This window comes from Antarctobacter sp., from assembly GCF_034670325.1.
In the GTDB taxonomy this organism is placed as follows: domain Bacteria; phylum Pseudomonadota; class Alphaproteobacteria; order Rhodobacterales; family Rhodobacteraceae; genus Antarctobacter.
The window spans coordinates 276,568-331,648 of record NZ_JAXMNR010000001.1 but is presented as its reverse complement, the minus strand read 5'-3'; the positions used below and the strand labels follow the sequence as shown (position 1 = coordinate 331,648).

The 55,081-nt window shown below is 63.9% G+C and carries 55 protein-coding genes and 1 pseudogene (2 of these 56 running past the window's edge); 31 read left to right on the top strand and 25 right to left on the bottom strand.

The features are described 5' to 3' along the window. The 3 genes from VOI21_RS01675 to VOI21_RS01665 all read left to right on the top strand — a co-directional run. Nucleotides 1-361: the 3' portion of a nucleoside deaminase gene (locus VOI21_RS01675; RefSeq protein WP_323767082.1), read on the top strand. It extends 89 nt beyond the left edge of the window; the window shows 361 of its 450 coding nt (coding positions 90-450); its start codon lies beyond the left edge, outside the window; the stop codon is at nucleotides 359-361. Nucleotides 362-364: 3 nt separating this feature from the next. Further along, a complete protein-coding gene (locus VOI21_RS01670; RefSeq protein ID WP_323767081.1) occupies nucleotides 365-919 on the top strand; it encodes a pseudouridine synthase in 555 nt (184 codons plus the stop codon). A gap of 74 nt (nucleotides 920-993) precedes the next feature. Then, the gene (locus VOI21_RS01665) at nucleotides 994-2,175 is read left to right on the top strand and encodes a M12 family metallopeptidase (protein WP_323767080.1); all 1,182 of its coding nucleotides are present in this window, start codon (nucleotides 994-996) and stop codon (nucleotides 2,173-2,175) included. 7 nt (nucleotides 2,176-2,182) lie between these two features. On the opposite strand, the gene hemF is transcribed toward VOI21_RS01665, so the two are convergent. From hemF to clpS, 6 genes are all read right to left on the bottom strand, one after another. Further along, nucleotides 2,183-3,073, bottom strand: coding sequence for an oxygen-dependent coproporphyrinogen oxidase (gene hemF / locus VOI21_RS01660; RefSeq protein WP_323767078.1), 891 nt, complete (start codon nucleotides 3,071-3,073; stop codon nucleotides 2,183-2,185). Nucleotides 3,074-3,141: 68 nt separating this feature from the next. Beyond that, nucleotides 3,142-3,795: a hypothetical protein gene (locus tag VOI21_RS01655; protein WP_323767076.1), complete on the bottom strand. Its 654-nt coding sequence runs from the start codon at nucleotides 3,793-3,795 to the stop codon at nucleotides 3,142-3,144. A 9-nt stretch (nucleotides 3,796-3,804) separates the two neighbouring features. Then, a complete protein-coding gene (locus tag VOI21_RS01650) occupies nucleotides 3,805-4,545 on the bottom strand; it encodes a hypothetical protein (RefSeq protein ID WP_323767075.1) in 741 nt (246 codons plus the stop codon). Nucleotides 4,546-4,623: 78 nt separating this feature from the next. Continuing rightward, nucleotides 4,624-5,424: an SDR family oxidoreductase gene (locus tag VOI21_RS01645; RefSeq protein WP_323767073.1), complete on the bottom strand. Its 801-nt coding sequence runs from the start codon at nucleotides 5,422-5,424 to the stop codon at nucleotides 4,624-4,626. Between the two features lie 39 nt (nucleotides 5,425-5,463). Then, entirely contained in the window at nucleotides 5,464-6,453 is a 990-nt protein-coding gene (locus VOI21_RS01640) for a methyltransferase (RefSeq protein ID WP_323767071.1), read from the bottom strand. Between the two features lie 20 nt (nucleotides 6,454-6,473). Continuing rightward, nucleotides 6,474-6,815: an ATP-dependent Clp protease adapter ClpS gene (clpS, locus tag VOI21_RS01635; protein WP_323767069.1), complete on the bottom strand. Its 342-nt coding sequence runs from the start codon at nucleotides 6,813-6,815 to the stop codon at nucleotides 6,474-6,476. A 107-nt stretch (nucleotides 6,816-6,922) separates the two neighbouring features. Here clpS and VOI21_RS01630 point away from each other — a divergent pair, with 107 nt between their 5' ends. Beyond that, nucleotides 6,923-7,621 (top strand): HAD family hydrolase, encoded by a 699-nt coding sequence (locus tag VOI21_RS01630; protein ID WP_323767067.1) that lies wholly within the window; start codon nucleotides 6,923-6,925, stop codon nucleotides 7,619-7,621. Nucleotides 7,622-7,938: 317 nt separating this feature from the next. Next, nucleotides 7,939-9,408, top strand: coding sequence for a D-alanyl-D-alanine carboxypeptidase family protein (locus VOI21_RS01625; RefSeq protein WP_323767065.1), 1,470 nt, complete (start codon nucleotides 7,939-7,941; stop codon nucleotides 9,406-9,408). Nucleotides 9,409-9,490: 82 nt separating this feature from the next. On the opposite strand, the gene VOI21_RS01620 is transcribed toward VOI21_RS01625, so the two are convergent. Together VOI21_RS01620 and rpsU are read right to left on the bottom strand one after the other, a co-directional pair. Then, nucleotides 9,491-11,233, bottom strand: coding sequence for an alpha/beta hydrolase (locus VOI21_RS01620; protein WP_323767063.1), 1,743 nt, complete (start codon nucleotides 11,231-11,233; stop codon nucleotides 9,491-9,493). A gap of 189 nt (nucleotides 11,234-11,422) precedes the next feature. Next, entirely contained in the window at nucleotides 11,423-11,629 is a 207-nt protein-coding gene (rpsU, locus tag VOI21_RS01615; RefSeq protein ID WP_008207378.1) for a 30S ribosomal protein S21, read from the bottom strand. 114 nt (nucleotides 11,630-11,743) lie between these two features. Between rpsU and VOI21_RS01610 the strand changes: the two genes are divergently transcribed. Next, entirely contained in the window at nucleotides 11,744-12,421 is a 678-nt protein-coding gene (locus VOI21_RS01610; RefSeq protein ID WP_323767030.1) for a COQ9 family protein, read from the top strand. Nucleotides 12,422-12,512: 91 nt separating this feature from the next. Continuing rightward, nucleotides 12,513-13,499: an NAD(P)H-quinone oxidoreductase gene (locus VOI21_RS01605; RefSeq protein WP_323767028.1), complete on the top strand. Its 987-nt coding sequence runs from the start codon at nucleotides 12,513-12,515 to the stop codon at nucleotides 13,497-13,499. Nucleotides 13,500-13,601: 102 nt separating this feature from the next. On the opposite strand, the gene VOI21_RS01600 is transcribed toward VOI21_RS01605, so the two are convergent. Together VOI21_RS01600 and hemC are read right to left on the bottom strand one after the other, a co-directional pair. Beyond that, entirely contained in the window at nucleotides 13,602-14,456 is an 855-nt protein-coding gene (locus VOI21_RS01600; RefSeq protein WP_323767026.1) for a DUF2189 domain-containing protein, read from the bottom strand. Nucleotides 14,457-14,599: 143 nt separating this feature from the next. Continuing rightward, on the bottom strand, nucleotides 14,600-15,550 hold the full coding sequence (gene hemC / locus VOI21_RS01595) for a hydroxymethylbilane synthase (protein ID WP_323767024.1): 951 nt from the start codon (nucleotides 15,548-15,550) through the stop codon (nucleotides 14,600-14,602). A gap of 155 nt (nucleotides 15,551-15,705) precedes the next feature. Here hemC and hemE point away from each other — a divergent pair, with 155 nt between their 5' ends. Further along, nucleotides 15,706-16,734 (top strand): uroporphyrinogen decarboxylase, encoded by a 1,029-nt coding sequence (gene hemE / locus VOI21_RS01590; protein ID WP_323767022.1) that lies wholly within the window; start codon nucleotides 15,706-15,708, stop codon nucleotides 16,732-16,734. Nucleotides 16,735-16,739: 5 nt separating this feature from the next. On the opposite strand, the gene VOI21_RS01585 is transcribed toward hemE, so the two are convergent. Beyond that, entirely contained in the window at nucleotides 16,740-17,801 is a 1,062-nt protein-coding gene (locus VOI21_RS01585) for a YeeE/YedE family protein (protein ID WP_323767021.1), read from the bottom strand. 199 nt (nucleotides 17,802-18,000) lie between these two features. Between VOI21_RS01585 and VOI21_RS01580 the strand changes: the two genes are divergently transcribed. Both VOI21_RS01580 and VOI21_RS01575 read left to right on the top strand, forming a co-directional pair. Continuing rightward, nucleotides 18,001-19,230, top strand: a complete 1,230-nt coding sequence (locus VOI21_RS01580) for an MFS transporter (protein WP_323767019.1) — start codon at nucleotides 18,001-18,003, stop codon at nucleotides 19,228-19,230. A 2-nt stretch (nucleotides 19,231-19,232) separates the two neighbouring features. Then, the gene (locus VOI21_RS01575) at nucleotides 19,233-20,642 is read left to right on the top strand and encodes an MATE family efflux transporter (protein ID WP_323767017.1); all 1,410 of its coding nucleotides are present in this window, start codon (nucleotides 19,233-19,235) and stop codon (nucleotides 20,640-20,642) included. Nucleotides 20,643-20,726: 84 nt separating this feature from the next. Here the strand turns inward: VOI21_RS01575 and VOI21_RS01570 are convergent, their stop codons facing one another. Next, complete coding sequence (locus tag VOI21_RS01570) at nucleotides 20,727-22,046, bottom strand: ferredoxin reductase family protein (protein ID WP_323767015.1); 1,320 nt, start codon at nucleotides 22,044-22,046, stop codon at nucleotides 20,727-20,729. 131 nt (nucleotides 22,047-22,177) lie between these two features. Here VOI21_RS01570 and VOI21_RS01565 point away from each other — a divergent pair, with 131 nt between their 5' ends. Then, nucleotides 22,178-23,053: a 50S ribosomal protein L11 methyltransferase gene (locus tag VOI21_RS01565; RefSeq protein WP_323767013.1), complete on the top strand. Its 876-nt coding sequence runs from the start codon at nucleotides 22,178-22,180 to the stop codon at nucleotides 23,051-23,053. Between the two features lie 116 nt (nucleotides 23,054-23,169). Beyond that, on the top strand, nucleotides 23,170-23,514 hold the full coding sequence (locus tag VOI21_RS01560; RefSeq protein WP_323767011.1) for a hypothetical protein: 345 nt from the start codon (nucleotides 23,170-23,172) through the stop codon (nucleotides 23,512-23,514). Between the two features lie 121 nt (nucleotides 23,515-23,635). On the opposite strand, the gene VOI21_RS01555 is transcribed toward VOI21_RS01560, so the two are convergent. Beyond that, nucleotides 23,636-23,839: a DUF1127 domain-containing protein gene (locus VOI21_RS01555; protein ID WP_323767009.1), complete on the bottom strand. Its 204-nt coding sequence runs from the start codon at nucleotides 23,837-23,839 to the stop codon at nucleotides 23,636-23,638. Between the two features lie 315 nt (nucleotides 23,840-24,154). Between VOI21_RS01555 and ruvC the strand changes: the two genes are divergently transcribed. Genes ruvC through VOI21_RS01535 form a run of 4 tightly spaced genes read left to right on the top strand, consistent with a single transcriptional unit; the run spans nucleotide 24,155 to nucleotide 27,028 of the window. Next, nucleotides 24,155-24,643 carry a crossover junction endodeoxyribonuclease RuvC gene (gene ruvC, locus VOI21_RS01550; RefSeq protein WP_323767007.1) on the top strand — a complete coding sequence of 163 codons (489 nt, stop codon included), beginning with the start codon at nucleotides 24,155-24,157 and terminating at the stop codon, nucleotides 24,641-24,643. Next, nucleotides 24,640-25,305: a Holliday junction branch migration protein RuvA gene (gene ruvA / locus VOI21_RS01545; RefSeq protein WP_323767005.1), complete on the top strand. Its 666-nt coding sequence runs from the start codon at nucleotides 24,640-24,642 to the stop codon at nucleotides 25,303-25,305. The genes ruvC and ruvA overlap by 4 nt, the downstream gene beginning before the upstream one ends. A 9-nt stretch (nucleotides 25,306-25,314) precedes the next feature. After that, nucleotides 25,315-26,343: a Holliday junction branch migration DNA helicase RuvB gene (gene ruvB / locus VOI21_RS01540; protein ID WP_323767004.1), complete on the top strand. Its 1,029-nt coding sequence runs from the start codon at nucleotides 25,315-25,317 to the stop codon at nucleotides 26,341-26,343. 46 nt (nucleotides 26,344-26,389) lie between these two features. Then, on the top strand, nucleotides 26,390-27,028 hold the full coding sequence (locus VOI21_RS01535) for a hypothetical protein (RefSeq protein WP_416358945.1): 639 nt from the start codon (nucleotides 26,390-26,392) through the stop codon (nucleotides 27,026-27,028). Between the two features lie 187 nt (nucleotides 27,029-27,215). Here VOI21_RS01535 and trpS read toward each other — a convergent pair whose 3' ends face one another. After that, nucleotides 27,216-28,244, bottom strand: a complete 1,029-nt coding sequence (gene trpS / locus VOI21_RS01530) for a tryptophan--tRNA ligase (protein ID WP_323767002.1) — start codon at nucleotides 28,242-28,244, stop codon at nucleotides 27,216-27,218. A gap of 80 nt (nucleotides 28,245-28,324) precedes the next feature. Here trpS and VOI21_RS01525 point away from each other — a divergent pair, with 80 nt between their 5' ends. Next, complete coding sequence (locus VOI21_RS01525; protein ID WP_323767000.1) at nucleotides 28,325-29,008, top strand: rhomboid family intramembrane serine protease; 684 nt, start codon at nucleotides 28,325-28,327, stop codon at nucleotides 29,006-29,008. A 21-nt stretch (nucleotides 29,009-29,029) separates the two neighbouring features. Here VOI21_RS01525 and VOI21_RS01520 read toward each other — a convergent pair whose 3' ends face one another. The 3 genes and pseudogenes from VOI21_RS01520 to VOI21_RS01510 form a co-directional block, all read right to left on the bottom strand. Then, complete coding sequence (locus VOI21_RS01520) at nucleotides 29,030-30,289, bottom strand: phospholipase D-like domain-containing protein (protein ID WP_323766998.1); 1,260 nt, start codon at nucleotides 30,287-30,289, stop codon at nucleotides 29,030-29,032. Then, complete coding sequence (murJ, locus tag VOI21_RS01515) at nucleotides 30,286-31,833, bottom strand: murein biosynthesis integral membrane protein MurJ (RefSeq protein ID WP_323766996.1); 1,548 nt, start codon at nucleotides 31,831-31,833, stop codon at nucleotides 30,286-30,288. The genes VOI21_RS01520 and murJ overlap by 4 nt, the downstream gene beginning before the upstream one ends. Before the next feature lie 75 nt (nucleotides 31,834-31,908). Then, a pseudogene (locus VOI21_RS01510) lies at nucleotides 31,909-32,451 on the bottom strand (LysE family translocator); the annotation flags it as partial. A 206-nt stretch (nucleotides 32,452-32,657) separates the two neighbouring features. Between VOI21_RS01510 and VOI21_RS01505 the strand changes: the two are divergent. The 3 genes from VOI21_RS01505 (at nucleotide 32,658) to VOI21_RS01495 (ending at nucleotide 34,417) form a co-directional block, all read left to right on the top strand. Then, nucleotides 32,658-33,086, top strand: a complete 429-nt coding sequence (locus VOI21_RS01505) for a hypothetical protein (protein WP_323766994.1) — start codon at nucleotides 32,658-32,660, stop codon at nucleotides 33,084-33,086. 202 nt (nucleotides 33,087-33,288) lie between these two features. Then, on the top strand, nucleotides 33,289-34,008 hold the full coding sequence (locus VOI21_RS01500; RefSeq protein WP_323766992.1) for a hypothetical protein: 720 nt from the start codon (nucleotides 33,289-33,291) through the stop codon (nucleotides 34,006-34,008). A 22-nt stretch (nucleotides 34,009-34,030) separates the two neighbouring features. After that, entirely contained in the window at nucleotides 34,031-34,417 is a 387-nt protein-coding gene (locus VOI21_RS01495; protein ID WP_323766990.1) for a hypothetical protein, read from the top strand. A gap of 10 nt (nucleotides 34,418-34,427) precedes the next feature. Here VOI21_RS01495 and VOI21_RS01490 read toward each other — a convergent pair whose 3' ends face one another. After that, entirely contained in the window at nucleotides 34,428-37,223 is a 2,796-nt protein-coding gene (locus VOI21_RS01490; protein WP_323766988.1) for a [protein-PII] uridylyltransferase, read from the bottom strand. Next, nucleotides 37,183-38,373 carry a penicillin-binding protein activator gene (locus VOI21_RS01485; protein WP_323766986.1) on the bottom strand — a complete coding sequence of 397 codons (1,191 nt, stop codon included), beginning with the start codon at nucleotides 38,371-38,373 and terminating at the stop codon, nucleotides 37,183-37,185. The genes VOI21_RS01490 and VOI21_RS01485 overlap by 41 nt, the downstream gene beginning before the upstream one ends. 99 nt (nucleotides 38,374-38,472) lie before the next feature. Here VOI21_RS01485 and rsmI point away from each other — a divergent pair, with 99 nt between their 5' ends. The 4 genes from rsmI (at nucleotide 38,473) to VOI21_RS01465 (ending at nucleotide 41,683) form a co-directional block, all read left to right on the top strand. Further along, nucleotides 38,473-39,360 carry a 16S rRNA (cytidine(1402)-2'-O)-methyltransferase gene (gene rsmI, locus VOI21_RS01480; protein WP_323766984.1) on the top strand — a complete coding sequence of 296 codons (888 nt, stop codon included), beginning with the start codon at nucleotides 38,473-38,475 and terminating at the stop codon, nucleotides 39,358-39,360. Beyond that, the gene (locus tag VOI21_RS01475) at nucleotides 39,350-39,733 is read left to right on the top strand and encodes a YraN family protein (protein WP_323766982.1); all 384 of its coding nucleotides are present in this window, start codon (nucleotides 39,350-39,352) and stop codon (nucleotides 39,731-39,733) included. The genes rsmI and VOI21_RS01475 overlap by 11 nt, the downstream gene beginning before the upstream one ends. Before the next feature lie 118 nt (nucleotides 39,734-39,851). Beyond that, nucleotides 39,852-40,787, top strand: coding sequence for a glutathione synthase (gshB, locus tag VOI21_RS01470; protein WP_323766980.1), 936 nt, complete (start codon nucleotides 39,852-39,854; stop codon nucleotides 40,785-40,787). Beyond that, entirely contained in the window at nucleotides 40,784-41,683 is a 900-nt protein-coding gene (locus VOI21_RS01465) for an alpha/beta hydrolase (RefSeq protein ID WP_323766978.1), read from the top strand. Before gshB ends, VOI21_RS01465 begins: the two co-directional genes overlap by 4 nt. Here VOI21_RS01465 and VOI21_RS01460 read toward each other — a convergent pair. Both VOI21_RS01460 and VOI21_RS01455 read right to left on the bottom strand, forming a co-directional pair. After that, nucleotides 41,649-43,163, bottom strand: coding sequence for a YifB family Mg chelatase-like AAA ATPase (locus VOI21_RS01460; protein WP_323766976.1), 1,515 nt, complete (start codon nucleotides 43,161-43,163; stop codon nucleotides 41,649-41,651). The two genes, VOI21_RS01465 and VOI21_RS01460, sit on opposite strands and share 35 nt — an antisense overlap. 100 nt (nucleotides 43,164-43,263) lie before the next feature. Further along, nucleotides 43,264-44,142, bottom strand: coding sequence for a glutathione S-transferase (locus VOI21_RS01455; RefSeq protein WP_323766974.1), 879 nt, complete (start codon nucleotides 44,140-44,142; stop codon nucleotides 43,264-43,266). 212 nt (nucleotides 44,143-44,354) lie between these two features. Between VOI21_RS01455 and VOI21_RS01450 the strand changes: the two genes are divergently transcribed. From VOI21_RS01450 to VOI21_RS01425, 6 genes are all read left to right on the top strand, one after another. Next, nucleotides 44,355-45,233 carry an RNA polymerase factor sigma-32 gene (locus VOI21_RS01450; RefSeq protein ID WP_323766972.1) on the top strand — a complete coding sequence of 293 codons (879 nt, stop codon included), beginning with the start codon at nucleotides 44,355-44,357 and terminating at the stop codon, nucleotides 45,231-45,233. Further along, nucleotides 45,230-46,015, top strand: coding sequence for a ChaN family lipoprotein (locus VOI21_RS01445; protein WP_323766970.1), 786 nt, complete (start codon nucleotides 45,230-45,232; stop codon nucleotides 46,013-46,015). The genes VOI21_RS01450 and VOI21_RS01445 overlap by 4 nt, the downstream gene beginning before the upstream one ends. Nucleotides 46,016-46,125: 110 nt before the next feature. Then, entirely contained in the window at nucleotides 46,126-47,340 is a 1,215-nt protein-coding gene (gene coaBC / locus VOI21_RS01440) for a bifunctional phosphopantothenoylcysteine decarboxylase/phosphopantothenate--cysteine ligase CoaBC (RefSeq protein WP_323766968.1), read from the top strand. Between the two features lie 4 nt (nucleotides 47,341-47,344). Beyond that, nucleotides 47,345-47,815 (top strand): dUTP diphosphatase, encoded by a 471-nt coding sequence (gene dut / locus VOI21_RS01435; RefSeq protein ID WP_323766966.1) that lies wholly within the window; start codon nucleotides 47,345-47,347, stop codon nucleotides 47,813-47,815. Then, nucleotides 47,815-48,906: a molybdopterin-synthase adenylyltransferase MoeB gene (locus VOI21_RS01430; protein WP_323766964.1), complete on the top strand. Its 1,092-nt coding sequence runs from the start codon at nucleotides 47,815-47,817 to the stop codon at nucleotides 48,904-48,906. The genes dut and VOI21_RS01430 overlap by 1 nt, the downstream gene beginning before the upstream one ends. Nucleotides 48,907-48,933: 27 nt before the next feature. Further along, entirely contained in the window at nucleotides 48,934-50,955 is a 2,022-nt protein-coding gene (locus tag VOI21_RS01425) for a M3 family metallopeptidase (protein ID WP_323766963.1), read from the top strand. A gap of 100 nt (nucleotides 50,956-51,055) precedes the next feature. On the opposite strand, the gene VOI21_RS01420 is transcribed toward VOI21_RS01425, so the two are convergent. Further along, nucleotides 51,056-52,048 (bottom strand): TraB/GumN family protein, encoded by a 993-nt coding sequence (locus tag VOI21_RS01420; protein ID WP_323766961.1) that lies wholly within the window; start codon nucleotides 52,046-52,048, stop codon nucleotides 51,056-51,058. Nucleotides 52,049-52,132: 84 nt separating this feature from the next. Between VOI21_RS01420 and VOI21_RS01415 the strand changes: the two genes are divergently transcribed. After that, the gene (locus VOI21_RS01415) at nucleotides 52,133-52,804 is read left to right on the top strand and encodes a DUF2161 domain-containing phosphodiesterase (RefSeq protein WP_323766959.1); all 672 of its coding nucleotides are present in this window, start codon (nucleotides 52,133-52,135) and stop codon (nucleotides 52,802-52,804) included. Nucleotides 52,805-52,807: 3 nt separating this feature from the next. On the opposite strand, the gene VOI21_RS01410 is transcribed toward VOI21_RS01415, so the two are convergent. From VOI21_RS01410 to VOI21_RS01400, 3 genes are all read right to left on the bottom strand, one after another. After that, nucleotides 52,808-53,680, bottom strand: coding sequence for a sulfotransferase domain-containing protein (locus VOI21_RS01410; RefSeq protein WP_323766957.1), 873 nt, complete (start codon nucleotides 53,678-53,680; stop codon nucleotides 52,808-52,810). Nucleotides 53,681-53,735: 55 nt separating this feature from the next. After that, a complete protein-coding gene (locus tag VOI21_RS01405; RefSeq protein ID WP_323766955.1) occupies nucleotides 53,736-54,656 on the bottom strand; it encodes a DMT family transporter in 921 nt (306 codons plus the stop codon). A gap of 148 nt (nucleotides 54,657-54,804) precedes the next feature. Next, on the bottom strand, nucleotides 54,805-55,081 hold the 3' end of the coding sequence (locus VOI21_RS01400; RefSeq protein WP_323766953.1) for a hypothetical protein. The gene runs 1,082 nt beyond the window's last position; the window shows 277 of its 1,359 coding nt (coding positions 1,083-1,359); the start codon falls outside the window, past its right edge; its stop codon occupies nucleotides 54,805-54,807.

The window sequence follows — 55,081 nt, the reverse complement described above, 5'->3', positions numbered from 1 at the left end:
TGCGCCCTCTGGCGCGGTGATCGCGCGGGCGGGCAACCGCACGCGCGAGATGAACGACCCCACCGCCCATGCCGAGGTGCTGGCGATCCGCGCGGCCTGTGCCGCTGTGGGGGCCGAACGGCTGCCCGAGCACGACCTGTATGTCACGCTGGAGCCGTGCCCGATGTGCGCCGCCGCCATCGGCTTTGCGCGCATTCGGCGGCTGTATTACGGCGCGGCGGACCCGAAGTCCGGCGGCGTGGCGCAGGGGGCGCGGGTGTTTGCCCATCCGCAGTGCCACCATGTCCCCGAGGTCTATGACGGCATTGGCGCGGAGTCGTCCGCCGCGCTGTTGCGCGACTTTTTTGCGGCGCGGAGGTAGGTCATGGCGCGGGTCATCCTGTTCAACAAACCCTTTGGGGTGTTGTCGCAATTCACCGACAAGGGGACCGAGGGCAGCCCGCGCGCGACCCTGTCCGACTATATCGACGTGCCGGGTGTCTACCCGGCGGGACGGCTGGACCGGGACAGCGAGGGGTTGATGGTGCTGACGGATGAAGGCGCGTTGCAGGCGCGCATTTCGTCGCCCAAGTACAAACGCCCCAAAAGCTATCTGGCGCAGGTCGAGGGCGTGCCGTCAGACGAGCAACTTGCGCAGTTGCGCAAGGGGGTGACGCTGAAGGACGGGCCGACGCGCCCGGCCAAGGTCGCCCGTATCGACACGCCCGACCTGTGGGAGCGGGACCCGCCGGTGCGGTTCCGCAAGACGGTGCCGGACGCTTGGCTGCAACTGACCATCACCGAAGGACGCAACCGGCAGGTGCGCCGCATGTGCGCCCATGTCGGTTTGCCCTGCCTGCGGCTGGTGCGCTGGTCGGTCGGGGATTGGACATTGGACGGGCTGGAGCCCGGTCAGTGGAAGGATGCCTTTAGCGGATGAACTCTCTGTAAAGTTGAAAAATTCGCCTTTTGTGATAGTATGAGGGCGCATTTTCAGCATTAAGGAGATTTCCCATGGCCAGAACCACAGCGGACCCACGTCCGACGTCCAAATATGACAGGCATCTGTCTCAGCGACTGGACCAGATCGAAGAGATGCTGGCGCAGCTTGCGGCGCATTATGGCGGCGGTCCGGGCGGAAGCAAAACCGGCGATCATGCCCATGTGGGCAATTGCGACATGCCCAAGGTGCCGGAGCGCGTGCTGGGGCCTAGCGTGTCGGACGAACGCGCCAGCCTGATCCGATACGTTGACCGCAAATGGGTCAACGGCACCACCCTGCACTATTTCCTGTTCGACGACGGCCCCTTTTCCGGCGACGCGTTCAACATGGACAAGGTGCGCGAGGGCTTTCAGATCTGGGCCGACGTCGGCATCGGACTGAATTTCGAGGAAACCGAGGATATTGACGAGGCCGAGGTGCGGATCGGGTTCCAGCCCGGCGGGTCATGGTCCTATGTCGGGCGCGATGTGATCGACATTCCGGGCCAGAATGAGCGCACGATGAACATCGGCTGGGACCTGCGCCACGATCCGCGCGGCGTCGATACGGCGGTGCATGAGATCGGCCATACGCTGGGCTTTCCGCATGAACACCAGAACCCGTTTTCCGGCATCGTCTGGGATGAGGACGCGGTTTATGCCTATTTCGCCGGGCCGCCAAACAACTGGAGCCGGGAACAGACCTTTCACAACGTCCTGCGCAAACTGACGTCGGGCGATGTGGAAGGTTCCGCATGGGACCCGGATTCCGTCATGCATTACGGGTTTGGTCCGGGTCTGATCCTTGAACCGGACAAATACCGCACCGGGTTGCGGCCCGAACTGGGCCTGAGCGACACCGACAAGGACGAGGTGCAAAAGTTCTACCCCAAGGCACAGGCGGAAAAGACCACGCTGCTGGAGCCGTTCAAGTCGGCGGTTCTGGACATGATGCCCGCCGATCAGGTGAACTTTCTGCTGCAACCGACGGCCACGCGGGACTACACCATCCGATCCTTTGGTCGGGCCGACATGCTGATGGTGCTGTTCCGCAAGGACGGCGAGGTGACGCGGTTCATGGCCGGATCAGACGACGCCGGCACCGAAGACAACGCGGAAATCACCATCCGCCTGTTGCAGGGGGAGGACTACATCCTGCGGGTGCGCATGATGTCCCACTTTGGCAGCGGACGGGTGGCGGTGATGTACTGGTAAGGGTGGCTCAGACCCACTTGGCCAGCGGCGGCAGGCTCATCAACACGGCATTGGCGTCGTGGCCTGTCGCCAGTCCGAACTTGGTGCCCCGGTCGTAGACAAGGTTGTATTCCGCATAGAGGCCGCGGTGGATCAATTGTGTGTCCTTGTCCGCATCGGTGAAATCCTGCACGCGGCGTTTTTCCACCAAGGGCAGATAGGCGGGTAGAAAGGCGCGGCCGATGTCCTGTGTCAGGGCGAAATCCTCCTCCCAGTCGCCGGTGTTGCGGTCATCCATAAAGATGCCGCCGACGCCGCGCGCCCGGTGGCGGTGGGGGATGTAGAAATACTCATCGGCCCATGCCTTCAGTTCCGGGTAGAGGGTCGGCCCGTGCGGGTCCAGATGCGCCTTTTGGGTGGCGTGGAAATGCGCGGTGTCGTCATCGTATTCGATACAGGGGTTCAGGTCCGATCCGCCGCCGAACCACCACGCGCCGGGCGTCCAGAACATGCGGGTGTTCATGTGGACGGCAGGGGCGTGCGGGTTCTGCATATGCGCCACAAGGCTGATACCCGACGCCCAGAACCGCGGGTCGCTGTCCATGCCCGGAACGCCGCGCGCGGCCATCGCCTTTTGCGCGGCCTCACCCAGTGCGCCGTAAACGGTCGAGACGTTGACGCCGACCTTTTCAAAGACGCGGCCGCCGCGCATCACGCTCATCAGCCCGCCGCCCGCGTCGGTGCCGTCATCCGAGGCGCGTTTGGTTGGCGTCACCTCAAAGCGGCCCGGAGCCATGTCGGCAAAGGGGCCTGTGTCGTGGCTGTCTTCCAGCGCTTCGAACGCGGCAACGATGTCGTCGCGCAATTGACGGAACCAAGCGGCGGCGCGTGGTTTTTCCGTATCCAGAGAGTCGGTCATGGCACTGCCCCCAAAAAACTTGGCGGCACGCTAGCGGGCATGGGAAGGGCGCGCAACGCGACGCTCTGTCAGCCGCGCGCGGCCAGCCGACGGCGATACCGAAGGATCAGGCCGATGGACTGGATCAGGACCAGCACGCTGAGCCCGCCCATCCAGAGGACGCTGTGCCAGAACGGCAGGAACGACACGCCGCTGACGTCTGTGGCCGGGTCGCGGGCCTCTGCCAGATTGCCGAAACGATAGCTGTCCCAGCCTTGGCAGGGGTCGGCCAGCCCGAAGGAATGCGCGAGGTCGCAGAGGACCGTCCTGGCGGGGACGGGGTGCCAGCGGCTGACCTCGGCAAAGCTGCCATCGTTGATCCATGCGCTGCCGTGGTCGATGAACCGCAACCACGCCCAGAAGAACCCGCAGAGCGGCAGCAGACAGATCATCAACATGGACAGGCGCTGCCACAGCAGGTCAAGCGCCGGTGTGTCGAGGTCGACAAAGCCGAAACGCGGAAAGACGGCTGTCTCTGGCGGGACATGGGTCATGTAGAGCCGCACCAGCCAATAGCCGAACGCGGCGATGGGCAAGCCAAAGCCCAGCAGGATCACCGGGGCGGCGACCCGTTCATCGAAAAGCGCCGCCAGCCCAAGATCGACATCCCATTGCGCATACATGAACCCCGCGATCAGGGCGGTGATCAGAAAGGTGAAGATCGCCGTTATGATGCCCTGCATGTCGTGCCCCTATCGCGTTCCCAGCAGCCATTGCCCAAAGCGCGCCGCCGTGCCGCCAATCTGGCGGCTGAGGTCGATATTCGCATCGTCGAGCAGCAGGGTGATCGCCTCTGCCCGGTCGGCAGAGAGCCGGACAGACAGTGTGACGCCCCTGTTGCCGTCGCGCGCAAACCGGTGCGTTTCCAGCGAGGGGGCAAGCCGTTTGAGCATGTCGCCCTCCCCCAAAGGCACATTGAGACGGCGTGAAAAGGGCACGCCGTTGTCTTTCAGGACCCGTTCCAGATCGTCCGGAAAGTCGCGGATATTGTCGATCTCGATCTGTACACTCAGCCGACGCGACGTGCTGTCCCAGACCGGGCGCAGCGACAGGTCGGCGTCATGTGTGCTTTCGCCGAGGACGGTCTTGAGCAGACTGCTGCAGACCCAAAGCTCCCCCTCGATCCGTGTGCGGAGCCTGAGCGTGTCGCCGCCGCTGCGCATTTGCGTCGGCCCACGCCAGTACAGCCGCGCGCCGCAGTCGCCAAGGTTGCCGCGTCCGCGCATCTGGCTGTCGATCTCATCGAACAGCGCGGGCATCCGCACGTCGAGGTCCAGTTCCAGACGATCATCCACGGACCGCAGCGCCTGAAGTACAAGTGTTCCCTTGACCGGACTCTGGGGGGATAGGGCGCGCAGGTCCCGCTCTGCGATCTGAGCAAAGGCGGGGGCGGCGGTCAAAAACAGAAAAAGGATCAGGGCAGGGCGCAACATCGGGACATCAATTGGGCGCGAGGAAAATCCCCGCGACTCTACCACGGATTGCGCAATTGGTCCAGATTTCGGGAGGTGTCAGTGGGCGGGGGCGGCGACCGGGTCCAGCAGGGTGCGCCCGCCATCGACCGTCATGATCTGGCCGGTGACAAAGCCCGCCCCTTCGCAGGACAGGAACTGCACCGACTCGGCCAGTTCACGGGGGGCGGCGATACGGCCCAGAGGCGTGTGATCCTCAATGTCGGCGCGATAGTTCTTGTGCTCGCGCAGGGTGTCCTTGAGGCTGGCCGACATGACAGAGCCAAAGGCCACCGCGTTGACCCGGATACGGTGCGGTGCCAGCGCCACAGCCATCGAGCGGGTCATCTGGTCCAGCGCGGCGCAGGAGACGGAATAACCCAGCAACTCGGGGTGGGTGCGGCGTGCGGCGATGGACGACAGGTTTACAATCGCGCCGACCTGCCCGCCTTCCTGCCCCTCGGCCTGCTTGATCATGCGGCGGGCCACCAGCTGCGTCATGCGATAAGAGGTGGTCAGGTTCTGCGACAGCAGTTGTTCGACGGTGTCATCCTCAAGGTCGAGCGGATCGGAGGTCAGCAGTTGCCTCGACCCGTTGATCAGGATGTCGACCCGGTCAAAGGCGTCCAGCGTGGCCGACAGCAGGTTTGCCATGGTCAGCCGCTCGCGCAGGTCCCCGGCGAAATAGCGCAGCGTGCTCTCGTCGTTGGTGTCGCCGCATTCCTTCATCAACTGCGGCTCGTCCATGTCGGCAAGCATCACATTCGCGCCCTTGTTGGCAAAGTGCCGGGCGATGGCCAGCCCCACGCCGTTGGCCGCGCCGGTGACAATCGCGGTCTTGCCTTGGATGGAGAAACTCATGTGGGCCTCGTTGGGGTTGTCCGGCCAAGCTAACCGGGTTCAGCGCCGCTGACGAGTGGGTCTTGCGGCGTGAAGAATCTTGAAGCGGGAGTCGCCGCCAATTTCGGTGGTTTCGCGGAATGCCTCCGCGAGGGCGGCCTCATACGGCAGATGACGATTGGCGACAAGCCAGAGCCGACCGTAAGGCGAAAGGATGCGGGCGGCGGCGGCCACAAAGGCGCGTCCGATCTGCGGGTCGGCCTTGCGCCCCTGATGAAAAGGCGGGTTCATGATGACCCCGTCCAGCGCGGCGGGCGGTTTCCAGTCGGTGGCATCCGCCCAGTGAAACACGGCGCGCGGGTCGGTGACGTTTGCGCGGGCGCAGTCCAGCGCGGCCTTTTCGGCCTCGACCAGATGCAATGCCGTGATGCCGGGGCGGGTGAGCGCCTGTTTCGACAGCCAGCCCCAGCCAGCGCCAAGATCGGCAAAGCGTCCCTTGAGGGTGTCAGGCAGCGCAGCGGCCAGCGCCTGCGATGCCGGGTCCACGCCGTCGGCGGAAAAGACGCCGGGTGCGGTCAGGTCGCCCGAGGGCAGGCGTTCCGGCGCGTGACGCCAATCGGACAAATCCGCGCCGCCCTGAAACCACAGGCATTTGCCGTGCGCCTTGGACACCTGCCCAAGCACCGGAACACGGGCGCGCAGCGCCTTGGCAATGGATTCGATCCCGTCTGTCTTGGCCCCATCGACAACGACAACCCCGCCGGGGGTCAGGGCGCTGGCGTCTGCGATGCGGTTTTCCGCAAGCGTGCGGGCGCGTGGCAATGTAACGATGGCGGCGGCATAGGGGCCCGCGGGATCAGAGCGCGTGGCAACGCCACGGCGCTGCCAGGCGGCGTGATCGGGAAAGAAGGTCTGGATGACCTCGACGCGCGACGGGTCGATCCCGTCAAGGGCCGTGTCGGCAGGCGCACCGAACAAGGCGATAGAACCGCTCTCTGGCAGGGCAAGGCCGCCGGAGGCGAGGGCATAAGAGAGGCGTTCTGCTGACATGAGGGGAATGGCGCGGGCGCCTATTCCTTCTCCATCGTGCATTGCAGGGGGTGCTGGTGGCGGCGGGCGAAATCCATCACCTGTCCCACCTTGGTCTCGGCAATCTCATGGCTGAAGACACCGACCACGGCGACCCCTTTCTTATGCACGGTCAACATGACCTCAAACGCCTGCGCGTGGGTCATGCCGAAAAAGCGTTCAAGCACGTGAACGACAAATTCCATTGGCGTATAGTCGTCGTTCAGCAGCAACACCTTGTAGAGCGGCGGGCGCTTGGTCTTGGGCTTGGTCTGGACGGCGACGCCGGAGTCGCCCTCGCCGTCATCGGGCGGGGTGTTCGTCATCATGAACGTCCGTGTCATGGGGGCGTTTGTCATCGAGCCGTTCGCGCATTGGGTTTCCAGGTACGGCCACTTTATATAGGCTGGAGGGCGTTGCCGAAAAGGGGGCCGTTGGGGCTGAATACAGGATGGCGGGAAAACTGCAAACAATCGGCTTTGATGCGGACGATACCCTGTGGCACAACGAGCGCTTTTTCGTGCTGACGCAGGATCGTTTCGCCGAACTGCTGCGCGATTACGCGGATCGCGACCATCTGGCAGACCGGCTGATCGAATCAGAGCGGCGCAATATCGGCCATTACGGGTTCGGCGTAAAAGGATTTGTCCTGTCGATGATCGAGACGGCGATCGAGGTGACGGATGGCCGTGTGCCCGCCACTGTCATCTCCGAGTTGATGGCCGCCGGACGCGAGATGCTGGCCCATCCGATCGAGCTGTTGCCCCATGCCCGTGAGGCGGTCGAGGCGGTGGCAGACACGCACCGCCTGATCCTGATCACCAAGGGCGACCTGCTGCATCAGGAACGCAAGCTGGCGCAATCGGGGCTGGGCGATCTGTTCGACGCGGTCGAGATCGTGTCGGACAAGCAGCCGGAGACCTATACGCGCATCTTCGGGACGGCCCCGGGTGGGGCCGGGGCGGCGATGATGGTGGGCAATTCGATGAAATCGGACGTGGTCCCGGCGATTGAGGCAGGGGCTTGGGGCGTGCATGTCCCGCATGATCTGGCCTGGGCGCTGGAGCACGCAGAGGCACCCGAAACGCCGCGTTTCCGCAGCGTGGCGGATCTGGGCGCGCTGCCCGCGCTGGTGGCCGAGATCGGCTGATCCCGCAGGCTGTCCGAGTCGCCATATTTTTGCCTCAATTCGCCTCAATCCCGCCGCATTGGACGGTCTAGGGGAGGCGAACGGGGAAATCGCAACATATAGAAACATGCATTGGATAAATCCTTTGGAAATCAGGGGATTGTCGCCTTCTCTTGAAGTCGCCTCCGTGTTAACATGACCTTAACCACGGTGCTGGCAGAGTCGCACCGGGACAAGAACAAGAACCCCAACCGAAAAATCGGGGGGACGAGGCAGAAAGGCAGTGCATCGTGACGGGACGTCGCAGGACTACGGGCCATTTTGGCCTGCATATCTTCATGTTTGTATGGCTGATGGTGCTCGTGCCTCTCAGCGTGGCCGCAGCACCCTATGCGGCCATGGTGATGGACGCGCGCAACGGGAAGGTCCTGCACGCGCAGAATGCCGACACCCGCCTGCATCCGGCCTCCCTCACCAAGATGATGACGCTCTATGTCGTCTTCGAGGCGGTGCAGAACGGCGAGATCACCATGGACACGCTGGTCACCGTCTCGCGCAAGGCCGCCTCTGAAGAACCGTCGAAACTGGGTCTGCGACCGGGGCAGAAGATCAAGCTGCGCTACCTTGTTCGGGCGGCTGCGGTGAAATCCGCCAATGACGCCGCCACCGCGATGGCCGAGGCGATCGAAGGGTCTGAAGCGGCCTTTGCCCGGCGGATGAACCGGACGGCGCAGGCCATGGGCATGACCCGCACCACCTTTAAGAACGCGCATGGGCTGACCGAAAGCGGGCACCTGTCCACCGCACGCGACATGACGATCCTCGGGCGGCACGTGATCTATGACTATCCGCAGTATTACAACCTGTTCTCACGCAAGACGGCCGATGCCGGTGTGCGCAAAGTTTCGCACACCAATTCGCGGCTGCTGAACTCCTACAAAGGCGCGGATGGCATCAAGACCGGCTATACCCGCGCGGCGGGGTTCAACCTTGTGGCCTCGGCTGAACGGGGCAAGGAACGGGTCATCGCGACCGTCTTTGGCGGGCGGTCGACCGCCTCGCGCAATGCGCGGGTCGAGGAACTGCTGGATATGGGCTTTAAGAAAGCGCCGGCATGGGCCAACAAACGTGAGCCCAAGATCCCGCCCTATCTGGGCAAGGGGGCGGGCAAGGGCGGAATCATCGTCGCCAATACCTCTGACCCGGCTCCCGGAACGCGGGCCAAATCGATCCGCGTGGCCTCGGCTGCCGTGACGCGCAGCCTGCGGCCCATGGCACGCCCGGGCAGCGTTGTGACGCCGAACATGGTCGCGCCAATCGTGGCGTCCGTGGGCAAGGCCATCGAGCGTGAGCTTCAGGAGGTCGCCATGGTCTCTGACACCGCCCCAAGCCCTGCGCCTGCGGCGACGCCTCCAAGAGAGGCGCTTGTGGTCAGCGCCGTTGCTCCGACGGCGTCGGTCAAGCCGGTTCAGCGCCCGGTGGGCGTGGCCGCCGCTGCGACGCTGACCTTCAAGGATACCCCGACACCGGCGCGCAAGGCCGAGGTGGTCACCCGTCTGTCGACCTCGGGTGGTCGTCATTGGGGGATCAATGTGGGCCGCTATCCCAGCGAATACGCCGCGCAAAAGATCCTGCTGCAAACCGCGTTGACCGAAACGGCGACGCTGGACGGCGCCTCGCGCAAGGTTGTCCGGGGCAAGACTGGCTTTGACGCGAACTTCATGGGCCTGACGCGGGACAGTGCAGAGCTGGCCTGTCGGCGGCTACAGGCGCGGCAGATCACTTGTTTCATGGTGGGGCCCGGCTAAACGCGTCACTCCTGCGCAATCTCAGACAACAAAGGCCCGCCCTTTGACAAAGGCGGGCCTGTTCTGTTCCGGGGCGCAGGTGTCAGCGTATGGCGATCAGAATACGCTCGACCACGCTCATGACCCGGTCCACGCGGGTCTGGTCGGCCAGCAGATCAAAGACCAGAAGCCGGATCTCATCGCTGGTACGCAGGTGCTTGGCCTGCGCGTTCGAGATCACACCGATCAGATCGTTGGAGGGACAAACGCCCTCACGGTACTCATAGACCGTGCCGTTGCGCGCGGCGCGGGCCTGCAAGCCGCAGCGCCGTTCGGGCGGGACGTCCTGCCAGAACAGGGTCATGATATCGACCAGAGCGGAACTGTCGTTGGAGAAATAATTGTGCGCCAGCATGTCGTCGCCCAGCGAGGACATGTCGATGCTGTCGAGGGCGGGGTGCGACAGAAGAATGTCGCCGCCAATCCCGGCCCGTGGCGCGGACCCGTGCAGCTTGCCCGAGGACACCAGCGCCCAGTCGGTGGACGAGGCATAAAGCGTCATGCGCCGGGCCAGAGGGGCAAAGGTGCCTGCCATTTCTCCGAACAGATCGGCGTCCACATCGGGGGCGGCGAACATCACCTGATCAAGGATCGGGGAATCGCCGGGGCGTGCGTCCCGCTTGAGCGCCATGATTTCCAGCGCGTCGGTCAGCGCGCGGTTGCCCATGGAGTGCGCGACCACATTGATAGAGCGCGCGCCGGACCGCAGCACGAGATCCTCCATGAACCCGGCGAGACGGCGGCCCGACAGCCGCACAACCGCCGCATCAGCGTTGTAGCCGACCGTGGTGTCGCGCGACGGCCATGAAAACAGCACCGGCACGGTGCCGTTGCCCATGTCATGCACCATCTGCGCGGTGCGCTGGGCGGCGTATTCAAAGCTGGTGTTGTAGCCGTGTATAAAGAGCAGCAGATCGCGCTGGTCCTCTTCCTGAAATTCGTCCTGCAATTTGCCAAAGAAGCTGTCGGGGTCCACCGGTTTAACCGATTTCAGGAGGATGTGCTTGGACGGGCTGGCGCGAAATTCCAACCGCCAGATCGAGGGTTTTTCAACCTGTCCGGCAACGTGGCTGTTGGGAATGGTGACGGTGGCGATCCCCAGTTCCAGACGGTCGCCCCGTTCCCCGCCATAAAAGCGTGCCGGGTGGGTGGCCCCTGTGCGGGCACGGTCGGTGGCATAAAAGACGTCTACCGCATGAAACCCGCCGTCATCGGCGGCAAATGCGGTTTCCAGCGACGGGCTGCCAAGAGCCTTGAGCGCGGCGCGCGCGTTTTCGGCGGCCTCCGTATCGCCCAGCAGATCGGCCAGCCGCACCAGTTCCTTGTATAGGTCGGTCAGCGCGTCGTCCCCGCGCCCGGTCTCTTGCTCAGCGGTGATCGCGGCCTCGATCATGGTGCGGGCCGAGGCGAGCGCCCCTTGTGCCTCATAGATCTGGGCCGCCTTGAGATAGGCGGGCACCGGGTCCTCACCCAGTTCGGTCCGGGCAAAGGCGCGGGTGCGGGCCAGATCGGCCCAGGCGTCGCTGGCCTGAACATAGTCCAGCCCGTCCAGCAATTCGGCGCGCAACTGCATGAGATCGACAAGAATGCGCATCTGCGGCGGGGTGCCCAGAACGCGCGGGTCACGCATCGCGATGTCGACCTGTTGCAACGCCTGAAACGGATCGGTTCCGGCCAGCGTGTCAAGCGCCACAACCCGGCTGATGTCCTGCGCCCGACCGGGCGCGGGGATCACCGCGACACAGGCGCAGATCGTGATGAAAATGGATCGGGCCAGCAGAGTCATTGTTCCCTCGCAATCTGAGAGTTCTTCTCTGGCATGATTATGCGGCGTTGTGGGCACTTAACAAGGTGGGGAATACCGGGGCTTGTTGTGTTGCCCTGCCGCATTGCCCTGAACCAGAAGTTTTACATAAGAAAAACCCCCGCGACCGGGCCGCAGGGGTTCGTATCTGACTAAAAGCGTTCGGTACGCTTACAGCATGCCTTCGCGCTGGGCCTTTTTACGAGCCAGCTTGCGGGCGCGGCGGATTGCCTCGGCCTTTTCACGGGCTTTCTTCTCGGACGGCTTCTCGAAATGTTGCTTGAGCTTCATTTCGCGGAACACGCCTTCGCGCTGCAGCTTTTTCTTCAGAGCGCGGAGCGCCTGATCGACATTGTTGTCACGAACACTGACCTGCATGTGGTTTTCACCACCTTTCTAGATTTGAGTTGCAAGGGAATTGCAGGAGGTGGCCGTATAGCAAGCACCGTTCTATTTGTCTAGGGTGTAGACGGAACATGAAGGATGCACCCTATGCCCGATATCGCAGACAGGATTCTGGACGCCGCGCTGACGCATGTGCCCTTTGACGGTTGGTCAGAGGTTAGCTTTCGCGCTGCCGTGGCCGATGCCGGGGTGGACCCGGTGGTGGCGCGTGGCCTGTACCCGCGCGGGGCCGTCGATCTGGCGGTGGCCTATCACAAAAGGGGCGATGCGGACATGCTGCGCCGAATCGCGGCAACGGACCTTGCAGAGATGCGCTTTCGGGATCGCGTCGGTTTTGCCGTGCGCGCCCGGATCGAGGCGGCAGAAGACCGTGAGGCGGTTCGGCGGGGGACAACGCTGTTTGCCTTGCCACCTTATGCACCGGACGGGGCGCGCCTGATCTGGGGCACGGCGGATGCGATCTGGACCGCGCTGGGCGATACGTCGCGGGATTTCAACTGGTACACCAAGCGGGCGACGCTGTCGGCGGTCTATTCCTCGACCGTGCTGTACTGGCTGGGCGACGATTCGCTGGAGCATGAGGCGACATGGGCCTTTCTGGATCGCCGGATCGAAGACGTGATGCGGTTTGAAAAGGTAAAGGGTCAACTGCGCGAGAACCGCCTGTTCGGCGCGCTGACAGCGGGGCCTGCGAAGATTCTGGAACGGGTCAGGGCTCCGTCCGGTTCGGATGCGGATCTACCCGGCGGCACGCCGTCCCGCTGAGCGCGCCTTTACGGCGCAGGCGGACCGGCCTGAAACCGCTTTGCCCCCTGCGCGCCGCTTGTTACCAAATCCCAAAGAGGGAGGCCTGACCATGTCCGACACCATGCGCGCCATCGAGATCACCGAGCCGGGCGGCCCGGAGGTTCTGAAACCGACAACGCGGCCCGTGCCGCAGCCTGCCGCCGGGCAGGTGGTCATCAAGGTCGCCTATGCCGGGGTCAATCGCCCCGACGCGCTGCAACGCGCGGGCAGCTATGCGCCGCCGCCCGGAGCCTCTGACTTGCCGGGGCTTGAAGCCTCGGGAGAGGTGGTCGCACTCGGCGCCGGTGTGGACGGTCTGTCGCTGGGCGATCCGGTTTGCGCGCTGCTGCCCGGGGGCGGGTATGCGGAATATGTCGCAACCCCCGCCGCGCATTGCCTGCCGGTGCCCAAGGGCATGGGGCTGAAAGAGGCCGCTTGCCTGCCAGAGACGTTTTTCACCGTCTGGTCGAACGTGTTCCAGCGCGGCGGATTGCAAGCGGGGGAGCGATTCCTAGTACATGGCGGGTCCAGCGGCATCGGCACAACGGCGATCCAATTGGCCAGCCATTTCGGCGCGCGGGTCTTTGCCACCGCCGGGTCCGAGGCCAAGTGTCAGGCCTGCCGCGATCTGGGAGCAGAACAGGCGATCAACTACCGCGAAGAGGATTTCGTCGAGGTGCTGCGCGCGGCTGGTGGGGCCAATCTGATCCTTGATATGGTGGGGGGCGAGTATCTGCCGCGCAACGTCAAGGCCCTGACCGATGACGGACGGCTAGTGCAGATCGCGTTTTTGCAGGGGCCGAAGGTAGAGCTGAACTTTGCACAGGTGATGATGCGGCGGCTGACCATCACCGGTAGCACTCTGCGTCCGCAGAGCGATCTGGCCAAGGCGCGCATCGCGGACGCACTGCGCGCGCAGGTCTGGCCCCTGCTGGATGCCGGCCTTGTGGCCCCGGTCATGGACAGCGAGTTCCCGTTTGAAGAGGCAGGCGCCGCCCATGCCCGCATGGAAAGCTCTGGTCATATCGGGAAGATCGTTTTGAAAGTGGGCGTGTAGCGGGGGCATGCCCCCAGCTGCCTGCGGTTGCACCGCCAGAGTATTTTTACCAAGAAGAAGCTGGGCGCGGTGCCGGACTTTCGGCCGCGCCCGGTTGATTGATTACACGACCGCGCGGCGGTAGAGGTGCCATGTGGCGTGGCCGAGTACCGGCAGGACGATCACCAGTCCAAGCAGCATCGGCAGGCTGCCCAGCACCAGACCGGCGGTCACGATGGCCCCCCATGTCAGGATCACCTTGGGGTTCTGGCGCGTCACACGGAGCGAGGTCTGGACCGCCATCGGCAGTCCCACGCGGCGGTCCAGCAGCAGCGGAAAGGACACCACGCTGGTGGCGAGTACCGTCAGGGCAAAGATGCCGCCGATGCCGCAGCCCAGAAGGATCATTGTCAGTCCGGGTCCTGTCATGAGACTGTCGATGAACGCCCCGGGTGAGGCGGGCATGTCCGGCCCAAGAGTTACTCCATAGAGATGCGCCGCCACCATGAGCCAGAGGCAGAAGATCGCTGCAAGGTAGAGCCCCATCACGACGATGGAGGCAAAACGCGGCCCTTCCAGCACCTTGAGCGCGCCCAGCCAACCGATGTCTTCGCCCTCTTCGCGGCGGCGGCTGATCTCATACACGCCGACGGCAGTGACCGGGCCGAGCAGGGCAAAGCCTGCGATCATCGGAAAGATCAGCGGTATCAGCGACCAATGGTGCGCCGAGACCGCAAGGACAAGCCCGATGATCGGATAGAGCAGGACAAGGAACATGACGTCAGACCGGCAGGCCTGAAAGTCGCGCCAGCCCGCCTCCAGCGCCTCTCGCAGGTCCTCTGCGGTGAGTTCGCGGATGCGCGGCGGGGCGGCGACCTCGACCCCGCCGAGGTTTTGCGTTGATCGTGCCGCGTGGCGACCGGCAAGCCCAAAGGCCTGCGCCAGCCAGCTGCCGGGGTTCCCGATTGTCTGTGTCATGCGTCCTCTCCTTATGGCGTGGGAAGGCGCCAACCGGACAAGGGGCCATCGCGCGGCGACGGCCGGACCGGTCAGACGCGCTTATGCGTCAAAAGGTAGCACGAATCGGTCGGCGTTCCTATCACAGTGGTGAGAGGCGCGGATCAGTGGGTGAAGAAACCGGGACCGGCCTGCGCCAGAAGGTCGGCGGCAAGGGTTCGGCCCATCTCTGCCCCGGTATCGACGGGGCCGGTGATTTCACCGGCATAGGCCGCAGAGCCATCGGTTTTCAGGATCTCACCACGCAGGCGCAGAGTATCGCCGGTCTGTTCAGCAAGGGCTGCGATGGGGGTTTCGCAAGAGCCATCAAGGGCCGCGAGGAAGGCGCGTTCGGCGGCCAGCCGCAAAGCGGTGGGCGCATCGTGGATCGCGGCCAGCATCTCTTGGGCGCGGCTGTCGTCGGCGCGGCGTTCGATGCCGATGGCACCCTGCGCCACGGCGGGCAGCATGTCGTCCGGTGAGATGGCGCTTTGCGGCACATGTGTCATGCCCAGCCGGTTCAGGCCTGCGCAGGCAAGGAAGGTGGCGCGCGCGACGCCGTCGTTCAGTTTCTTCAAGCGGGTTTGCAGGTTGCCACGAAACTCCACCACTTGCAGGTCAGGGCGGCGGTGCAGCAGTTGCGCGCGGCGGCGCAGGGACGAGGTGCCGACAACCGCACCCTGCGGCAGGTCATGCAGGCTATCCGCGTCGGGACAGATGAACGCATCGCGCACGTCCTCACGCGGCAGGTAGCAGTCCAGCACCAGACCGGCGGGCTGTTCCGTCGGCATGTCCTTCATCGAATGCACCGCGATGTCGATCCGGCCCGCCAGCATCGCCTCTTCGATCTCTTTGGTGAACAGGCCCTTGTTGCCGATCTCTTTCAACGGGCGGTCGGCGTCGATCATGCTGCGGTCGTCGCCGGTGGTCTTGATCACCACGATCTCGAACGCGTCAAGCGGCAGGCCAAAGGCAGTGGCCAGACGGTCACGGGTTTCATGGGCCTGAGCCAGCGCCAGCGGAGAGCCGCGGGTGCCGAGTTTCAGCGGGGATTGGGGTGTGGGCAGATCGGTCATGGGCAAGGGTTAGCGCGGCGCGGCGGGAAAGGAAACGGGATTTGACGGGCTTGGGATGCGTCATGCGCGCCCGGTTTGGCCGCAGGTGGGCAAGGCTGCTTGACACCGGCGGGCCTGCATTGGACCAAGACAAACGAATTTGAGGAGCGACCCGAATGACCAAGACGATCCTGCGGGCCCTTGCGGGCGAGACGCTGCCGACACCGCCGATCTGGATGATGCGTCAGGCGGGGCGCTATTTGCCCGAGTACAAGGCGACGCGGGCCGAGGCGGGGGATTTCCTGTCGCTGTGCTACAACCCGGAGCTGGCGACAGAGGTGACATTGCAGCCGATCCGACGGTACGGGTTCGACGCGGCGATCCTGTTTGCCGACATCCTGCTGCTGCCGCAGGCGCTGGGCATGGACCTTTGGTTTGTCACCGGCGAAGGACCGCGTTTGTCGACCATCACCTCGGACGCGGATTTCGACAAGCTGGGCCGGGGTGAGATGATCCACGACACGCTGAACCCGATTTACCAGACAGTCCGCAATCTGTCGGGGGCGCTGCCGTCCGAGACGACGCTGATCGGCTTTGCGGGCGCGCCGTGGACCGTGGCGACCTACATGATCGCGGGGCAGGGGACCAAGGATCAGGGACCGGCCCATGCGCTGAAGGCAGAGAACCGCGCGCTGTTCGAAAAGATCATCGACCGGCTGACAGAGGCGACGATTGACTACCTGTCCGAACAGGTGAAGGCGGGGGCCGAGGTGGTCAAACTGTTCGACAGTTGGGCCGGATCGCTCAAGGGTGAGGATTTTGACCGCTACGCGTTGGAACCGGCCCGCATCATCACGCAGGAACTCAAGCGGCGGCACCCGGGCCTGCCGGTCATCGCCTTCCCGCGTCAGGCGGGTGACAAATACATCGGCTTTCATCAGGCGACGGGCGCGGATTGCGTTGCGGTGGATGACAGCGTGACGCCGGAATGGGCGGCGGAACATGTGCAGGTGTCGGGCTGCGTGCAGGGCAACCTTGCCTCGTCGCACATGGTCACGGGCGGCGACGCGCTGGTCGCGGAAACGCAGCGCGTGGTGCAGGCGTTCCGCAAGGGGCCGCATATCTTCAACCTTGGACACGGGATCACGCCGGATGCGGACCCCGAGAACGTGCAGTTGATGATAGATACCGTGCGGGCAATGTAACGCGCTCAGACGTGGGCGGGTTGTCCCCGCCCACCAAGGATGGCGTCCATGCTCATCCCGCCGATCCACATGCAGAACAGCGCCAGCCATGCGGTGCCTGCAAAGATCGACCCGCCGGACACGCCCGCGCCGATGGCGCAACCGCCCGCCAGCATCCCGCCGAAGCCCATCAGGACTGCGCCGATCATGGCGTTGCGCATGGGCGTCGGGCCGTCAAAGCCCTGAAACTTCAACTCGCGGGTTGCGGCAGCGGCAAGGAACGACCCCAGCACCACGCCCGGCACCAGCCCGATGTCGAATTCCAGCACCGAAGTGCGGTCGAGGAAGAACATCAGCGTGTTGGCCGAGGGGCCGGTAAAGGTCAGGCTTTCGATCTGCACCGGCTCAAACGCGACTTGGCTGAGGGCATATGTCAGGCCATAGCCCACGGCGGCGGCAAACCCGACGCCGGAGGCAAAGACGAGGCGCGCAAAGCCGATGCGGTTGCGGCGGCTGAGTTCCAGCGCGAGCAGCGCGATCATGAGGCCGATCACCAGACCTGCCTCACGCGGCAGGTGGGCGGCGGCCAGCAAGTCCATGTTGCGCCCGCCCGATGTGATCCACAAAGCGGCCAGTTTATCGCGGAGGGGTGACAGCCAGCCGGTCAGCGACATTTGCGCCACCACGGCAAAGATCAGGCCAGAGACGACCGACCGCAGGTTGCCCGTCGCCGCCAGCACCAGCAAGCGGCCCGAACAGCCGCGCGCCAGCACCATGCCCGCGCCAAACAGCAACCCGCCGATGATCGCGCCGGACCAACTGCCCGGCACCGCCATCATCCGTGCGTCCGAGGTATCCAGCAGACCCAACAGTTGCGCGCCCTGCACCCAGACAACGGCGGTGGAAAAAGTCAGCAACCAGACCGCCACTTTGTCCCGCATCATGCCGCGCGCGAATTCGACCGTGGCCGCGCGCAGGCAAAAACGCGAGCGTTGTGCCGCGACGCCAAAAATCACCCCGGTGATCAGGCCAAACAGCGCCGAGGTCGGGTTCTCACCGATGCGGTCGATCAGGGGAACGATATCCATCTCAGCAGCTCCTTGCGCGTGTTGCGCAGCGTGATGCACCAAAGAGGCATTGCCTTGCCTTGATGCAGATCATGGGGCGGAACGGTGTAGAACGGGCGTTGCCTGGACAACGACGATTGCGTCAACGGCCTCTGCTCTGTGCGCGGATGCGTAATAGGCGGGTCTCGCCAACTCTGCGATTTGGGCGTAAGGCCAATTTATGGCTCCTGTTTCCCTGAATGACGCGCACATGCTTCCGCTGTGGCGGCGTCCCGCGGCTTTGCTGACGCTGATGGCGATCGCGATGCCGTTGTCCTTTGCCACGTGGTCGGCATTGCTCAACAACTTTGTCATCGAGGCGGCGAATTTCGATGGCAAGGACATTGGCCTGCTGCATACGGTGCGCGAGATCCCCGGCTTTCTGGCCATCGGGGTGATCGTCGTTTTGCTGGTGATGCGCGAACAGGTTCTGGCGCTGGTGTCGCTGGTGCTGCTGGGTGTGGCCACCGGGCTGACCGCGCTGTTTCCCAGCATGGGCGGGCTGCTGTTCATCACGCTGCTCAGTTCCATCGGCTTTCACTATTACGAGACGGTCAACCAGAGCCTGCAGTTGCAGTGGTTGCCCAAGGACCGCGCGCCGCAGATGCTGGGCTGGCTGATCGCCGCCGGATCTGGGGCCACGCTGATCGCCTACATCGCCATCGTGATGACGTGGGAGGCATGGGACCTGTCCTACAACTTTGTCTACATGGTCTCGGGTGGTCTGACGCTGGCCATCGTGGCCTTTGCCGCACTGGCCTATCCGCAATTCGAAAGCCCCAATCCGCAGGTGAAAAAGTTCATCCTGCGCCGCCGATACTGGCTGTACTACGCACTACAATTCATGTCGGGCGCGCGGCGGCAGATATTTGTGGTCTTTGCCGGGTTCATGATGGTCGAGCGGTTCGGCTTCGAGGTGCATGAGGTCACTGCGCTGTATCTGATCAACCTTGTGGCCAACATGGTGATCGGCCCGGTCTTTGGCCGCGCGGTGTTCAAATTCGGAGAGCGGAACACGCTGATCTTTGAATACATCGGGCTGACGTTGGTGTTCCTGCTTTACGGTGGCATCTACTGGTTCGGCTGGGGCGTCGTGCTGGCCGCTACGCTTTATGTGATCGACCATCTGTTTTTCGCCATGGCGCTGGCGCTCAAGACCTACTTCCAGAAGATCGCCGATCCCGGCGATATCGCCCCCACCGCTGCCGTGGCCTTTACCATCAACCATATCGCGGCGGTCTTTCTGCCTTTCCTTCTGGGCTATCTCTGGCTGATTTCACCGGGGGCGGTCTTTGGCCTTGCCGCTGGTATGGCGCTGGTCAGCTTGTCGCTGGCCATGATGATCCCGCGCCACCCGGAACCGGGCAATGAAACGGTCTTTGGCGGGGTCTTGGCGGCCCCGGCGGAGTAGGCGTGGCGGCAAGCCCTACGCAGGCGGATGGGCGTTTCCTGACCGGGTCCACGCTGGGCCATGTGGTGCGCATGACCCTGACCGGCGCGGCGGGGATCACCTTTGTCTTTATTGTCGATGCGGCGAACCTGTTCTGGGTGTCACAACTGGGGCAGCCGATCCTGATGGCGGCCATCGGCTATGCCTTTGCCATCCAGTTTTTTACTGTCTCGATCGGTGTCGGGCTGATGGTTGCCACCACGGCGCTGGTGTCGCGCAGCATTGGGCGCGGTGAACGCGCGCTGGCGCGCGAACAGGGCGCGGCGGGGATGGTGCTGACCTTTCTCGTGCAGGCTGTGACGGCGGGTATTGTGGTGGCCTTCCGGCGGGATCTGCTGGCCAGCGTCGGCGCAAGCGGCGTGGCGCTGGACATGGCCGCGCGCTATGTGGCGCTGTCCATGCCCTCGCTTGCGATCATGGCCGTTGGGCTGACCGGCAGCGCGGTGCTGCGGGCCGACGGACTGGCGCGGCAGGCGATGATGGTCACGATGGGTGGCGGTTTCATCATGCTGGCGCTGGACCCAGTGCTGATCTACGCCATGGGCCTTGGGCTGGATGGAGCGGCGCTTAGCGTCTGGATCTTTCGTGGCATCATGGCGGGTTTGGCGATCTGGTTTGTGGCCTTTCGGAATACCTTGCTTGCGCGGCCCTCGTTGGACATGCTGGTCCGCCACGGCCCTGCGCTGTTGCGGGTGGCCGTGCCCGCAATCGTGACGCAGATGGCGACGCCTTTCGGGAACTTCCTGTTGACCGGATTCATCGCGGCATATGGCGACAATGCGGTTGCGGCCTGGGCCGTGGTCAACCGGCTGACGGTGGTGGCCTTTGGCGGGCTGTTCTCCCTCGCCGGGGCGATTGGCGGCATCTTTGGTCAGAATTTTGGCGCGCGGCAGTTCGACCGGTTGCGGCAGACCTATCTGAACGCCGCGCTGTTCTGTGTCTGTTATGCGGGTGTTGTCTGGCTGATCCTGATGGCGCTGACCGGGCACATTGCAGCGGGTTTTGGCCTGACGGATGACGGCAGCGCGGTGCTGCGCGCCTTTACCCATTTCGGCGCGCTGTCCTTTACCCTTGGCGGTTTGCTGTTCGTGTCGAACGCCGCCTTCAACACGCTGGGCAGGCCGCTCTGGGCCTCTGTCCTGAGTTGGCTGCGCGACGGGCTGTTGCTATGGCCCGCGGCGGTCTGGCTGACGGCCGGATACGCGGCGGAGGGCGTTGTTTATGCGCAGGCACTGGTGGGCGCGGGTATGGGGGGTGTGGCCGGGGGACTGGGCTGGCGCTATGTGCGCTCAATCGGCGACGGGCCGCTGCCGCAGGTCAACCTGCGCGAACGGCGCGCATGGCGCGACCCGAACCGCTGGCGGCGGCGCTAAAGCGCGCCGCGCAGGGCAAAGGCAAGGATCGCCAACACGATAACCGCTGTCAGCAGCCAGAAGGCGCGCGAGATACGGTTTCGGCTAGTCATAGCTGAACTGCTCCAACAGGATGTTTTTCGGCGCGACGCCAAGATCCATCAGCGCCTTTTCAACAGCGTGCAACATGGGTGGCGGACCGCAGAGCACAAAGACCCAGCTTTGCAGCGCCTCCTCGTCCAGCAGCCGCTGGATCATCTCGGCGGTGACAAAGCCGGTCTCCCCGGTCCAGTCCGGGGGTGGTTCAGACAGGACATGGGTGACACGCAGCGGACCGTGTGCAGCGCGCTGGTCTAGTTCCTCACGACAGGCGATTTGCGCCTCTGTCCGGTTGGCGTAGACCAGCAGCCGGGGACGCGGGTCCGCGTCGGCGTCCAGCTGGCGCAAGTGGGACAGCATCGGCGCAATCCCCACGCCACCCGCGATCAGCGCGACGCCCGCCGCGTGTTTGTGCCGTTTCAGTGTCAGCGATCCAAAGGGCGCGTCGACATAGGCACGTGCCCCCGGTTTGATGTCCCCAAGCCGGTTGGTGAAATCGCCAAGCTCCTTGATGACAAAGCGCAGGTCAGGGCCGTCGGACGGGGCGGAGGCGATGGAAAACGGGTTTTCATCCAGCGAGACGGCGGGTTTGCCGATGCTGATCCATGCGAAATGCCCGGGGAGGTAGCGCAGGCCTTTATGGCCCTCGGGGGACAAACGCAATTCCCAAGTGCGGTCGGCCAGACGTGTGACGGCGCCGACAACCCAAGGGCGGCGTGCCTTCATCAGGGGTTTGACCACGTAGACCCAGAGCAGTGAGAACACTGCGACGCCGAACAGCGCCCACCACAGCATCGCCAGCGCCGGATCGCCGCTGTAGCGCCCGGCCCGTGTCGCGTGCAGCACGCCGAAACCCGTCATGACCAGCGCCATGATCCCGTGCATGGCGCGCCACATCTCATGCCGGTACAACCCGTCGCGTCCCAGCGCCATGACCATCAGCGCGCCCAGCAGCAGCCATGCAACGATCCCCGGCCAAAGGCCCGACCAGTCAAAGTTGAGCGGCGCGCTGCCCGGCGGGGTCAGGCCCGCGCGCAGGCTTTGCAGGCCGGAATACAGATAGGGGTGCAGAAGGATCATCACCGTCGCTGCGCGCGCCAGTAATTGGTGCAGGCGCATGGTGACATCCATGCCGATCCGCCCCGAGATCACCCGGAACCGTCCCGACAGGGCAAATTCCATCAACAGAATAGCCAGCCCCGCCAGCGCGACGCCGCTGGCCAGTTCATCGCGTAGCGGACGCGGTGCGTGCCCCTGCAGCGCGGCCATCGCAAGTGGCGCGCAGGTCAGGCCGAGATAGAAAAGGACAAGCAGGACTGCGGGCATGGCATCTTCATATGGCTTGTATTGCCGATAGCACGCGCCGGGACAGGTTTCACGCCCTCCCTTGTGCGGCTTGCGGTGGGCGGGCATTCGTGCCACAGCGAGGGCGTTTTTTCCCCGAATGGACCCCCAAAATGCCCAAGACATGGACCGCTTTCACCACGCTCGCCGACAAGGATAAGGCCGAGGCGCTGGGCCTCGCGATCGAGGAGATGGACCCGGAGCCCATGGGGGTCGGCGTGTTCGAGATCGAGGACGGCTCTGGCACCTCCGAGGTGGGCGGTTATTTCACCGAAGCGCCGGACGAAGTGGCGCTGGCGCTGCTGGCGGCGGCCTATGGGGCCAAGCCCTTTGTCGTGTCCAAGGTGCCGGACACTGATTGGGTCGACAAGGTGCGGCGCGAACTGACGCCGGTCGCAGCGGGGCGCTTTTTCGTCTACGGCAGCCATGACGCCGACAAGATCCCCGAGGGCGCAGAGCCGCTGCTGATCGAGGCCGCTATGGCCTTTGGCACCGGCCACCACGGCACCACGCAGGGCTGCCTCGAAGCGCTGGACCGACTGGCGACCGAGGGTTTCACCGGAAAGCATGTCGCCGACATCGGGTGTGGTACGGCGGTTCTGGCGATGGGGGCCGCGCGCCTCTGGCCGGACATGGTTATCGCTTCCGACATCGACGAGGTCGCCGTCGAGGTGGCAGAGGCCAATGTGCGCGCCAATGACCTGTCCGACAAGGTGACCTGCGTGGTGGCGGCCGGGTTCGACAACCCGGACCTGCACGCCCGCGCTCCCTATGATCTGGTGTTTGCCAATATCCTGAAACAGCCGCTGATCGACCTTGCCCCCGATATGGCCACCCACATCGCACCGGGTGGCTATGCGATCCTGTCGGGCATCCTGACGTGGCAGGCCGATGAGGTGGTCGAGGTCTATACGGCCCAAGGGATGCCTCAATTGCGCCGCGATACGATTGGCGAATGGGTCACCCTCACCCTCCAGAAAAAGCAGTAAACAAAGGGTTAACGGCACCATTCGGGGCAAATTTTAGCTGAATTGCCACATTCTTGCCGTAAAGTTTGGCTAAAACTTGTCTTAATCGGTGGGGGCCGATTTTAGGTGAGGCTGCCATGGATCAGGCCCAAAGAAGTTTTCACAAGCGCGAACAGGCGCTGCGACGCAAGCATATCCTCATGGCCAAGGGCTATGTCACCCGGATGAGCCGGAACGGAATCATTGAACAGGTTCCGGACCGACATTTCAGCGGGATTGGCCTGCGTCTGGTTTTACGGCTGGTCTTGGTGGTTATGGCGTTCAAGGTTCTGGCCTTTGCATGGCTGGGCGAGACCCAATACCTCAGCAGCGTCGATAATTTGTCTCAGGGGGCCATCCATGAAAAGGCCGGAGCTTGGTTCATGCAGGCCGATCCGGTGACGCGCGCGGTGGCGGGATTCATCACGCCACGGATGGGCTGAACACCAACTGTTAGAATGCGAAACGGCCGCGCTTCATGCGAAGCGCGGCCGTTTGCTTTGCCGTGAGTGGCAACTGTGTCGACCGGGTCATCCCGCTCGATCGACACGAGTAGAGAGTTGATTAGCGCCCGGAAACGCTATCGATATCGCCACGGTGCAGGCCGATATCGTCCAGTTCACGATCGGTCAGGGCCGAGAGGCTGTTACGGGTCAAGCGAGCATCGTTCCACACTGCAAAAGCGCTGATCGCGGATGCAAAGATGTTGCCGATACGTGCGGCGGAGCCCGAAGCGGCGTACGGGCGGGTCAGGTCGGTTGCGGCCATCGCTGGTCTCCTTGGGTCTGTATTGTGTTTCGTTCTGAAACCGCACTTAGTTTGAGCAAATCGCCCAAACAAGCCGCAATTTATGCATGGGTCTCATGCAATTTTTGCATGGCGAAAAGACAGGTTAACCGTCTTGAAAATTAAGCAAAAAACCGCTGCATTCTGCGTCGGTTTCTGACAATTGCGTGACGTAATCAGATGGCGCGTGTCGGTGCGGGAACAGCCCGTGTCGCAAACGGTCGGCGGTGCTTTAACCTTGGTGTTTGTTCGCGTTTCGTGCTAGCCGTGTCTGAAAAACAACAACAGTAGGCATCCATGCGGATATTGGGCATCGACCCGGGGCTGCGCACCCTCGGATGGGGTGTGATCGAGGTAGACGGCAGCCGACTCAGGCACGTGGCAAACGGGCTGTGCAAGCCCGGTGGTACCGAATTGGCAGAGCGGCTCCTCAATTTGCATGTGCTTTTGACAGAGGTCTTGCGCGAGATGGCCCCTGATGAGGCGGCAGTGGAAAAGACCTTTGTAAACCGCGACGGGGCCGGGACGCTGAAACTGGGTCAGGCGCGGGCGATTGCCTTGCTGGTGCCGGCGCAGTTTGGTCTGACTATCGGGGAATACGCGCCCAACTCGGTGAAGAAGACCGTGGTGGGGGTCGGCCACGCCGAAAAGCATCAGGTCGAACATATGGTGGGTCTGCAATTGCCCGGCGCCAATCCGGCGGGGCCGGATGCGGCGGATGCCTTGGCGATTGCGATCTGCCATGCGCATCATATGGGGACGCGTCGGATGAAGGTGCGGGCATGATCGGGCGTATCGCGGGGCGGATCGTCTATCATGGTGAGGATCACGTGCTGATCGACGTTCAGGGCGTCGGCTATGTCGTCTATTGCAGCGACCGGGTACGCGCGGGCCTGCCCGGCGCAGGAGAGGCGGCGGCGCTGTTCACCGACCTGCTGGTGCGTGAGGATCTGCTGCAACTCTTCGGCTTTCCGACGCTGATCGAAAAGGAATGGTTTCGCCTGCTGCTGTCGGTGCAGGGCGTGGGGGCTAAAGCGGCGCTGGCGATCCTTGGTACGCTGGGCCCGGACGGGGTCAGCCGCGCGCTGGCGCTGGGCGACTGGTCGGCGATCAAGGCGGCGCGCGGGATCGGTCCCAAGACGGCGCAACGCGTGGTGAATGAACTCAAGGACAAGGCCCCCGCCATCATGGCGATGGGCACGGCGGAACCGCAGGGCTTGGCCCCCGCCGCCGCGTCGAGTGAAGTGATCGAAACCGCCCCTGCCGCTACCCCAACTCCACCACGCGCCGCCAGCGCGCAGGCAGAGGCGCTGTCGGCCCTCGGCAACCTTGGCTATGCCCCCTCAGAGGCCGCAGGAGCCGTGGCAGAGGCCGCTGGTGCCGCGCCCGAGGCAGACACTACCGGGCTGATCCGCGCCGCGCTGAAGCTGCTGGCACCGAAGGGGTAAGGGATGGACATGACCGACCCGGACCCAACCCTGCGCCCCGATCCGCTGCCAGAGGACCGTGACCGCGCCCTGCGTCCGCAGATGCTGGGCGATTTCATCGGTCAGGCCGAAGCCCGCGCGAACCTGCGCGTCTTTATCCAGAGCGCCCGCCAGAGGGGCGAGGCGATGGATCACACCCTGTTCCACGGTCCCCCCGGTCTGGGCAAGACGACGCTGGCGCAGATCATGGCGCGCGAATTGGGCGTCGGCTTTCGCATGACCTCTGGCCCGGTGCTGGCCAAGGCGGGCGATCTGGCGGCAATCCTGACCAACCTCGAACGCAACGACGTGCTGTTCATCGACGAAATCCACCGCCTGAACGCCGCCGTCGAAGAGGTGCTCTATCCGGCGATGGAGGACTATGAACTGGACCTCGTGATTGGCGAGGGACCGGCGGCGCGCACTGTGCGGATCGAACTGCAGCCTTTCACGCTGGTCGGCGCGACAACGCGCCTTGGCCTGCTCACGACCCCGCTGCGCGACCGTTTCGGCATCCCGACCCGGCTGAACTTCTACACCGTCCCGGAACTTGAGACGATCGTGACAGGCAACGCCGTCAAACTTGGCGTCCGGATGGAGGGCGATGGTGCGCTGGAAATCGCGCGGCGGTCGCGGGGCACACCCCGGATTGCCGGACGCCTGCTGCGCCGCGTGGTGGATTTCGCCATCGTCGAGGCAGGCGGCGTCGTCACCCGCGCGCTGGCCGACAGCGCGCTGACACGGCTGGGGGTGGACAGTCTTGGCCTCGACGGCGCAGACCGGCGCTATCTGACATTGGTGGCCGAGAACTATGGCGGGGGCCCCGTGGGCATCGAAACCCTGTCAGCGGCCCTGTCCGAAAGCCGCGACGCGCTGGAGGAGGTGGTAGAGCCCTACCTCTTGCAGCAGGGGCTGATCAGCCGTACCCCGCGCGGGCGGATGCTGGCGCAGAAGGCGTGGACGCACCTTGGCCTTGCCGCGCCGGTGCCGCCGGGACAGAGCACGCTGTTCGACGGATGACCTGCCGCGCGGCAGACCATGCAAAGCTGAAGAAAGACGATCCCACATGGCACAAAACCTGACCTCCGAGGACATCGAAAATCTGTTCACGCGGTCGGACGGCAGCTATCTCTGCGCGCGCTGGGGTCGCCCTCTGTCGCCCATCGTCTTTGGGGTCGAAGAGGCGACGCTGGAGGTGATCAAAGGCGCGTTTGAGGCGGTCTGCGCGCTGGCAGGACACAAGATGGCAGAGACGGACCCGGAACTGGGCGCCAACGTCATGGTCTTTTTCTTTCGCAACTGGGCCGAACTGCTAGAGGTGCCCGACCTTGGACGCATGATCGAGGGACTGGACCCTCTGGTCGCACGCCTGCAGGCGGCAAAGGCAAACCAGTACCGGGTTTTCCGCTTCGATCCGGATGGCGGAATCAAGGCCTGCTTTGTCTTTCTCAGGATGGACGCGGACCTGTCCAAACTGCCCGCAGAGACGCTGGCCTTGGGGCAGGTGGTGCAAACGATCCTGCTGTGGTCGGATACCGCTTTTGCCGACCGGTCGGCGCTGGCGCAGTTCGGGGGCGGGCAAGTGATCCTGCGGCCCGACATCGCCGATGTGATCCGGGCGGCCTATGATCCGGTGCTGCCGGTGGCGGCGACAGAGCCGTCCCATGCCTTGCGGCTAGCGGCGAGGATCGCGGCCGGTCGTTGAGGGTGTCCACGCGTGGACACGCGCCCATGTAAGTAAAATCAATGGCTTACAGAGGCGTTTTTACGATCCGTTAGGGATTGGCCGGTCGAGAGGGGCTGCGCAGGCCCCGGCTTCTTCCCTGTAAAAATACCCCGGGGTCCGGGGCAGAGCCCCGGTCCGGCAGTGCAACATGCGCAGGCTTAAACTCTCAGCGCACCAAGCCCACAATCTCGTAGGTCTTCGCCAGGATCGGTGCGGCGATCTCACGCGCGCGCTCTGATCCGCGGCGCAGGATGGCGTCGATCTCATCGGGTTCCGCAGTCAGTCGCTTCATCTCGGTCGAGATCGGCTCTAGCTTGGCGACCGCCAGATCCGCCAGCGACGGCTTGAAGGTGCCAAATTGCTGGCCCGCGTGTTCGGCGATGACCTGATCGATGGTCAGGTCTGCTAGGGCGGCGTAGATATTCACCAGATTGCGCGCCTCGGGGCGGTCTTTCAGACCTTCGGCAGTGTCGGGCAGCGGTTCGGGGTCGGTCCGGGCCTTGCGGATTTTCTGCGCGATGGTGTCGGCGTCGTCGGTCAGGTTGATGCGGCTCATGTCCGAAGGATCAGATTTGGACATCTTCTTGGACCCGTCGCGCAGCGACATGACGCGCGTGGCCGCACCCTCGATCACCGGTTCTGTGATCGGGAAGAAATCGACGCCGTAGTCGTTGTTGAACTTGATCGCGATGTCGCGGGTCAGTTCAAGGTGCTGTTTCTGATCCTCGCCCACCGGCACATGGGTGGCGTGGTACACGAGGATGTCGGCGGCCATAAGCGCGGGATAGGCCAACAGGCCCAGCGAGGCATTCTGCGTGTTCTTGCCGGCCTTGTCCTTCCACTGGGTCATGCGCTGCATCCAGCCCATGCGAGCGACACAGTTGAAGATCCACGCCAGTTGGGCGTGCTCGGCCACTTGGCTCTGGTTGAACAGGATAGATTTTTCCGGGTCGACTCCCGATGCGATGAACCCGGCGGTCAGCTCTCGCGTTTGGCGCCGTAACGCCTCGGGGTCTTGCCAGACCGTGATCGCGTGCATGTCGACCATGCAGTAGATCGACTGGATGCCTTGTTCCTGACTGTCTGCAAAACGCTTGAGCGCGCCAAGGTAGTTGCCCAGAGTCAGCCCGCCCGAGGGCTGGATGCCCGAGAAGACGCGCGGGGTGAAGGCAGGGTTGGGCTGGCCGTCGGACATGGGGACTCCCCGTGGGTGTGGATATTGCTGCGCGGCTGGCTTACCCATGCGACCGGAGACCGTCAAGGAAGAGGCAGACCATGACCCACCCCCATAACGAAGCCCCGGTGAACCCGCTGCCGCCTGTGGTGGTCGCGCTGTTCCTCGTTTTGGCGGGACTTGAACTGGCGCTCTGGCTGGGCGGTCAAGGGATTGTCGGTGGACCGGGGGCGGTTGGGTGGCGGACCGGGATGATCGAGTCCTACGGGTTTTCAGGGCGTGCCTTCGACTGGATGCTGGAGACCGGGCAATACCCGCCCGAGCTTTTGGTGCGCTTTGTCAGCTACTTGTTTCTGCACGCCAGTTTCAGTCATGCGCTGTTTGCCATGGTGATCCTGCTGGCGATGGGCAAGATCGTGGCCGAGGCGCTGGGATCGCTTGCCTTTGTGACGATCTTTTTCCTGTCGGGAATTGTTGGGGCGCTGGCGTTTGGGCTGATCAGCGACGATCCTTGGCTGATCGGGGCCTTTCCATCGGTCTACGGGCTGATCGGTGGGTTCACCTTTCTGCTGTGGATGCGGTTGGGTACGGTCGGGGCGAACCAGTACCGGGCGTTTTCGCTGATTGGGATGCTGCTGGCGGTGCAACTGGTCTTTGGTGTCTTTTTCGGCGGCACCAACGACTGGATCGCCGATATTGCGGGATTCGTCGTGGGGTTTGGTTTGACGGTGGTTTTGGCCCCGGGCGGGACGGCGGGCGTCATGGCGCGTATTCGACGACGCTGAAGCGGGCCGGATCAAGGTGCCCTAAAACAAGTCATCCGGCAGGCGTGAGCGACCGGGGTTCGCGGCAGGGACGTCCAGCCTGTCGCCACCGCCAAAGGTGTTGCTGACATGCGCGTAGATCGCCTCTGTAAGGTCGGGATCGCGGGCCAGCACGGCGGCCTCCGTGTTCCAGCGACAGGCGCGGCGGGTCAGCGTGGCAGAGCCCAGCAGGGTCACGTCATCAATTTGGCAAAGCGTGGCGCTGCCGTCTGCGGTTGGGTCGGAAAGAATTGTCAGGCGCGCGCCATAGGCCGCCTGTAGCTGGCGCAGGATGGCCGCCTGTTGCGCGGCTGCGTGGTCGTCGTCCCATGTTCCGGTGGTGGTGGGCGGCAGCAGCAGCATCACTTCGGGGCCGTCCGATGTTGCCGCCCCGGCCAGCGCCTGCGCCAGACCGTCGTGGCGAAAGGCGGCCGTGCGGATCAAGACCCGGCGGCGGGCGGCGGCAAACAGGCGGGTCAGCGCGCCCTCTACATCGTCGGCAAGGGGGCGCGGGCCAACGCCCTTTTGCGGACGGGACAGCGTGCGCAGTAGGCGCAGATCATCGCGACTTTGCGGTCTGGTGGCGCAGTTGATCGGGGTCGCATGGGCAGCAAGGCTGGGGGCCGCGCTGTTGCGGGCGTCGGTCCATGTATCGGCGAACTGCCCCCGCAAAGCGCCGCAGAAATCCGCGTCCTCGATGGCAAGGGCCAGCAGATTTGGGACTTTGGTGCCCAGATCCGGCCCGCCGATCACCGCGCGTGTCCCGTCAGCGACGGCGAAACTCTGCGGGATGTCGGCGGGGCGCGGGATTGGGCCAGTGGTCAGCACTGTGCGCTGCACCGGGGTCAGGCGGGTCGTGTCCTCAGCCCTGAGCGTGGTCAGGGCGGGTGCAAGGTGGCGGCGCAGGAAATGGGCGCGCAGGCCCGTGGCGCGCTGGCCATGGGCGGCGCAGAGCAGTTGCGCCTCGCCCTGCAAGACATCGGCAAAGCCCGAGGCATGGGTCCAAGCGGCGCGGTGCCTGTCCGACGACAACAGCGGATCGGTGTCTGCGATCAGAATACGCAGGTCCAGTCCGCGCCGCGACAGCAGCGCCAGCAGGTCGGCCCATGTCTCCAGCCCGCCATCGCGCAGGTCGGGTGTGACAAGGGCGGTTGTGGGCGAGAGCCGGGGCAGGCACAGCAGCAACTCGCCTTTGGCCGTGGCGGCAAGCCGTTCCAGCGCAGAGGCGGCCTCAGAGGCAGAGAGTAACGCTTGGGTGGTCATGTGCGGGACCGTTTGAACATGGCCTTGACCTCGGACAGGCGGAAGGCGCCCAGTGTTTGGCCGGCGATGCCGTAGACCATCGCGCCCAGAACGATCAGGCCAAGCAGAACGGCAAAGCGCAGGTATGGCACGGCCAGCCACGGCGCAAGCAACAGGTTCAGCCCCCAGAGGGCCGCTCCCATCACAACCGAGGCGGCGCAGATGCGCCACAGGCGGTCGCGAAAGCGGCTGTCGAACCGCGCGACCTCTCCCATGCTGCGGGCACCGCGGGCCAGTTGCCAAACCATGATCCAGCCCGCCACCGTGGTCGCGATGGCCGGGGCCAGCCAGCCGAGGAAGGGCGACAGGCCGATGGCGATGGTGGCGTTGACCACCATGGCCCAGACCGCGTAGCGAAACGGGCTGCGGGTGTCCTCACGCGCGAAATAGAGCGGTTGCAGCACCTTTTGCAGCACGAAAGACGGCAGACCCAGCCCGTAGATCGCCACCGCCGTGGCGATTGCGGCGCTGTCGGCGGCGGTGGTCGCGCCACGTTGGAACAGCACCGACACCATCGGCAGGGGGATCACCACCAGCGCCACGGACGACGGGATGGTCAGCGCAAGGCTCAACTCGCCCGCGCGGGAAAACGCGGCGCGCCCGCCGTTGTGATCCTCGGCCTTGAGCCGCCGGGACAGGTCGGGCAACAGCACGATGCCGACAGCGATGCCGACCACGCCAAGCGGCAGTTGGTACAGGCGGTCGGCGGCATAAAGCCAGCCCACTGCTTTATCGAAATGGCTGGCGACCTGCTGGCCCACCAGCAGGTTGATTTGCATGACGCCGCCCGCCAGTGCGGCAGGAACGGCGATCACCACCAGCTTTTTGATGTCGGGCGTCCAGCGCGGCAGGCCGGGGCGGATTCGCAGGCCGGACCGCTCGGCGGCGACCCAGACCAGCGCCAGTTGCGCCACGCCCGCCACCGGCACCGCCCAGATCAACCACCAGATCACGTCCTGACCCAGCGCGGCCCCCAGCGCCATCGAGGCGCAGACAAGGATATTGAGCAGCACCGGCGCGGCGGCGGCGGCGGCAAAATGACCGGCGGTGTTCAGCGCCCCGGAAAACAGCGCCGCGAGTGAGATCAGCAGGATGTAGGGAAAGACGATGCGGCCATAGCCCACGGTCAGATCGAAGCGCGCGTCGCCATAAAAGCCGCCCGCCGTGGCCCAGACCAGCGCGGGCATAAAGATCATCGCCACGGCCGTCAGGCCCAAGAGCACCGTCGCCAGCCCGTTAAAGGCATCGCGGGCAAAGACCATCGGGTGTTCTTCGCCTTCGTATTTCTTGGAAAACAGCGGCACAAAGGCAGCGTTGAATGCGCCTTCGGCGAAAAAACGGCGGAACAGGTTGGGCAGGCGAAAGGCGGCGACAAAGGCGTCCATCACCGGGCCCGGACCGATTAGGCCAAGGATCAGGATTTCACGCACAACGCCCAGAACCCGGCTCATCAGGGTCCAGAAACCGACGGTCATGACACCGGCGACAAGGCGGATGGGTTTCATAGGTGGCTCACTTGCTGCTCTGCCGCCTCGCTTATCCCAAAGCGGGTGACGGCGGAAGGGGAGGCAATTGGCGGGTCAGACAAGGGTTGTGGCGGCCACGGCGATCAACAGCGCACCGGCAAAAGCGAGGTTGATGGCGCGCCCCGCGCGGGGGTTGCGCGCAAGGCGGGTCAGCAGGCTGCCAGCAAAGAGCCAGCCGAGGTTGACGCACAGGATCGTCAGCATCAGCAGGGCGGTTTTAACCAGCGCATCCCCGACCGTTGTCCCGGCCAGCAGCGTGAAACCGGAAAAGACGGCAGCCATGGCGGCATAGGCCTTGGGGTTGACCAGTGACAGCAGCGCACCTTCGGTCCAGTGCGGAGGGTGGCTTTGCGCATCGGCTAGGCCCAGTGGCGGCGCGGTGGCGATGCGCCAGGCGAGCCAAAGGAAATAGACCGCCGCCGCGACCGTCACCACCGGGGCGACGCCGGGCAGGGCCAGCAGCAAGGCCGACAGGCCGCTGCCCACAATCGCGATCACCCCCAGCATGCCCAGTGTCAGGCCGGCCATGTAGCGCAGCCCGCGCCGCCGCCCGAAAGCCGCGCCAACGGCGGCGACCGACAGCGTGTTTGGCCCCGGGCTGCCCGCAAGGGCAAAGGCGACGAATCAGGAACTGCGGGACTTCGGACATGGGGCCAGAATGGCGCGCTTTTCCTTTAGTGCAAGCGGCCTTGGTGGCTGCGATCAACTTCGTATGGGCGAAGAGTGATTGATCTTTTCCCGGCGACCGGGTGTTCTGCGTCGAGAAAATTGTCCTCTTGATACCGCCGGGAAAGGGCATTGCCGTGCCTGTCACCTTCAAAGTTTTGCCTGACGCCAACCTTGTTCTGACGTGGTTTCGGGGCGATGTGTCGACCGCCGAGCATATTGCCTCTTTCAAGGACTACGCCCGGCATCCCCTCTTTGACGGCAGGCAGCATGTATTGTTGGACATGGCCGACTGTACTCTGGAAACCACTTATTTCGAAGATATGCAGCGACTCGCCTATCAGTTGAAGGGCTACTATTCGGTGCGGGACCTGTCCTCAATGACCTCGGTCTTTGCGCCGGGAGACGTGGCCTTTGGCATGTCGCGTATGTACCAATCGATCACAGAAGGCCAAAGCCCGTGGGCGTTCGGCGTGTTCCGGACACGGGCAGAAGCCATGGATTTCCTTGATATTGGTGCGGATAGCGCCCGCGAGGCGCAGTTACTGGCAGTCTGGGACGGGTGACAGGGCGGGGACTTTTCCAGCTGCTCTAGGTTGAGCTTTGACGGGAAAAACACGGGCAACTTGCCAGCCTCTTGGTGTCTGTCTATCCTCTTGCCATTGACAAGGCGCATTGAGGATCACGGATTTCATGGCCGCCCCGGTTTGCAGATGGTGTTCCAATCCCCTGCCCGCGCAGGAGGCCAAGGTCTGCACGGCCTGCAATATGAGCCAAAACGTTGTCTTTGAACGCGCCAAGCAGACGATCACCGTGGCCACGTTGCTGGGCTTTGTGACCTCCGCGCTGCTGTTTGTCTGGCAGCCAATGCTGGACGGGTATTACCGGCTGTTCACCGTTCCCAGCCTCACCGTGACAGCCTTTATGACAGAGCGGGACGGGCTGTTGCGGAACACCGGAAAGCTGCCGATCTTTGCCTCGCATATCGAGATCGTGCCTGCGGATGTGTCGCGCCGCGCGGTGGTGCCCATCGCGCAGGAGATCACACCGGGCGCGACGATTTCGATAGATACGCGGGGGCTGTACGCGCAGCGGGTCGAAAAATCCGACACATTGGACCCGTGGACCTTTTCGGTCGCGGCCCCGGACCCGGTTTTTGCGCTGATTGGCGAGGACAGCCGGGTCGTCCCGGTCTACGCCGCCCGCGACGATTACCAGTTGAAGGCCCAGATCGCCCATGCCGAGCAGAAACTGGCCGCCAGATCGAACGGCGGCACGGTTGTCGGATTGCCGACGCAGGTGAACGTCAAGGATGCCACCTGCAAGGTGCATTTTTCCACAAAAGCGCAGGGGGCAGAGGAGTCGGCGTTCGACTGCGTCATGCTGGTGGCGTCCAAAGGCTCGCTGACCGGGCTGTTCCCGGTCCGTGAGGCTCCGCCTCTGGCAGGTGCAGGCGATGGCCCGGCCAAATCGGACAGCGGCGATTGAGCCCGACACAGGGAGACAGGGAATGAGACGGATTGCAATTGGCGCAGTGCTGGCGCTGGCCGGGACACAGGTCGCCGCCGAGGGGCACGGGATGCCCGGTTCTGCGCTGTTGATGCAGGGCTTTGACCCCGATCAGATCATCGGGGTCAGTCCGCCGTTTCAGGCGTCGCCGATTGAACTGCTGACGCAGGACCCGGCAGAGATGCTGCGCGATCAGGTGCCGAATTTCACGCTGCCGGACAGTACGCGGAATGGGGGCGTGTTGATGGGCGAGGCGCTGCGCGGGCTGGACCCCTATTCGGCCACCCACGCGCGTCTGGTCTGGATCGAGATCGACGGTGAGATCTATTGCATCACCGAAACCTCGACCCAGGACCTGATCACTCTGGACCCACCTTTGGACCAATAAGGCGCGCGCGTCAGTCCCGCGCCCGTTCCGCGCCCTCCTCGATGGCGGCGCGCAGCTTTTTCTCGATCAGGTCGCGCTTGACCTTGGAGTGCAGTTTCAGCCCGAACATGTCCTTGACATAGAAGGTGTCGACCACCTGTTCGCCATAGGTCGCGATGACGGCAGAGGCGATGTAGATGTTCAGGTTGGCCAGTGTCCGGGTGAGGTCATACAGCAGGCCGGGACGGTCGCGGGTGTCCACCTCGATGATGGTAAAGATTTCGGAGCCGTCGTTGTCGAAGGTGATATGCGTCGGCACCCGGAACGCTTTTTCGCGCTTCTTGAGCTTGTCCTTGGGGCGGATCGCCTCACGGGTGACAACCTCACCTTTCAGAGTTTTGCGGATGGTTTCGCGCAGGCGCGGGATGCGGGTGTCCTCATAGGGTGACCCCTCGGCGTCCTGAATCCAGAAGGCGGCGGTGGCATAGCCGTCCTTGGTGGTGAATGTCCGCGCATCGACGATGTTGGCCCCCGAAAGCGCCAGAGCGCCCGCGAGGCGCGAGAAGATGCCCGGGTGGTCCTGCAGGGCAAAGCACACACGGGTTGCGTCGCGGTCCTCATCCGGGTGGATGTCGATCCTGATCTCGTCTTCCTGCAGATCGCGCAGCAGGTTGGCGAACACCACATGCGCGGTGATATGCAGGCCCTGCCAGTACGGCGGGTAGTGGCGCCGGGTTTCGGTCGCCAGCGCGTCCTTGTCCCAATTCGACAGCGCCTCGCGCAGGGCCTTGCGGGCCTCTGTGCCGCGGTTCTCACGGTTGAGCGCTTCCATCCCGCCTTCCAGTGCGCGGCGGGTCTGGCGGTAAAGCGCGCGGATCAGCGCGGCCTTCCAGTTGTTCCAGACGCCGGGGCCGACACCGCGAATGTCGCAGACCGTCATCACGCAGAGCAGGTCCAGCCGCTCGCGCGTTTGCACCGCCTTGGCAAAGTCGCGCACGGTGCGCGGGTCGGCAATGTCGCGTTTCTGCGCCATGTCGGACATCAGCAGGTGATAGCGCACCAGCCATTCCACCGTGGCGCTTTCCGCCTTGTTCAGTCCAAGGCGGGGCGCGACGCTGCGGGCGATGCGCGCGCCGAGGATCGAGTGATCCTCATCCCGGCCCTTGCCAATGTCGTGCAGCAGCAAGGCCACATACAGAACGCGGCGGTTGATGCCTTCCTTCAGGATGGTCGAGGCGACCGGCAGTTCCTCTGTCAGGTTGCCGTGCTCGATCTCAGACAGGTTCCAGATGCACTGGATGGTATGTTCGTCCACCGTGTAGTGGTGGTACATGTTGAACTGCATCATCGCCACGATGGGCGCAAATTCCGGGATGAAGGCAGCCAGCACGCCCAGTTCGTTCATCCGGCGCAGGGCCCGTTCTGGATTTCCGTGTTTCAGCATAAGGTCGAGAAAGAGCCGACGCGCTTCTTCGTCTTCGCGGAACGCGGTGTCGATCAGGTTCAGATTGGCCTTGACCAGTCGCATGGCGTCGGGGTGGATCAGCAGGCCAGTGCGCAGACCTTCCTCAAACAGCCGCAACAGGTTCAGCTTGTCCGACAGAAAGACCGTGTCGTCCTCAATCGCAAGGCGGTTGTTCACCACGCGGTAGCCCGGTTTGGTCTGTGGCGGGCGGTTGAACAGCCGCTGGATCAGCGGTGCGCCCTTGGTGTGGTCGGCCTCAAGCGAGGTCAGCAGGATGCGGGTCAGATCGCCGACGGCGGTGGCATGGCGGAAATAGTCCTGCATGAACCATTCCACCGCACGACGACCGCCCCGGTCGTTGTAGCCCATGCGCGCCGCCACCTCGACCTGCATGTCAAAGCTGAGTTGTTCGTTGGCGCGCCCTGCGGCCAGATGCAGGTGACAGCGCACCGCCCAGAGAAACCGCTCGGCCTGGACGAAGGTTTCGTATTCCTCGGGACGAAAAACGCCGGCTGTCACCAGTTGCGACACATCATCGGTGTGATGAACGTATTTGATGATCCAGAACAGCGATTGCAGATCGCGCAGGCCGCCCTTGCCCTCTTTGACGTTGGGCTCGACCATATAACGCTGGCCCTGCTTGTCGTGTCGGGCGTCACGTTCCGCCAGTTTCGCTTCGACGAATTCCCGCGCCGTGGCGTTGAACAAATCGTTCCACAGCGTCTTTTCCAGGTCGTCGGCCAATCCCCGGTCGCCGATGATAAACCGGCTTTCCAGCATGGCGGTGCGGATGGTGAAGTCTTCTCCCCCCAGCCGCAGGCAGTCGCGCACGGTGCGCGAGCTGTGGCCGACCTTCAGACGCAGATCCCACAGAATGTAGAGCATCGATTCAATGACGCTCTCGGCCCAGGCGGTGATCTTGTACGGGGTCAGGAACAGCAGATCGACGTCGGAATAGGGCGCCATCTCGCCCCGGCCATAGCCGCCAACGGACAGGACCGACAGGCGCTCTGCCTCTGTCGGGTTGGGGCGGCGGTGCAGGACCTCTGTCGCGATCTCAAAGGACAGCTGCACGATGCAGTCGGTGATCCAGGTATACGCACGAGTGGTCCGGCGCGCCCCGAAGGGTTCCAGCGCAAAGGCCGCTGCCACGGCGGCGCGCCCGGCGTCGCGGGCTTCGCGCAGGGTGGCGACGGTGTGCTTGCGCACATCCGTTTCCGCCGTGCTTTTGGGCAGGCCGGAAAACAGCGCGCTGCGCACCGCCGAGATGTCAAAAATCTCGGCGGCGGGCGCAATCAGGTTATCGGGGAGGGTTTCTGTCTCAGAAACCGCTGCCGGAGAGGTTGCTTGGGGCAGGGTCAAGGATCACCATCTGCTTGTCTTTTACCGTGGCAACCGCCAGCGCGCGCCGGTTCGTGCCATCATTCATCAAGCGGAATACACCGCCTGTTCCGGTAAAGCCAGTCGAGGTGAGCGCCGTGGTAGACAGGGCGTCCGCACGTCCCGCCAGTGCAAGTGTGCCGATGGCGCTGATCCCGTCGTACGCCAGACCTGCAAGCGGGTGCGGATCGGTTCCATATGCCGTCTTGTAGCGGGCCGAGAACGATGCAAGCCGCTGGGTGTCAGGCAGGGCGAACCACGCGCCGTCGGCACCGGGAAGGGCAAAGAGGTCGGGGCGGACGTCCCAGCGGGTCAGGCCAAGGTACTGGACCTTGTCCGCCGTCACACCGGCCTCCGGCAATTGTGTCAGCAGCATCTGCATGGCAGCGTTGGTGGCGTCGGTGGTGATAAAGATACTGTCGGCGGCACCGGAATTGACCACACGACCGGCGGCCTTGGCGGCGTTCGACACGCCTTCGATCGAAAGCTGGTAAGGCTGCGTGCCGACGATCTGCACCCCGGCTGACGTTGCGGCCTTTTCAATGGCCAGCTTGCCCAATTGGCCGGCCACGTCGTCGGAATACAGGATGACCAGCTTGCTTTTGCCGTTGCGGCGAGCGTGATCAACCATGCGTAGGGCAGTGTTGTCAAAGGTCGCGCCAAGGATAAACACATTGCCGCCCGCAATGGTCGGGTTGTTGGAGAAACCCAGCACGTTGATGCTTTCGTCGGTTACGGCAAGGCCAGCGGCGTTCACGGCGTCGGCACGCAGCGGGCCAAGGATGATCTTGGCGCCGTCATCGACCGCCTTCTGGGCCACGGCGGCTGCCGTGGGGGCCTGACCGCCCGTGTCATAGACGCGCAGGTCGATGGTCACCGCATCGCCAAGGTCCGCCATGGCGAGCCGCGCGGCGTTCTCCAGAGCTTTGGCAATGGGGGCCGCGCCGCTGTCCGTTTGGGGCACCAAAAGGGCGACCGGGATCGGTTTGCCGGTATTGATCCGAGGGCCTCCGCCCCCGCCGCCACCAAGACCGGGCAGGCTCGACGGGTCGCAGGCCGTCAGCGCGAGGGCCGCGACAATACCGGCCATTGGGCGCAGCGCCTTGCGGAGGTTGGAAAAAATGGCAAACATGGACTACAGACTCCCTCGATTTCCGCGCATTTTGTGCGACACGGGCGGTGTGCGGCGCGATTTGCCGACAATCATAAAGAAGCGTGAAAGGGGGGGCCAGTGACGATTGCGGACAATGCCGGGTCTGGTGGCGGATTGACGCCGGGATTGTACCTGATCGCTACTCCGATCGGCCATGCGCGCGACATTACCCTGCGGGCGCTGGACTTGCTGGCGGCGGCGGATGTGCTGGTGGCGGAAGACACGCGCAGCCTGCGACGGCTGATGGAGATCCACGGCGTTGCGCTGGGGGATCGTCCTTTGCTTGCTTACCACGACCACAACGGCGCGCGGATGCGGCCGCGCCTGATGGCAGACCTGGAGGCGGGACGCGCGGTGCTCTATGCCTCTGAGGCGGGCACGCCGATGATTTCCGATCCCGGTTTCGATTTGGCGCGCGCGGCGGTCGAGGCGGGCCACGCGGTGACAAGCGCCCCGGGGGCTAGCGCCGTGGTCACGGCCTTGACGCTGGCCGGGTTGCCGACGGATCGGTTCCTGTTCGCCGGCTTCCTGCCGAATGCGGGCGGACCCCGAAAAGCCGTGCTGCGCGACCTGTCAGGTGTTCCGGCGACGCTGGTGTTCTACGAATCCCCCAGACGGCTGCCTGAGATGTTGACCGCAGCGCAGGAGGTGCTGGGCGACCGCGAGGCCGCGGTGTGCCGAGAACTGACCAAGAAGTTCGAAGAGACCCGGCGCGGACACCTGTCAGAACTGGCCGAGCATTACCGCGAGACTCCCGCAAAAGGCGAGGTCGTCGTGGTGATCGGAAAGGGCGATTCAGCATCTGTTAGGGAAATTGACCTAGAACATGAGGTGAACAAGGCGCTGGAAACGATGTCGGTGCGGGATGCGGCGGATTTCGTTTCGGCCCGGTTCGGGGTGAAACGGCGCCCGGTCTATCAACTGGCCATGCGCCTGTCCGACAAGGGGAATGAGGATGGCACTTGATTTCCTTGGAACCGGGCGGCAGGCAACCGGGCAGCAGGGGTATCATGCCGGGCTTGCTGCCGAAGATGGGGTCGCGTCTGACTATGCGCGTCGCGGGTATCCCCTGATGGCGCGTCGTTGGCGTGGACAATCCGGTGAGATCGACCTTGTGGTGCAGGACGGGGATGGCGTGATCATGGTCGAGGTCAAGAAAAGCCGCAGCTTTGCACGTGCCGCCGACCGCCTGTCGCAACGGCAGATCAGTCGTTTGATGCAGGCGGCTGAGGAATTTCTGGGCACGCAGCCGCGCGGCTCTTTGACGGATGTGCGCTTTGACGTGGCACTGGTCAACGCCCACGGCGAAATCCGGGTGATCGAAAACGCGCTTTGCTGAAATCATCCGGTTGAAAGAACCCTGCTGAGTGGGCCCTGTGCGGCGGCGCAGGGCTCGCCCGCATTGCACCCGCCCGCGTCCTGCGCCATCTATGGCAAGAGACTTGCGGGGGACGCACATGAAGATCGCCTTTCAGATGGACCCGATCACCGGGGTGGACATCAACGCGGACAGTTCTTTCCGCCTCGCCGAAGAGGCGCAGGCCCGGGGGCATGAGCTGTTCTATTACGGGCCGGATCAGCTGGCCTATGAAGAGGGACGGGTGACTGCCCGTGGCCATTGGATGACGGTGCAACGGGTGGCCGATACTCCGGCAGTGCTGGGGGAGCGTGTGGCCGTCGACCTGACGGAGATGGACGTGATATGGCTGCGGCAGGATCCGCCGTTTGACATGCATTACATTACGACGACCCATATGCTGGACCGTCTGAAAAAAGATGTGCTGGTGGTGAATGACCCGTTTTGGGTGCGCAACTCACCCGAAAAATTGCTGGTTCTGGACTTTCCCGACCTGACGCCGCCGACGGCCATCGCGCGCGACCTTGAGGTGCTGCGCGCCTTTCGGGCAAAGCATGGCGATGTGATCGTCAAGCCGCTCTATGGCAACGGCGGGGCGGGCGTTTTCAAGCTGGGGGCCAGCGATGGCAACCTCAGTTCTCTCTACGAGATGTTCACTGGGTTCTCGCGAGAGCCGCTGATCGTGCAGAAATACCTGCCCGCCGTGTCCAAGGGCGACAAGCGTGTGATCCTCGTGGATGGGGAACCTGTCGGCGCGATCAACCGCGTCCCCGCCGAGGGTGAGGTGCGGTCCAACATGCATGTTGGCGGACGCCCCGAAAAGGTCGCCTTGACCGAGCGGGATCTTGAAATTTGCGCCGCCATCGGCCCGGAATTGCGGGACAAGGGGCAGGTGTTTGTTGGCATCGACGTGATCGGCGACTGGCTGACAGAAATCAACGTTACCTCGCCCACCGGCATTCAGGAGTTGGAGCGGTTCGACGGCATCAACGTCGCCGCAAAGATCTGGGAAGCGATCGAGCGCAAACTGTCATGAGCGTGATGCGCGTGGCCTTGAACGCATGGCTGCGCTGGACGGAAAAGCCGCATCTGGCGCGCACGCAGGACGCGGTGCGCTTGCGGCGCACATTCGAGGCCAAGGCGCGGTTCTATTTTCGCGCGCCTTGGGGGGCGCAGTTCGAGCCGTCGACGCTGAACGGCGTGCCGGTGCTGCACGTCAACTCGTCAATGTCGGGGCCGATCATCCTGTATGTGCATGGCGGTGCCTTTATCATGGGCTCGCCCCGGACCCATCGCGCGATGATGGCGCGCCTGTCGCGGGACGCAGGCGTGCCCGCCTGTCTGGTGAAATACCGTCTGGCGCCAGAACACACCCATCCCGCCGCTCTGGAGGATGTGCTGACCTGTTATCGCGCACTGATGGACCAGCCCGGCGGGGTCATTCTGGGCGGGGACAGCGCCGGCGGCGCGCTGGTTCTGGCTGCTTTGGCCGAGATCCTGCGTCAAGACCTGCCCCGGCCTCGCGGGGTCTTTGCCTTTTCGCCGATTACCGACCTGACTTTGTCGGGCGACAGTGTCACGCGCAATGCAGAGGCCGATGCCATCCTGCCTGCGGCACGGGCGCAGGAGACGCTGACCCGTTACCTGAATGGCGCCGATGCGCGAGACCCCACAGCCTCGCCTCTGTTTGCAGAGTTCATCGGGTCCGGTCCGGTCTGGCTGTGCGCCGGGGACACGGAAATCCTGCTTGATGACACGCGGCGCATGGCCGACCATCTGCGCGCGCAGGGTGTGGAGGTGACAGAGATCATCGCCCAAGATCTGCCGCATGTCTGGCCACTGTTTCACAACCTCTTGCCGGAAGGGCGTGCCACGCTGCGCGATCTGGCTGGCTGGATTAACTCTCTTTCGCAGACAACAACCGATAGCTGAGCGCCTCGGCCACATGCGGGCGCAGGACCGTGTCGCTATCGTCCAGATCGGCGATGGTGCGGGCGACGCGCAGGACCCGGTGATAGCCGCGCGCGGTCAGGGCAAATCGGTCGGCGGCGCGGGTCAGCAGGTCGCGCCCCTCTGCGTCGGGTGTTGCGATCTCTTCCAGGCGCTGGCCTTCGGCGTCGGCGTTGGTGCGCAGGTCAGCCTGATCGGCAAAGCGGCTTTCCTGCACCGCGCGGGCGGTGGCCACGCGGGCCGCGACATGCGCCGAGGTATCGCCCGATGCGGGCAGGTCAAGATCGGCAAAACCCACCGGGGGCACCTCTAGCCGCAGATCGAACCGGTCCATCAGCGGGCCGGATATGCGACCAAGATAATCCTCTCCACAGTTTGGGGCGCGGGAACAGGCCTGCGCGGGATCGGTGAGATAGCCGCATTTGCACGGGTTCGCGGCCGCCACCAGCAGGAAGCGCGCGGGATAACGGATGTGGGCGTTGGCGCGCGATACCATGACCTCTCCGGTTTCGATCGGCTGGCGCAGGGTTTCCAGCACGCCGCGCGGGAATTCCGGGAATTCGTCCATGAAAAGCACGCCATTGTGGGCAAGACTGATCTCTCCGGGCTGGGCGGTCCGCCCGCCGCCAATCAGCGCAGCCATCGACGCGGTGTGATGGGGTTCGCGAAACGGTCGGGTTCGGGAAATGCCGCCATCGGTCAGCAATCCGGCGATGGAATGGATCATCGAGGTTTCCAGCGCCTCGATCGGGGTCAGCGGTGGCAGGATGCCGGGCAGGCGCGCGGCCATCATGGATTTGCCGGACCCGGGCGGGCCGATCATCATCAGGTGGTGGCGCCCCGCTGCGGCGATTTCCAGCGCCCGTTTGGCGCGTTCCTGTCCCTTGACGTCGCGCAGATCGCGTGACGAACGGTCGGCGACCACTTCGCCCGGAGACGCGGGTTCCAGCACATTTGCGCCGGAAAAATGGCGCACGATTTCCAGCAGGTTGTCGGCTGCGATTACGGTGCAGGCATCGACCCATGCCGCCTCTGCACCCGAGGCGCGCGGGCAGATCAGGATGCGGTCTTCATCTGCGGCGGCCATCGCGGCGGGTAACGCGCCGACCACCGGCAACAGGTCACCGTCCAGCGACAGTTCGCCCAAGGCGACCGTCTGTGCAATCGCGTCTTTGGGCAGGATGTCGAGCGCGGCCAAGAGGCCGAGCGCAATCGGCAGATCAAAATGAGAGCCGACCTTGGGCAGGTCAGCCGGGGCAAGGTTCACAGTGATGCGTTTGGACGGCAGCGCGATGGCCAATGAGGTCAGCGCGGTGCGCACCCTGTCCCGTGCCTCTGACACGGCCTTGTCGGGCAGGCCGACGATGGAAAAGGCGGGCACGCCGGGGGTGACGGCGCATTGCACCTCGACCGGGCGCGCCTGCACCCCTTCAAAAGCCACCGTGTGGGCGCGCGCGACCATGAACCCTCCTTTGTCGGGACCGAATGGAGCCTGCGCCGGTCATGGTTAGCAATTGGTTAACGCGGGTCGGCACAGGTTAAGAAACCGTGCCGACCCGTGGTTATTTCGTTGGCGTCCCGTCGCGCAGCGCCACGAATTGCGGCCATGCATCCGGGTCATTCACCGTCTTGTCGCGACAAAAGGCATTGCAGAAGCCAAAGATGCGGCCTTCGGTTTCCAACAGGTGGGTTATCGGATCGCCAGAATAGGGGCAGGCGGTGTTTTCGGCTGTTCCGGTCTCGACCGGGCGTGCGGGGCGGGGAACCGGACCGGGCCAATCGGTTTGCGGATAGTCGCGATCATACCAGGGCAGCGTCTCGCCACGGGCCAGCCCCATCGCCCGCCAACGGCGAAAGGCCGGATCGGCAAGGTGCCCGTCCACATAGGCGCGCGCCTTGTCCGATACCGGCAGGGCATAGCCCGCGATCCGCGCTGCAACCGGGGCATAAAACGCATCCGCAACAGAGTAGTCGCCGCAAAGCCACGGGCCGCCTGACTTGTCCAATGCGTGTCCCCACAACACCTCTAGCCGGGCCAGATCCGCTTGAAGGCCGTCAGGGACAGGCGTTTCGGAATAAGCTGCGCGCAGGTTCATCGGGCACAGCTCTCGCAACGTGCCAAAGCTGGAATGCATCTCGGCGGCAAGGCCACGGGACAGCGCGCGCAGCGCCGGGTCGGCGGGCCAGAGACCGGCCTTGGGGTGGCGGTCGTTCAGTTCCTCGGCGATGGCGAGGCTGTCCCAGATAACCGCGCCGTCATCGGTGACAAGGGTTGGAACGGTGCGCGCAGGCACCATGGCGGCCATCTGTTCGGCCACGCCAGCCCTCATGAAGTCGACCAGTTCTATCTGAACCGGGATGTCAAAGCGGCGAAACTGTAGCCAGGCCCGCAAGGACCAACTGGAATAACTGTAGTCGCCAAGAAAAAGCTTGTGAACCATGGAACCTCTCCGCCTGTATCCGCGTTTTATTACCTAAGCGAAGCGGCATCCGGAAATCAGATTTCGTGAAAGGGGTGATCACCGACCGAAATCTTCCCGATAATTTCGGTTCGCGGCATTTTCTGGCCACAAAGTGATCCGGCAGGCGGGCAACTGCGTATCAGGTACAAATGCCCCGAACCCGAGGGGCCAAGACCACCAGGGGAGCGAAAATGGCACTTGATACCTTCAATGACCAGACCTTGTCGCGCCGGGCCATGAAGGCCGAGCTGCTGGACGCGGAGACGGAATTGCGGCTGGCCTATGCTTGGCGTGATGATCGCGATGAACAGGCGCTGCATCGGCTGATTCAAGCTTACATGCGGCTTGCGATTTCGATGGCATCCAAATTCAAGCGCTACGGCGCGCCGATGAATGACCTGATCCAAGAGGCCGGTCTTGGCCTGATGAAAGCGGCGGATAAATTCGACCCGGATCGCGGCGTGCGCTTTTCGACCTATGCGGTCTGGTGGATCAAGGCCTCTATTCAGGACTACGTGATGCGCAACTGGTCGATGGTACGCACCGGGTCGACCTCTTCGCAGAAATCCCTTTTCTTCAACATGCGCCGGGTTCAGGCGCGGCTGGAACGTGAAGCCGCGGCTCAGGGCCAAAAGCTGGACGGCTATCAGTTGCGCCACAAGATCGCGACAGAGATTGGCGTTCCGTTGCGCGATGTCGAGATGATGGAGGGGCGCCTGTCCGGGTCGGATTTTTCCCTGAACGCCACCCAGTCGGTCGAGGACGAGGGGCGCGAGTGGATCGACACAATCGAAGACGACGGCGCACAGGCGTCGGAGATCGTCGAGGATTCGCATGACCGCGAACAGCTGCGCGACTGGTTGGTGCAAGCGATGGGATCGTTGAACGATCGCGAAAGGTTTATCGTGCGCGAACGCAAGTTGCGTGAGGAAACACGGACGCTGGAATCGCTGGGCAATGAGCTGGGCCTGTCGAAAGAGCGGGTACGTCAGCTGGAGGCAGCAGCCTTTGGCAAGATGCGCAAGGCGCTTGAGGCGCAGAGCGGAGAAGTGCATCACTTTCTCGCATGAGACAGTTCATTATTGGCCTGATGGCCCTTGCTTCAACGGCGGCAGCGGACGGGTACTCCGGCGCGGACGTGATCTTTCTGGGTGAGGTGCATGACAACCCGGCGCATCATGCGCGACAGGCGCAGATCGTGGCCGAGGTCCAACCAAAGGCGGTGGTCTGGGAAATGTTGGGGCCGGAGACTGCCGCAAGGGTCACGTCTGATTTGATCGGCGACTCGACGGATTTGTCTGCGGCGCTGGACTGGGCGACAAGCGGTTGGCCCGACTTCGCGATGTATTATCCGATCTTTGCGGCCGCACCCGAGGCTGCGCATTACGGCGCGCAAGTGCCGCGCGCCGAGGCGCGGGCGGTCATGGGGCAAAGCGTGGCAGAGGTTTTCGGCGCGGGGGCCGCGCAGTTCGGTCTGGACGCGCCCTTGTCCGCAGGCCAGCAGGAACAGCGCGAAGCACTGCAAATGGCCGCGCATTGTGATGCCCTGCCAGAGGACATGCTGGGGATGATGGTCGATATACAGCGGTTGCGCGATGCGGAACTGGCGGCCTCGGCGCTGACCGCCTTGAAAGAGACGGGCGGGCCGGTGGTTGTGATCACCGGCAACGGCCATGCGCGCAAGGACTGGGGCGCGCCGCATCTGTTTTCGCTGGCGGCCCCCGGTAGGGCGGTGTTTGCGCTGGGGCAGGCCGAAGACGGACGCGCCCCGCCTGAGGGGGGATTTGACCTGATCGAAAGCGCACCGCCAGTTGATCGGGGCGATCCCTGCGACGCTTTTCGCAAGAACTGAGGGTGCAGGAGGCCCCGGATCGGGTCCGGTGCGGGTGGCACTGCGGGGGACGGGTCTTGCGGACAGGCGCGTGTGCTGCATAGTGCGGGCGTCTTTAAGGAGGGCGTGACGTGCTGGCCGGAAAACGCATTCTGCTGATCATCGGCGGCGGCATTGCCGCCTACAAATGCCTCGACCTGATCCGACGGTTGCGAGAGCGGGGGGCCTCTGTCACGCCGGTCATGACCCGTGCGGCAGAGCAGTTCGTGACGCCCTTGTCCGTGTCTGCCTTGGCCGGGGAAGAGGTGCATCGCGACCTTTTTGACCTGACGAAAGAAGCGGAGATGGGGCATATCCAGCTAAGCCGCGTGGCGGATCTGTTGCTGGTGGCCCCCGGGACCGCCGACCTGATGGCCAAGATGGCGAATGGGCACGCCAATGACCTTGCCACGACGCTGCTGATGGCCACCGATACGCCGGTGATGATGGCGCCCGCTATGAATGTACGGATGTGGGATCACCCCGCGACCCAGCGCAACCTTGCCACGCTGCAAAGGGATGGAATGCGGGTGGTCGGCCCGAACGAGGGCGACATGGCCTGCGGCGAATTCGGAGCCGGTCGCATGGCCGAACCGATGGAGATTGTCGCCGCGATAGAGCGTTTCTTTGGCGCGGGCCCCTTGGCGGGGCGGCGTGTGCTGGTCACGTCCGGCCCCACGCATGAGCCGATAGACCCGGTGCGCTATATCGCCAATCGGTCCTCGGGCGCGCAGGGCACGGCAATCGCCGAGGCGCTGCGCGATCTGGGGGCAAAGGTGGTGTTTGTCACCGGCCCGGCAGAGGCTGCGCGGCCTTTGGGCGTTGAGGTGATCGAGGTCGAGAGCGCGCGTGAGATGCGCGCGGCGGTCATGGGCGCTTTGCCCGTGGATGCGGGGGTCTTTGCCGCCGCTGTGGCGGATTGGCGGGTGGCCTCGGCGTCGGATGCGAAGATCAAGAAGCAAGGCGGAAAGCTGCCGGTGCTGGAGTTCGCCGAAAACCCGGACATCCTGCGCGAGGTGTCGCAACTGACGGAGGGACGGCCCGCGCTGGTGGTCGGCTTTGCCGCCGAGACCAACGACGTGGTCGAGAATGCCACGGCCAAACGGGCGCGCAAAGGCTGTGACTGGATTCTTGCCAATGACGTGTCTCCCGCAACGGGGATCATGGGCGGGGCCGAGAACGCGGTGGTCCTGATCTCGGACAGCGGCGCGGAAAGCTGGCCGCGTGCCTCCAAACAGGCGGTGGCGGAAAAGCTGGCGGGCCGTATCGCCGAGGCGCTGGGCGCTCATGGTGCGGGCGGAGAATAAGGATTTGACTCAAGAAGACACACAGATCGCAATTGCCTTTGAGTGGGAAGAGGCGGCGGACAAGGCGCTGGGCCTGCCCACCTATGCCACGGCAGGGGCGGCGGGCGCGGACCTGCGTGCCAACCTGCCCGACCGTGGGCAGGTGGTGTTGATGCCGGGCGCGCGAACTCTGGTGCCGACGGGGTTGCGGATCGCGATTCCGGAGGGCTTCGAAGTGCAGGTGCGGCCGCGTTCGGGGCTGGCACTGAAACACGGGATTACCCTGCCCAACGCGCCGGGGACAATTGACAGCGACTATCGCGGACCGTTGGGGGTCATCGTGATGAACGCCGGGGGTGAGGATTTCATGATCTCCCACGGCGACCGCATCGCGCAGATGGTGGTGGCCCCGGTGGTGCGGGCGGTGTTCCGCGAGAGCGCGTTGGAAGAGACGGCGCGCGGGACCGGCGGCTTTGGCTCGACAGGGCGCGGCTGATGGTGTTGGTTCTGGCGCTTGCGGTGTCGATCTGGGCAATCGGGCACCTGATGAAGGTGCCGCGCAGCGCGCGGTTCTATATGCTGGGCCTGCTGTATGTTGCTGTCCTGATCGTGCAGGTGGTGTTGCCTGTCGATCATCCACTGCGTGTGGCGACCGGAGGCAGTGCTGCGGGATGGTTGATCCTTGGCGGGATCGTCGCGTTGGGCGTCGGCTATGCGGTGATCCTGCGCCGGGTAAAGGCGCGGGTACAGGACAAGGATGCCGCGCAGGTGCCGAAACCCGATCCGGGCAAGTTCCGCGACGGCGAGTTGGAGCGTTATGCCCGCCACATCGTCCTGCGGGAATTGGGCGGGCCGGGGCAGAAACGCCTGAAACAGGCCAAGGTGCTGGTGGTGGGCGCGGGGGGCCTTGGCTCTCCGGCGCTTTTGTATCTGGCTGGGGCAGGGGTCGGCACCGTGGGCGTGATCGACGATGACGTGGTCGACAGCGGCAACCTGCAACGTCAGGTGATCCACACAGATGCGCGGATCGGAATGCCCAAGGTGTTTTCCGCGCAGGCCGCGATGGAGGCGTTAAACCCCTATATACAGGTGCGCCCCTACAAGCGGCGGTTAACGGCAGAGGTCGTGGGCGAGTTGCTGGCCGACTATGATGTGGTGCTGGACGGGACCGACAATTTCGACACGCGCTATCTGGTGAACCGGGCCTGCGTCGCGGCGGGCAAGCCGCTGATCTCTGGTGCGCTCAGCCAGTGGGAGGGGCAGCTGTCAGTCTTTGACCCGGCCGAGTCCGGCCCCTGCTACCAGTGCATATTCCCTGAGGCCCCGGCAGCGCATCTGGCCCCCAGTTGTGCCGAGGCAGGCGTTCTGGGGCCATTGCCCGGCGTGGTCGGGTCCATGATGGCCGTGGAATGTATCAAGCTGATCGCCGGAGCGGGGGCGGTTTTGCGGGGCGAGATGCTGATTTACGACGCGCTCTGGAGCGAGACCCGCAAGATCCGGTTGAAACCGCGCCCAGATTGCCCGGTCTGCGGCACCGGCCCCATGAATGACGCCGCTGCGATTGAAGCAGACGGCGCCAACGCCTAGCTAAACGGCGACACACAGGAGATTCCCATGACCAATCCGCTGCTTTCCGACTGGCAGACGCCGTTCGGCATCGCGCCCTTTGCCGAGATTTCCGATGAGGACTTTGCGCCCGCGTTGGAAGAGGCGCTGGCCGCCCACATGGCGGAGATCGAGGCGATTGCCGGGAACGAAGACACCCCGACGTTTGCCAACACCATCGAGGCGATGGAAGGGTCAGGTGAGGCGCTGGACAAGGTGCTGGGCGTGTTTTTCAACCTGTCCGGGGCGGACAGCAACGATACCCGGCAGGCGTTACAGCGCGATTTCAGCCCCAAACTGTCGGCACATTCATCGGCAATCTACGCAAACGCGGCGCTGTTCGGGCGCATAAGCGATCTGTGGGAGCGGCGGGACGAACTGGATCTGTCCGAGGAAGAGGCGCGGGTTCTGTACCTCACCCATCGCGGCTTTGTTCGTGCCGGCGCCGCGTTGCAGGGCGATGAGGCGGACCGCATGACGGCGGTCAAATCGCGGTTGGCGGTGCTGGGGACGGAGTTTACGCAGAACCTGTTGAAGGACGAATCCGCTTGGTCGATGGCCTTGTCAGAGGCGGATCTGGACGGATTGCCGGATTTTGTCGTCGATACCGCACGGTCGGCTGGCGAGGCGGCGGGCGCTGATGGGCCCGTGGTGACCCTGTCGCGGTCGCTGATAGTGCCGTTCCTGCAATTCTCGCCGCGCCGTGATCTGCGCGAAAAGGCTTGGCGGGCATGGGTGATGCGCGGTGAAAACGGCGGGGAGACGGACAACCGCGGGATTGCCGCCGAGGTGCTGGGCCTACGCGCGGAGCGGGCGAAGTTGTTGGGATACGCAGATTTCGCGTCCTACAAGCTGGAGACCGAAATGGCGGGCACGCCTGACAAGGTGCGTGAGCTGTTGATGGCGGTCTGGGAGCCTGCGAAGGCCGCGGCAGAGCGGGATGCCGCTGAGGTCGAGGCGCTGCTGCGCGCCGACGGGATCGCAGGGCCGGTGGAACCCTGGGACTGGCGCTATTACGCGGAGAAACGGCGCAAGGCGCAGCATGATCTGGATGAGGCAGAGCTGAAGCCTTACCTGCAATTGGACCGGATGATCGAGGCGGCGTTTGCCTGCGCCAACCGTCTGTTCGGGCTGGAGTTTCGCGCGTTGGATGCGCCGATGTACCACCCGGATTGCAAGGCGTGGGAGGTGACACGCGACGGCAAGCATGTCGCCGTTTTCATCGGCGATTATTTCGCGCGGGCCTCGAAACGATCGGGGGCTTGGTGTTCCGCGTTCCGGTCACAGGCAAAGCGTCCGGTGGAAAAGACGCCGATTGTGGTCAACGTCTGCAACTTTGCCAAGCCGTCTGCGGGTAAGCCCGCGCTTTTGTCGTATGACGACGCGCGCACCTTGTTCCACGAGTTCGGCCATGCGCTGCATCAGATGTTGTCGGATGTGGAATTTGGATCGGTGTCCGGTACATCGGTGGCGCGCGATTTCGTCGAACTGCCCTCGCAATTGTATGAGCACTGGCTGGAAGTGCCCGAGGTTTTGGCCGAATTTGCCACCCATGCCACCACTGGCGAGGCGATGCCGGAGGCGCTGCTGAACAAGGTTCTGGCGGCGGCCACCTTCGACATGGGGTTCCAGACGGTCGAATATGTCGCCTCGGCGCTGGTGGATCTGGAGTTCCACTCTGGCCCGGCCCCCGCCGATCCGATGCAGAAACAGGCCGAGGTGCTGGAGGGTATCGGGATGCCGCGCGCCATCACCATGCGCCACGCGACGCCGCATTTCGCGCATGTCTTTGCGGGGGACGGGTATTCCTCGGGGTATTACAGCTACATGTGGTCCGAGGTTATGGATGCGGATGCGTTTGAGGCCTTTGAGGAGGCGGGCGGCGCGTTTGACCCGGAAACGGCGCAAAAGCTGGAACAGTTCATCCTGTCCAAAGGCGGCTCTGTCGAGGCCGAAGAGCTGTACATGCAGTTCCGTGGCCGGATGCCGGGGGTCGACGCCCTGTTGAAGGGGCGCGGTCTGGCGGCCTGATTGTTCGCCGGGGACGGCAGACGGCGCTCGTCCGGGCCTTTGGCCCGAACGTCGCCCCGCCCACCGTCCCCGGCGGCTGGTCACTGATCGATGGGTTTGCTTAGAACGGCAAACGGGTAAGGGTGAATCCCGCGTCTTCGAGAAGTTTCAGGACACCGTCCTGTCCGGCCAGATGCGCAGCACCGAAGGCGGCGACGACATAGCCATCGGTGTCGTTAAGCGCCTCTTCCAGCACCGGAATCCAGGCGTGATTGCGCCTTGAGATCAGGGCCTCATCCAATGCGCGAAAGACAAGCGCGTTCTCGGCCTCTGTCAACGGCGTCAGGCGGGGCGACAGAACCTCCAGCACCACTTGGCTTGCGCCGTGATCCTCGGCGAAATAGGCGGTCAGCATGGTTTCAAACAGGTCCTCGCCGTCCTCAGGAGAGCTGAGAGCCGAGCGGACCATAAGCATCTGGGTTTCAAACGGCATGTCGGCAAAGGCCATGAAACCGGTTTCATAGGATTCGAGGGAACGTGCCGGGACGCCTGCCGCCTGTGCCTGTCGTTCCAGCCGGGCGTCCAGCCCGTCCTCCTCTGCAAGTTGGTCTTTCATACAAGACGGAATCGCCAGCAGGATGGAGATGTACCAAGGGCGCATCTTGGCCCCCATGAAGGGCGGCACGCCGCGTTCGCGCATGGCGGCGGCCAGCACCTGCCATTCTGCTTCTGGCAGGAGGTCCGGCAGGGTCTGGTCGGGCAGCAGAAGCATGTCCATGCGGGTGGCCAGCGCGGCCTCAAGCGCGGCCTTTTCGTCGGCGGCCATTTCCAGCATCAGCAGGCCTGCGCCCTCGACCAAGGGAGTCAGGCGTTCGGTTGGTCCGTCCAGCCGGGTTTCGCCCAGATGCATGGTGCCGACGAGGTGCAGCACCTTGTCGCCGCGTGTGGCGCGCCAATGGTTGCCCGCCGCAAAGGGCAGATCCGACATTCGCGCGTCCAGATCGGCCTGTTCCTCCGGGGTCAAAGAGGCCATGAGGTCTTGCCCGTTGCAGGCTGCATTCAGGGGCCCGGTCAGTAGACCAAGGAAGGTCAGCACAAGGAAGATCGGTCGCATGGCGGCCCTTTCTGTACGGCTGCCTTGTCTTAGTCCGCTTCGCAGGTTCTGGACAAGGGCGCGTGGTCTGTCGAGACTGGGCGCATGGAGCGGGAAAGCGAATTGTATGCGCCGGTCAAGGCGTTGCTGGTGGAACAGGGGTATGAGGTCAAGGGCGAGGTTGGCGCCGCTGACCTTGTGGCGGTGCGTGGGGACGACGCACCGGTTATTGTCGAGCTGAAGTTGCGGATCACCCTGTCGCTGTTTCATCAGGCCTGCGCGCGGCTGGCGGTGACCGACTGTGTCTATATCGCGGTGCCCCGGCCCACCGGGCGCACGGCGCGGCGGGCATTGAAGGATAATCTGTCGCTGTGTCGTCGGCTGGGTCTGGGATTCATCACCGTGCGCGCCGACGGAACGGTGGAGGTGCTGTGTGACCCCGGCCCCTATACGCCAAGGCGGCGCAAGGCGAAGACGGCCAAGTTACTGCGCGAGTTCTCGCGCCTACGGGGTGATCCGAACGACGGAGGGGCCACGCGGCACGGGATTGTCACCGGATACCGGCAGGACTCACTTGTCTGTGCGGCGCATCTGGCAGAGGCGGGGCCCAGCCGTGGGCGCGACGTGGCGGCGGCTACGGGCGTGGCGGCGGCGACGCGGATCATGCGCGACAATCACTATGGTTGGTTCGAAAAGGTCGGCACAGGGATTTACGGGTTGACCAAGGAAGGACGTACCGGCTTGACCCATTGGGCCTATAGCTGGGAACCGCGATAGCGCTCAGGCGTTGCCCCATTCCAGCCAGCGCCGGTCCTCTGCCGACAGCGCGGCGGCAAGGCGCGCATCATAGGCGGCAAGGTCGTCGGGCGTCAGCTTGCCTTCCCATTTGTTCGACGTGGCGGTGTTGAAGAACTCGGCGTCGCTGCGCCAGAACTCTTGTCCGGCGGAGGGGGTGAAACGGTGAGCGTTCGCCTTCATGCTGTCGAAAGTGGCCGCATGGGTGATCGCGCTCGTCAATGCCTCCGGGAGGTCTATTCCGACGTGATTGGCGATACGGGAGACCGCGCTGGGCAGGTCGCGGATCATGTCCGCGTAATGCAGGCGCAGAATGTTCTCTCGGGGTTCGCGGGCCAGGGTTTCGCGGTAATGCGTCAGAATCGAGTCAAGGCTGACAGCGTCAATGTGATCGCCTTCGAGGAAGAACCGGAACCCTTCGGAGAGATCGTCAGGGTAAAACCCGGTAGCAAAGTCGAAGGACATGTTGGCGACGTGCTTGCGATAGGAAAGATGCACGTCGATGGGGTGCCGATAGACGGTGATATAGCGCAGTTGCGGCCAAAAAGGGATGCCGTCAAAGGGGGTGTGCGTCTTGACCTGTCGGCGGTGGTCCTGCGCGTCCAGTCGGCCCATGACTTCGGTGATGTCGCGGAATGAAATGTCGATCCAAGGCGATTTCATCGAGGTTTGCGCATCGACCAGAGGGTCAGCGGCGATCAGCATCGCAAGGATGCCTTGTGTCCATGTGGTGCCGCTTTTTGGTGGGGTCGACACGACGATATCGCCTTCGCGCGGTTGGAAGACCGCCCAGCGGCGCGAGTCCGTGAGTTCATCAACATAGTCACGCAAGGCCGGTTCGGGGGAGGTGACTGTCATGGTGTGGGCTTTCCTGCAACGATCCTTCAAGCCTGCGCCGCATGGTGCCCTTGCGTCAAGTTGTGCGCTGCTTTCTGGCGGCCAGTCGTTCGCGGTGGAGGGTATACAGGCCAGAGGCAACGATGATGGCGCAGCCGACCAGCGTCCAGCTGTCAGGCAGGTCCGAGAACACGACGTAGCCATAGAAGGTGCCCCAGAGGATCATCGAATAATGGATCGGGGCAAGCACAACGGCCTGCGCGATGTCCAATGCCCGGATCACCAGCACCTCACCCAGCGCGGCCGTGGCGGCAAGGCCAACCACGACAAGCCAGAGAGAGGCGTCCTGCGGCGTCGTCCAGACAAACGGCAAGGCAAGGCTGACCACGAAGATAGAGGTCAGAGAGGTATAGGTAACGGTGGTGATGACCGGATCCGCCCCGCTGAGGCTGCGAGACAAGACTTGTCGCAACGCAAAAAAGCAGGCAGCGACGATGGTAAAGCCAATGGCCGGATGCAACACGCCCATTCCCGGTCGGATCACGATCAGCATCCCGACAAAACCGATGCCGACGGCGACCCAACGGCGGATGCCGACAGGTTCACGCAGGACGAAAGCCCCCAGCACGGTGACAACAAATGGTGCGATAAAAGTCACGGCCACGGCATCGGCCAGCGGCACGTAACTGACTGAGATGATAAAGCAGATCGCCGAACAGACCGCCAACAACCCGCGCGTAATCTGCAAGACCGGTAATTTTGAGCGCAGTATGGACGGCCCGCGCAACGCCAGCAGGACGACCACACCCAGAGCAAGCCCGATCTGCCGGAACCAGACGACCTGCACCGGGTGCAACGTTTCGGTCAGGACCTTGGCCTGCACGTCGCAGGCCGCAAAGGAAAAGAAACCTAGCGCCATCAGGACGATGCCGCGCAGGTTGTCGGAACTCGACGGCGGAGGCGCATGGCGCAGTGGCGCAGCGATCGGTGAGGGCATGAAACGCTCTATGTGGGGGTGTCGGTGGGAACCTAGAGCAGCTTCGAGGGTAGTTGCAATGCTTGTCGAGCCATCCCGGAAGAATGGCCCGAATACCGGCACGTACCGCCTTTAAATATATCGTTGCCTGCGGGTCTTTTAAGACGGTTCAGGGCATCGTGCAGTTGGGCGCTGCGGCCAGCGCGGCAGCGTAATAGTGGCCGCTGACGCTGCCACGCCCGGTGCGCAGGACCTTCAGCATGCGTTTGGCGATCCCTCCGGTGTCCCCGTCCCATGCCCCGATAACCTCGGCAAGGAGATTGCCGCTACAATCCTTTCCAGTTGGACAGTAGGTGTCACCGAACCCGTAATGGGTGTCGTCGTGCCAATCATATTTGGGCGCGGTGTATTCGGTTGCGTAATAGGTTGTGGCTTTGCTCAGCGCA

Coding starts and splice junctions, on each gene's coding strand:
- VOI21_RS01670 (WP_323767081.1), top strand. CDS start 365: ATGGCGCGGGTCATCCTGTTCAACAAACCCTTTGGGGTGTTGTCGCAA.
- VOI21_RS01665 (WP_323767080.1), top strand. CDS start 994: ATGGCCAGAACCACAGCGGACCCACGTCCGACGTCCAAATATGACAGG.
- hemF (WP_323767078.1), bottom strand. CDS start 3,073: ATGACCGACTCTCTGGATACGGAAAAACCACGCGCCGCCGCTTGGTTC.
- VOI21_RS01655 (WP_323767076.1), bottom strand. CDS start 3,795: ATGCAGGGCATCATAACGGCGATCTTCACCTTTCTGATCACCGCCCTG.
- VOI21_RS01650 (WP_323767075.1), bottom strand. CDS start 4,545: ATGTTGCGCCCTGCCCTGATCCTTTTTCTGTTTTTGACCGCCGCCCCC.
- VOI21_RS01645 (WP_323767073.1), bottom strand. CDS start 5,424: ATGAGTTTCTCCATCCAAGGCAAGACCGCGATTGTCACCGGCGCGGCC.
- VOI21_RS01640 (WP_323767071.1), bottom strand. CDS start 6,453: ATGTCAGCAGAACGCCTCTCTTATGCCCTCGCCTCCGGCGGCCTTGCC.
- clpS (WP_323767069.1), bottom strand. CDS start 6,815: ATGACACGGACGTTCATGATGACGAACACCCCGCCCGATGACGGCGAG.
- VOI21_RS01630 (WP_323767067.1), top strand. CDS start 6,923: ATGGCGGGAAAACTGCAAACAATCGGCTTTGATGCGGACGATACCCTG.
- VOI21_RS01625 (WP_323767065.1), top strand. CDS start 7,939: ATGTTTGTATGGCTGATGGTGCTCGTGCCTCTCAGCGTGGCCGCAGCA.
- VOI21_RS01620 (WP_323767063.1), bottom strand. CDS start 11,233: ATGACTCTGCTGGCCCGATCCATTTTCATCACGATCTGCGCCTGTGTC.
- rpsU (WP_008207378.1), bottom strand. CDS start 11,629: ATGCAGGTCAGTGTTCGTGACAACAATGTCGATCAGGCGCTCCGCGCT.
- VOI21_RS01610 (WP_323767030.1), top strand. CDS start 11,744: ATGCCCGATATCGCAGACAGGATTCTGGACGCCGCGCTGACGCATGTG.
- VOI21_RS01605 (WP_323767028.1), top strand. CDS start 12,513: ATGTCCGACACCATGCGCGCCATCGAGATCACCGAGCCGGGCGGCCCG.
- VOI21_RS01600 (WP_323767026.1), bottom strand. CDS start 14,456: ATGACACAGACAATCGGGAACCCCGGCAGCTGGCTGGCGCAGGCCTTT.
- hemC (WP_323767024.1), bottom strand. CDS start 15,550: ATGACCGATCTGCCCACACCCCAATCCCCGCTGAAACTCGGCACCCGC.
- hemE (WP_323767022.1), top strand. CDS start 15,706: ATGACCAAGACGATCCTGCGGGCCCTTGCGGGCGAGACGCTGCCGACA.
- VOI21_RS01585 (WP_323767021.1), bottom strand. CDS start 17,801: ATGGATATCGTTCCCCTGATCGACCGCATCGGTGAGAACCCGACCTCG.
- VOI21_RS01580 (WP_323767019.1), top strand. CDS start 18,001: ATGGCTCCTGTTTCCCTGAATGACGCGCACATGCTTCCGCTGTGGCGG.
- VOI21_RS01570 (WP_323767015.1), bottom strand. CDS start 22,046: ATGCCCGCAGTCCTGCTTGTCCTTTTCTATCTCGGCCTGACCTGCGCG.
- VOI21_RS01565 (WP_323767013.1), top strand. CDS start 22,178: ATGCCCAAGACATGGACCGCTTTCACCACGCTCGCCGACAAGGATAAG.
- VOI21_RS01560 (WP_323767011.1), top strand. CDS start 23,170: ATGGATCAGGCCCAAAGAAGTTTTCACAAGCGCGAACAGGCGCTGCGA.
- VOI21_RS01555 (WP_323767009.1), bottom strand. CDS start 23,839: ATGGCCGCAACCGACCTGACCCGCCCGTACGCCGCTTCGGGCTCCGCC.
- ruvC (WP_323767007.1), top strand. CDS start 24,155: ATGCGGATATTGGGCATCGACCCGGGGCTGCGCACCCTCGGATGGGGT.
- ruvA (WP_323767005.1), top strand. CDS start 24,640: ATGATCGGGCGTATCGCGGGGCGGATCGTCTATCATGGTGAGGATCAC.
- ruvB (WP_323767004.1), top strand. CDS start 25,315: ATGACCGACCCGGACCCAACCCTGCGCCCCGATCCGCTGCCAGAGGAC.
- VOI21_RS01535 (WP_416358945.1), top strand. CDS start 26,390: ATGGCACAAAACCTGACCTCCGAGGACATCGAAAATCTGTTCACGCGG.
- trpS (WP_323767002.1), bottom strand. CDS start 28,244: ATGTCCGACGGCCAGCCCAACCCTGCCTTCACCCCGCGCGTCTTCTCG.
- VOI21_RS01525 (WP_323767000.1), top strand. CDS start 28,325: ATGACCCACCCCCATAACGAAGCCCCGGTGAACCCGCTGCCGCCTGTG.
- VOI21_RS01520 (WP_323766998.1), bottom strand. CDS start 30,289: ATGACCACCCAAGCGTTACTCTCTGCCTCTGAGGCCGCCTCTGCGCTG.
- murJ (WP_323766996.1), bottom strand. CDS start 31,833: ATGAAACCCATCCGCCTTGTCGCCGGTGTCATGACCGTCGGTTTCTGG.
- VOI21_RS01500 (WP_323766992.1), top strand. CDS start 33,289: ATGAGCCAAAACGTTGTCTTTGAACGCGCCAAGCAGACGATCACCGTG.
- VOI21_RS01495 (WP_323766990.1), top strand. CDS start 34,031: ATGAGACGGATTGCAATTGGCGCAGTGCTGGCGCTGGCCGGGACACAG.
- VOI21_RS01485 (WP_323766986.1), bottom strand. CDS start 38,373: ATGTTTGCCATTTTTTCCAACCTCCGCAAGGCGCTGCGCCCAATGGCC.
- VOI21_RS01475 (WP_323766982.1), top strand. CDS start 39,350: ATGGCACTTGATTTCCTTGGAACCGGGCGGCAGGCAACCGGGCAGCAG.
- gshB (WP_323766980.1), top strand. CDS start 39,852: ATGAAGATCGCCTTTCAGATGGACCCGATCACCGGGGTGGACATCAAC.
- VOI21_RS01465 (WP_323766978.1), top strand. CDS start 40,784: ATGAGCGTGATGCGCGTGGCCTTGAACGCATGGCTGCGCTGGACGGAA.
- VOI21_RS01460 (WP_323766976.1), bottom strand. CDS start 43,163: ATGGTCGCGCGCGCCCACACGGTGGCTTTTGAAGGGGTGCAGGCGCGC.
- VOI21_RS01455 (WP_323766974.1), bottom strand. CDS start 44,142: ATGGTTCACAAGCTTTTTCTTGGCGACTACAGTTATTCCAGTTGGTCC.
- VOI21_RS01450 (WP_323766972.1), top strand. CDS start 44,355: ATGGCACTTGATACCTTCAATGACCAGACCTTGTCGCGCCGGGCCATG.
- VOI21_RS01445 (WP_323766970.1), top strand. CDS start 45,230: ATGAGACAGTTCATTATTGGCCTGATGGCCCTTGCTTCAACGGCGGCA.
- VOI21_RS01430 (WP_323766964.1), top strand. CDS start 47,815: ATGGTGTTGGTTCTGGCGCTTGCGGTGTCGATCTGGGCAATCGGGCAC.
- VOI21_RS01425 (WP_323766963.1), top strand. CDS start 48,934: ATGACCAATCCGCTGCTTTCCGACTGGCAGACGCCGTTCGGCATCGCG.
- VOI21_RS01420 (WP_323766961.1), bottom strand. CDS start 52,048: ATGCGACCGATCTTCCTTGTGCTGACCTTCCTTGGTCTACTGACCGGG.
- VOI21_RS01415 (WP_323766959.1), top strand. CDS start 52,133: ATGGAGCGGGAAAGCGAATTGTATGCGCCGGTCAAGGCGTTGCTGGTG.
- VOI21_RS01410 (WP_323766957.1), bottom strand. CDS start 53,680: ATGACAGTCACCTCCCCCGAACCGGCCTTGCGTGACTATGTTGATGAA.
- VOI21_RS01405 (WP_323766955.1), bottom strand. CDS start 54,656: ATGCCCTCACCGATCGCTGCGCCACTGCGCCATGCGCCTCCGCCGTCG.